Below are 57,671 nucleotides of genomic sequence, written 5' to 3' on the forward strand. Positions count from 1 at the left end.
TCGTGGAGATGAGCGGAAGCGCGAGCCGGTCGAGCCGGCGCAGCTGCTCCTCGCGCTCCTGCAGCGAGGCGACGGTCGCCGCCTCGTGGCCGGCCCGCGACATCCGCTCGGCGTTGACCGTGCGCAGCGTCGCGGTCGCGCGTTTGATCCAGATGGCGAAGAAGGTCCCGACGAGCAGGGTGCCCGCGTGCCGGATGACGAGGTCGAGGCCCACGAGACCGCCGAGCCCGACGGCGACCGCCCACACGATCGTCGTCGCGGCCATGATCGAGTAGCCGATCCAGGCCAGGCGGATCCGCCCGCGCAGCTCGAGGGTCAGCAGCAGGATGGTGTTCGCCCCGAGGTGCCAGGTCGCGTACTCGGGCCAGCCGCCCGGCTGCAGTTGCAGCGTCTGCAGCACGGTCGTGGCGAAGACGACGCCCACGATGGCCCATGACCACGACAGCGGGAGCGGATCGGGGCCGGGCCAGGTCGCCCACACTCCGGCCGCGGCGATAGCGAGGAACGAGAGCAGCACGGCCCACAAGCTCATACCCGCGGCGAGCGAGCCGAAGGCGAGCACGGCGTGCACGGCCACGAAGAGCGCCACCATGATCCGCGCGGGAACGCTCGAGAGCTGCAGCAGGTCGGCGTACGAGTCGGATGCCGCGGCGGCGCCGGCCCGCCGCTCCGCCGCTCCGCCTGCCGCCGTGCCGGGCCCGCCGCCCTCGCCCGGGTCGCCCTCGGCGCCCGGCCCGAGCCGCAGCGTCACGAGCGTTCCGTAACCGACCCGCGAGGTCACCGTCGCCTCGCCGTCGGGCACGGCCTCCATCCGCCCGAGGATGCTCCGGGCGATGCCCAGCCGGGCGGCCGGCACCGCCGGCGGGTCGAAGCCCGCGCCGTTGTCGCGCACGTCGACGAGCAGCCCGCGCTCCCCGTAGGCCACGGCGATGGAGCGCGAGACGGAGGCTCCGCGGGGCGAGGCGTGACGCAGCGAGTTGCGCACGGCCTCGGCCGCGGCATCCACGATCGCGGAGGCGCTCTCGCGGGGCACCGTCACCTCCTCGCGCAGCCGTCGGGCGACGCGCGCGCTGAACGCGATCGGAACCGTGCTCCCCCGCGCGAGCCGCGCCAAGCGGGTGACGAGCTCGTCGAGACGCACGGGAGCGCCCTCGTCGCGGGACGTGGCGCCGCGCAGGGTCTCGAGCTGCGCCGCGGTCTGGGCCGCCTGCGCGACGACGTCGGGATCGGGCCGCGCCCCGCCGCGGCCCGCCATGAGCAGGGTCGAGATGATGCCGTCGTGGATGAGCGCCTCGAACCGGCCCCGCTCCCGCTGCCGGGCGATGCGCGCTGCGGCCGTCGACGACTCCTCCCACGCGTTCTGCAGCTCGAGGTCGATCCGACGCGCGCCCAGCTGGGCCACGACGGTGAGCTCTCCGAAGAGCGTCGCGAAGAAGAGGATGTAGAGCGCCCCCTGCACCGACGGCAGGAGCGCGTTCGGCGTCGAGCCGAGCGCCTGGAAGCGCATCGTCACGGCGAAGAAGCTCACGACGATCGCATACGGCCAGATGAGCATGCCCGGGCGCGCGATCGCGAGACAGGCGACGGGGATCGCCGTGATGCTCAGCAGCCACGGGTTCGTCTCCGCGCCCGCGAGAGGCCCCGGCCGCACGATCTCCCACACGACGATCGCGAGCAGATAGCTGATGGACGCCGCGGCCGCGAGCCCGCGCAGCATGCCCATCGACGCCCAGCGGGCCGCGAGTCCCAGCGCGAGCGGCACCCCGACCACGACCGAGAACGTCACGACCGAGGTGAAGGGCGCGACCCTGTCGATCTGCGCGACGAAGGAGGGTAGCGCGAGCAGCCCGAAGATGACGCCGCCCACCCCCACCGAGGCAGCGAGCACCCGTACGACGCGGAACTCCGAGTCGCCTGCGACGGTGACCGCCGGGCGCGCGGGTTCCGTGAGCACCATCGGCGTCAGGGTCGGCCGGGGTAGGGCAGGATGCCGTCCTCGAGAGCGCGCTTGTAGAGGTCGACCTTGGTGTTGGCGGGGCGCCCCGCTCGCTCGTACTTGGCCCGCACCCTGCGGATGTAGTCGACGACGGTCGCCTCGGTCACTCCCGTGCGCTGGGCGACGAGCGGGGCCTTCGCCCCCGAGGCGTAGAGGGCGAGCACCTCGCGCTCGCGCGTGCTCAGCCGGGCGTCGGCGAGGTCGGGGTCGCCGTCGAGCGCGGCCGCCCACTCGGTGGAGGCGACGGGCACACCCGCCACGGCGGAGGCGACGGCCTCGAGCAGCACGCTCGTCGGCTCGGACTTGCGCACGACCCCCAGCACCCCGGCCTTCGCGGCCGAGCGCACGAGGTTCGCGTCGTCGCCGCCCGTGAAGGCGAGCACCTCGGCGCCGCGCTCGCGCACCCGCGCGACGTTGTCCTCCGGAGAGGAGCCGTCGGCGAGGCGCAGGTCGAGGATCACGAGGTCGATCTCGTGCTCGAGCGCGAGCACCTCGTCGACCGTCGCGACGCAGGCGACGACCTCCACCGACGGCAGATTGCCGAAGACTTCGGCGAAACCGCGCGCGACGATCTCATGATCGTCGACGAGAACGACACGAAAAGCCGCCATCGAGACCCCCTTACATCATTCAACAATGTATCGGTGCGCCGGGTGGGGCGCATCCCGCACGACGCACTCGGCGGCACGGGTCTCCGAGGGCGGACACGTCACATCCCATGTCACCCCCTTGTGTGCCCCCGAAAATGGCGGCTTTCGCTGCCCCGGCCGGCGCGCTAGCCTCAGAGCACGGGGAACAATTCATGGGGGAACTTCGCGGGATCGAAGCGACCCGAAGCAGACGTACCGTGAGGTCTGGCCACTCGGTGGGGGCCGATGTGGCCAGACGAACCCCCTTCCTCGGGGCCGTCGCAGCCGGCCGCGGCAGATCAGTCCAGGTAGCCGTCTTCCGCCGCTCGGCGGATCAGATCGGCGCGGCGACTGGAAGCCCGGCCGGCTCGGCCGTACTTCTCCCGGATGCGGCGCAGATAGGTCTTCGCGGTCTCGAACTTGACGTTCATCGTCTCGGCGATCTGCGCCGTGCTGAGTCCCCGGGAGTACAGGGTGAGCACCTCGGCCTCCGCCACGCTCAGGCGGGGCCGACGCTCCGGATCGATGGGGATCGCACGGGGGCGTTCCTCGAGGCTGGGAGCGGTCGCGGCATCCAGCCCCATGACCCGTCGAGCCGTGGCCATGACCTCGGTCATGGGCGCCGTCTTCACCAGATAGGCCGCAGCGCCCGCCTCGACGGCGCGGGCGCGAGGCTCGGCGAGGTCGAGTGCGCTCAGCACGACGACCGTCGACCCCGCTGCGCAGCAGGTGCGCACACGCGACTCGATCGAGATCGGCTCGGCCAGCTGCACATCCATGAGCACGAGATCGGTGGGGAACGCCGTGCTGCGGATGAGCTCCGACCAGCTCTTGGCGCTCACCACCAGATCGAACTCGACGGCGTTGCGCGAGATCCAGCTCGACATGCTGTCGAGGAGCAGCTCGTGGTCGTCGAGCAGGGCGTCGTGCACCTGGGCGGCCGCACGGATCTCGAGCTCGTGGCGCACCTCGTCGTCCTGCTCCTCGCGCATCGCGCGGTGCAGCGTCGGCTGCTCGATGCGCGCCGTGCGCCGGGTGAACGCCGAGAAGAGCAGCACGGCGACCACAAAGAGGTAGGCGCACAGCGAGATGACGTCGGGAACGTAGGCGACTCCCGCCACGAGGCCGGCCGAGAGCACGGCGAGCTCGCCGAGCAGGAAGCCGAGGGTGGTCCAGAGCACTCCGACGGCCGCGCCGACGCCGGCCCCGCCGACGAGCACCAGGGCGATCTTGGGCAGCGACACGACGAGCAGGTCGGTCGACGGGTGGGCGGGGCCGTGCAGCAGGTAGACCCAGGTGTAGACGAAGGTGCTCGTCGCTCCGACAGCGAGGTAGGCGATGCTCAGCGTCACCGTGCGCCGGTGGGCGAGCAGCACGAGCAGCACGCCCATCGGCACGAGCGCGACGAGCGCGGCGAGCGCGGCGAGCGCGGCGAGCGCGGCGAGCATGGACAGCGTGCCCGATGGCGAGGTGATGCCGTTCACGAGCGTGACGATCGCCCCCGCCGTGATGAGCACGAGGCCCATCCAGTGGGCGGCGTGGGCGATCGCCGAGCTCACGGCGACGGGGCCGATGTGACTGGGCAGCCCGAGGGACATCCCACCCCCCGTGGTCCTTCTGACGATGATCGCATACAGCGCGATATGTGTAGCAAGGATAGGGGTGGGAGGGCCGCGGAGCCGGGAGGCTGGGCCCCCACCTCGGAACGGGCCCGCGGACGGGGTCGCGCAGCCCAGGCCGAGGTCACGCGGCTCCGGCCGATGGCTCAGAACAGGGTCGGGCTCGACGGGTCGTCGAGCACGGGCACGGTGCGGGGCGGAAGCTCTTCGCGGATGAGGGAGGGCAGAGGAACCCTGTCGCCGTCGGGGCTGCGCATGAGGCCGATGCCCGTCGAACGCACATCGGTCGAGCGCACGCCGCCCGTCACGGGGTCTTCGATGCCGCGTTCCAGGCCGTGCGCCCTGATGAGCGGCTTGATGCGTGCCGCCAGCCACTTCCGGTAGTCCTTCGGTGCGTAGGAGTTCTTGCCGAAGTACATCGAGCGGTAGCTCTCCACGAGCTCCGGGTGCTCCTGCCCGAGCCACTGCATGAACCAGTCCTTCACGCCCGGGCGCAGGTGCAGCGCCGTGTAGAGCACGCTCGTCGCACCTGCCTCCTTCACCTGCCGCAGCGCCTCGTCGAGGTGCGCGCGGGTGTCGGTGAGGTGGGGCAGGATCGGCATGAGGAAGACCGAGCAGTCGAGACCCGCCTCGCGCACGGCTTTCACGGTCGCGAGTCGCGCCTTCGCCGTCGGCGTGCCCGGCTCGATCGACTGCTGCAGCTCGTCGTCGTAGACGGCGATCGACATCGCGAGGTCGACGGGCACCCGCCGCGACGCCTCGACGAGCAGCGGAAGGTCGCGGCGCAGGAGCGTGCCCTTGGTGAGGATGGAGAACGGCGTTCCCGACTCGGCGAGCGCCGCGATGATGCCGGGCATCAGCCGGTACCGGCCCTCGGAGCGCTGGTAGGGGTCGGTGTTGGTTCCGAGGGCGACGGGATGCCGCGCCCAGCTCGGCTTCGCGACCTCGCGGGCGAGCACCTCCCCCACGTTGACCTTCACGATGATCTGGCTGTCGAAGTCATGGCCCTCGTCGAGCTCGAGGTAGTTGTGCGTCGGCCGCGCGAAGCAGTAGACGCACGCATGGGAGCAGCCGCGGTAGGGGTTGATCGTCCAGCCGAAAGGCATCGCGCTCTGGCCGGGAACCCGGTTGAGGGCGGTCTTCGCGAGCACCTCGTGGAAGGTGATGCCGACGAACTCCGGAGTCTGCACACTGCGCACGAGATTGTTGAGCCGGGCGAGCCCGGGCAGCGCAGAAGGCTGCTCGACGTTGATCTCCTGCCCGCTCCACCTCATGCCCTCAGTCGAACATATATTCGAATGTCGGTCAAGCCCGGGTCGGAATGGGCACCAAGGTGTCGCAATCCCTTGACAGCCCCGCGACCCGCCTGAAAAGGTATACACGTGTACAAGTATGAACGTGTTCTCCCGCTGACACCCCTGACACCCCTGGCATCGCCGACACCGGCACGCGAGGTCCGTTCATGACGGCGAGCGCCGCGCTGCGCACGCGCATCGGCGACGACGGCATCCTCGTGCTGCCCGGGGCCGCCGACGCCCTCACGGCCCGTATCATCGAACAAGCCGGCTTCGACGCCGTCTACGCCACGGGCGCGGGCTTCTCCAATGCCGCCTTCGGGCTCGCGGACGTCGGGCTCACAACGCTCAGTGAAGTCACCGAGAACCTGCGCCGCATCGCCGATGCAGTGCAGATCCCCGTCGTCGTCGACGCCGACACCGGATACGGCGGAGTGCTGAACGTGCAGCGCACGGTGCGCGAGCTCGAGCGGGCCGGGGCATCCGCCATCCAGCTCGAAGACCAGCGAGACCCCAAACGCTGCGGACACTTCGAAGGCAACACCGTGCTGCCCGCCGTCGACATGGTGCGCAAGATCCACGCTGCCGTCGACGCCCGCGTCGACGACGACCTCGTGATCATCGCGCGCACCGACGCCTACCAGAGCCTCGGCCTCGACGAAGCCGCCGACCGCGCGAACGCCTACAGCCAGGCCGGCGCCGACGTCATCTTCGTGGAGGCGCCGACCCGGCTCGACGAACTGCGCCGCCTCCCGCAACTCATCGAGGCCCCCCTGCTGGCCAACGTCGTCGAAGGCGGCAAGACCCCGCAGTTGAGCGCTCAGGAGTTCGAGGAGCTCGGCTTCAGGATCGCGCTCTTCGCCAACACCGCCCTGCGCACCTCGATGCGCGCGGTGAGCACGGCGATGGCGCACCTGCGTCGGGAGGGCAGCACGAGCGCTCTCGCCGACAGCATGGCGACCTGGCAGGAGCGGCAGACGCTCGTGCGTCTCGCCGAGCTGCAGCAGCGGGAAGACCACTACCTCTCGGGCATCGCCGAGCGCTAGCCGCCCGAACCCGCACGGCTGCGGGACGATCGAACACAACGGATCAAGGAGGATCGACGTGACACCCACAACACGCGCTCTGCTCGAGAAGGTGACGGCCATCGCAGACGAGGCGGATGCCGCCGCGCTGCACACGACGAGAGGACTCGTGCTCGACGTGCTCGGCGTGGCCGTCGCGGGCGCGTCCACACGCGAGGGCACGACGATCCTCGCGACGATGGCCGCTCTCGGCCGTGCGGGCGACTGCGACGTCCCGGTGAGCGGGCGCCGGTTCGACGCGGCGACGGCGGGGCTCATCTCGGGCACGATGGCCTACAGCATCGGGCTCACCGACACCCACGGCGAATCGATCACCCATCCCGGGCCTTCGGTGGTCCCGGCAGCGCTGGCCGTCGGCCAGGCCGTCGGCGCCTCCGACGACGCGATCCTGCGAGCCATCATCGCGGGGGTCGAGACGATCGTGCGCATCGGCGCGGTCGTCAACCCCTCGCACCGCGCCCGCGGCTTCCACGCCACGGCGAGCTGCAATCCCTTCGGGGTCGCGGTCGCGGCATCCCGTCTGCTCGGGCTGCACACGGAGCGCACCCTGTGGGCCATGGGAATCGTCGGCAGCATGGCCGGCGGTCTCTACGAGTTCCGCAACGAGGGCGCCATGCTGATGGCCCTGCACGGCGGTTGGCCCGTGGAGAGCGGGATCACCGCGGCACTGCTCGCGCGGAGCTCCTTCACCGGTCCGACGACCGTGCTCGAGGGCCCGGAGGGCTTCTTCCGCGGTTTCGCCGACGAGATCCGGCCCTGGAAGCTCCTCGAAGACCCGGCATCGGGTCGCATCGGGGTCGAAGAGCTCTCGCTGAGGCCGTACAACGCCTGCCGATACGCCCACGCGGCGATCGACGCCCTCGAGCAGATCAACCGCGAACACGGCGGCCGACTCGATCCCGAGTCGGTCGAGGAGATGACCGTGTGGACGCATCTGACGGCCGTCGAGCAGGAGGCCGAACCGACGACCCTCGTCTCCGCGCGCCTGAGCACCTGCTTCAACGTGGCTCTCGCGGTCGTGCACGGCCCTCGCCTCGACGAGGTGACCGATGACGATCTGCACGATCCCCGCATCGTCGGTCTCCTGCCGCGCATCGTGGTGAGAGAGGATCCGGAGCTCACCGCCATCTTCCCGGCCAAGTGGGCGTGCCGTGTCGACGTGCTGCTGAGCTCCGGCGAGCGCTACGACGTGCGTGTCGACGTGCCCAAGGGCGACCCGGACAATCCGCTCACCCCGACCGAGCTCGACGACAAGTTCCGGCGTCTCGCGGCCGGAACCGTCGGGGAGCAGACGGCGCGCGACCTCGCCCGCACCGTGCTCGACCCCGCTTCAACCGATGCACTCGCGACGTTGCTGGCATCGACATCCACCTCGACAACACACAAGGAGTAAGAACGTGAACCTGTCCACACAAGAGGCGACTCTGTCCACGGAACTCGCAGGATACTTCGCGGGCTACGCGGATGCCGAGCTTCCGCAGCGACACCTGCACGAGATGAACCGGCTCCTCATCGACTACCTGGGTGTCGCCCTCGCGGGCAGCCGCACCGACTCGGGGCGCATCGCCGGAGCCTTCGCGATCGAGCAGGGCGGAACGCCTCAGGCCACGATCATCGGCCGTGGCGAGCGCACGACGGCCGCCAACGCCGCATTCGCCAACGCGATCGCCGAGCACAGCATCGAGCTCGACGATGTCGACGTCGAGGCCCTCTTCCACTACGGGCCGCCCATCATGTCGACGGCCCTCGCCGTCGGGCAGGCCGTCGGCGCATCCGGGCCCCGGACGCTCGCGGCCGCCCTCGCCGGCTGCGAGATGATGAACCGTCTCAGCCGCGCGGCGAACCCCTCGCTGCGCAACCGGGGGTTCCACACGACCCCGACGACCGGCGTCTTCGGCGCGACCGTGACGGCGGGAGTGCTGCTCAAGCTCGACGCCGCCCAGCTCGTGAACGCGCTCGGTCTCGCGGGCGCGCAGTCCTCGGGTCTGATGGAGATGTACGGCACCTCGATGCAGAAGCGCTTCAACCCGGGCCCCGCTGCGCGCAACGGGGTCACCGCCGCCTACCTGGCCGGTCTCGGCTTCACGGGCGCCGACACCATCTTCGACGGCGTCCGCGGTTTCGCGGCGGCGTTCACCGACGAGTTCGACGCCTCCAAGCTCACCGAAGGCCTGGGCTCCGACATCCCGGTGATCGTCGAGTACAAGCCCTACTCGGCGGCACGCCCGATCCACAACGCGGTCGACTGCGCGCTTCTCATCCGCAACGGCGACGGGGTCGCGATCAGCGACATCCAGGATGTCGTCGTCTACCGCCACCCCACATGGGCCGACTACCACGTCATCAACGAGCCCCGCACCTACCACGAGGCCCAGGTGAGCCTGCCGTACTCGGTCGCGGTCGCCTTCGCCGACGGCGCCGCCCTCTTCGACCAGTACTCGAACGACAGGATCCGCGACGACGCCGCCGTCATGGGCCTCTGCCGCCGTGTGCGGATCGAGCACGACCCCTCGCTCGCCCGCGGTGTCTCGTGCCACATGGTCGTCACGACCACCGACGGCGTGCGCCACGAGGCCACCGTCGACTACGCCAAGGGCTCGGCCGAGAACCCGCTGAGCGACGACGAGCTGCTCGGCAAGTTCCGGATGCTCGCCGCCACGGCGCTGCCCGGGGAGAAGATCGAGGCGCTCGCCGACCGCGCACGCGGGATAGTGGACGTCGAGGACATCAACAGCCTCCTCGAGCTCAGCTACTAGTCAGGGGAACCCTCCATGTTCGCGGAAGATCGTATTCTCGAAGGCGCACTGGATCTGCACGCCCACGGCTCGCCCGAGTACACGCTCGCTCGACGGCCACGCGTCGACAACGACGAGTGGGCTCGACTCGCGATCGCGGCGGGTATGCGCGGCTTCGTCGTGAAGTCGCATGTCTGGCCCACGACCGGCGTCGTCGAGATGCTCAAGGCGCGGCGTCCTCAGCTCGAGATCTTCAGCAGCATCACCCTCAACCCTCCCGTCGGCGGCTTCGATCCGGTGGCCGTCGAGATCGCGGCGCAGATGGGCGCACGGGTCGTGTGGATGCCGACCTGGTCGGCGAGACACGACCCCGTCACGCACAGCATCACCCTCGATCGGATGAAGGCCGTGATCTCGACGCTCGACGTCGAACGCGCGCTACACGAGGACTCGCTCACGATCCTCGACGAGGAGGGGCGGCTGCTGCCCTCGGTCGGACGGGTGCTCGAGGTGTGCGCACGCTACGGCATGACGGTCGCGAGCGGGCACCTACCCATCGCCTCGAGTCTTGTGCTCGCCCAGGCGTGCGCCGAGGCCGGTGTCCGTTTTGTGCTCACGCACGCCAACAGCGCCTCGGTCGGGGCGAGCTTCGACCAGCAGCGCGCGATCGCCCGGACCGGTGGTTTCATCGAGCACGTGATCGTGAGCTGCATGCCGATGCACGGGCGTGGCGACCCCCGCGCCATCGCCGATTCCATCCGCGAGGTCGGGGCCGAGCACTGTGTCATGGCGAGCGACGCGGGCGAGGCCTGGAATCCCCCCGCGCCCGAGCTGCTCCGCATGTTCATCGGGTCGATGCTCGCGCTCGGGATCCCCGACGACGCTGTGCACCTCATGACGCACGACAACCCGGCGCGAGCTCTGGGACTCACCACCGATTGGACCCGCTATGAGTAAGACGACTGCTTCGCCCGCGAACTCGACGGGGATCCTCGCCGAGTTCGCCTCGCAGCTGCGGTTCGCCGATCTGCCCCCCGAGGTCGTCGCGCACGCGAAACGCTGCATCGCCGACACCGTCGCCTGCGGGCTCTACGGCTCGACCCTGCCGTGGACGCGGATCCTCCACGAGTCGATCGCGAGCGTCGACGGAGAAGGCGGCTGCGTCGTATGGGGCACCCCGGGCGGGCTGAGCGCCCCGGATGCGGCGCTCGTCAACGGCGCCGCGGTGCACGGCTTCGAGCTCGACGACCTGCACCAGCAGTCGATCGTGCACCCCGGCTCGGTCGTGCTGCCCGCGGCGCTCGCTCTCGCCGAGCTCGACACGGCCGTGACCGGCGAGCAGCTCGTCACGGCCGTTGTGGTCGGCTACGAGGTCGCAGCACGGGTCGGGATGTCGGTGGGAGCGGCCCATCTGCTGCAGGGGTTCCATCCCACCGCGACGCACGGCACCCTCGGCGCCGCCGCGGCCGCGGGCTCGATCCTGGGCCTCGACGCCGACGCGATGCACAACGCACTCGGAATCGCGGGCACGCAGTCCTCGGGCCTCATGGCGGCGCAGTTCGAGTCGATGGTCAAGCGTTTCCACGCCGGCCGGGCCGCCCAGAGCGGCGTGTACTCCGCCGTCCTCGCGGCACACGGATACACGGGGATCGACGACCTCTTCGAGAGCGGGTACGGCGGATACCTCACGACCCTCTCGCCGCGCCACGACGCATCGCTGCTCACCGCCGGACTCGGCGAGGTGTGGGAGACGCTGCGCGTCGGCTTCAAGCCGTACTCGACGAACGGCAGCTGTCATCCGGCGATCGACGCGCTGCTGGAGCTACGCGAGACGGAAGGCCTGAGGCTCGAGGACGTCGACCGGGTCACTCTTCACGTCTCATCCGCCACGAAGGAGCACGTCGGCTGGCTGTACGAGCCCGACAGCGTCACCACGGCGCAGATGAACCTGCCGTACATCGTGGCCGTGGTGCTCGCCGACGGGGACGCCTTCGTGAACCAGTTCACACCCGAGCGCATCGCCGACCCGGGTCTCGTCGCGTTCTCCCGGCGTGTGCACGTCGAGGCGGATGCCGCGATCGACGCCCGCGGCGACACCGCCCGGCACACGACCCGCCTCGAGCTCAGATTGAAGGACGGCCGTGTGCTGCACGCCGCGCGCGAGTTCGCACGCGGCAGTGGGCGGCTCCCGCTCACGACGATCGAGAGCGCGCAGAAGTTCGACAAGCTCACCGAGGGGGTGGCGACCGCACGGCGACCGTGGGAGGTCTACGCCCTCGTCGAGAAACTCGACGGCGCGCAGAGCGCCTCCTCGCTCGCCGAGGCGCTGCGCTCGGAGACCCCTATGAATTGACTCAGCGTGCTCCCCTGGTTATGTTCTATTGCATACCTGTATGTGGTACGAAAGCGAGAAGGGCCATCATGGGAGATTTTTCGGCGAACTTCCAGCGCCAATCGATGGCCGACGGAGTGTTCTCCCTCCTTCGCGACCAGATCATCTCCGGGCAGATCCCTCCCGGTCAGAAGCTCACCGAGCTCGACCTGGTCAAGACCCTCGGCGTGAGCCGCACCCCCATCCGCGAGGCCCTGCGCCTGCTGCTCGGGGAGCAGCTCGTCGAGAAGCGCTCGAGCGGCGGCTTCAGCGTCACGGACGTGAGGATGGAGGACATCCGGGGGATCTACAACGTTCGAGCCCTCCTCGAGGGGCTCATGGCGCGTGAGGCGTCGGTGAAGCTCACGACCGACGACCTGGAGGTCTTGGGCGAGATCATCGACAGGATGCACAAGGTCCCGACCACCGACGAGCAGACGATCGTGCTGCTGGGGCGCGAGTTCCACGCGCACATCGAGCACGTGGCGGCCAATCGCTGGGCCAAAGAGGCCCTCCAGCAGATCCGCGGCCACATCGACCGATACCGGATGCTCGCCTCCCGCGGCAAAGGGCGCCCCGTCGAGGCCGTGCGCGAGCACCAGGCCATCTACTCCGCGCTCGTCGTCGGCGACGCGGAGCTCGCGGAGCATCTGATGCGCCAGCACGTCGAGAACAGCGCGGGGCCGGCCCTCCACGTCATCGAGGAATCCTTCGCAGCTCGGCGCTGATGCCCTCGTCCATCGCCTCGTCCCGTTCTCCGGCCGCTCCCCCGACCTCGCCGAAGCGGCGATCGGCGTCGCTGTCATTCTCGCGGGTTTGTTATCGGAAACCCCTTGACTCGCTTGTGGGTGGGTCCTAGTTTACTTGTATGCAAGTATCCCTAATCTCATAACGGAAGGCAGGCCAAGGATGTCCCGCAGCACACGGATAACACTTGTAACAAGCACAGCAGCAATCCTCCTCCTCCTGGCCGGATGCGCCCCCGTCACCACCGATGGCGGCAGCGGCTCAGGTTCCAGCGACTCCGGCTCCCCCATCAAGGTCGGCTACCTCGGCGCCCTCAGCGGCGGTTCCGCCGCCAACGGGCAATCGGACCTCAACGGCGTGCAGCTGGCCGTCGATCAGCTCAACGAAGCCGGCGGAATCGCCGGTCGGCAGCTCGAAGTGGTGACCGCCGACGACAAGTCCGACCCGGCCACCTCCGCCACCGCAGCGCAGAAGCTCGTGCAGCAGGACGGCGTCGTCGCGGTTCTCGGAGGCCCCAACTCGGGCACCGTCAAGGCCAACAGCGTGATCGTCACCGGCGCGAACGTGCCCCGCATCATCACGATCGCCCAGGAAGACACCCTGATCGACCCCGCCGCGGCCGGATTCCCGCTCACCTTCCGGGTCACCGAGAACAACACCTACGACGTCGACGCGATCGCATCTGTGTTCGAACAAAAGGGCTACCAGGCCATCTGTGTGCTGGCCGACACCACGGCCTACGGAGAGGGCGGGCTCACGACGATCAACACGGTCTTCGCGAAGCATGACCTGCCCATCCACGCCGTCGCCCGCCACGAGGTCAACGCGACCGACATGACGGCTCCCGCGCTCACCCTGCGCGATGCCGGCTGCGACTCGATCTACCTCTACAGCCTGGGCCCCGACGGTGCGCTCTTCCTCAAGACACTGCAGCAGATCGGCTGGGATGTGCCCGTCATCGGCGGTCGCGGTCTCGCGGCGAAGTCGTTCCTCTCGCTCGCCGGCGACGCGGCCAACGGCGTCATCATCCCCGCGGTCGTCGACCCGTCGAAAGCCGAGGGAGGGGCGTTCATCGACGCCTACGACGCAGCGTACGGCGCCGACGACGACCCCGCCCACGTCTACTCGGCCATGGGCTATGACTCCATGAACATGCTCGCCGCGGCGCTCGAGGAGACCGACGGCGAGGGCGGCGACGCGCTCGCGAAAGCGCTCGGCTCCGTGGAGCTCACCGACGCGGCATCCGGTCGCGAAGGATCGACTCTCTCGTTCAGCACGGACCGGCACGAGGCGCCGAGCAAGGACTTCCTCGTGCTGTACGAGATCAAGGACGGCGCGTTCTCGTTCCTCTCGAGCGACGTCGAGTCCGGTCAGTAACACCGGAGCGACGTTCGCAAGACCCACGTCAATGAAGACAACCCGAAAGAGGATCGTCACGTGAATACCGCGTTGCAACTCATCATCGCCGGGCTCGCGGTCGGCAGCATCTACGGCCTGATCGCGCTGGGCTTCCTTATCATCCATCACGCCACCGGCATCGTGAACTTCGCCCAGGGCAACATGCTGATGGTGGGAGCCGTGACGAGCTATCTCGTTGTGAGCCAGTTCGGTCTGAGCTATTTCGTGGCGATCCCGGTTGTCGTCGTCGTCGCTGTACTGGTCGCACTGGTCTTCGACCATGGATTGGTGCGACCACTGCAGCGACGGGGTGCTCCCGTGTACAGCATCGTCGTCGGCACCCTCGTCTTCGGCATCATCCTCGCCGAACTCGCGGCGCTCATCGCCGGCGATCAGCAACGCGGTGTGCCGCCGCTCGTGCCCAACGACCCGATCTCGCTCGCAGGCCTGTCGGTACGACCGCAGACGCTCCTGAGCGTGCTCGTCGCCTGGGCGATCGTCGTGGGCGTGTGGTTCTTCTTCAACCGCACTCTCAGCGGCCTGTCGCTCAAAGCCGTGGGCCTCAACCGCACAGGCGCGGAGGTCACCGGTATCCGTGTTCCGAGGATGCTGACCATCGCGTTCATCGTGAGCATCGTCATCACCTGCATCGGCGGCCTGCTCATCGCGCCCATCCTCGGCGCCGGGCCCCGGATGGGTCTCGAGCTCGGCGTCAAGGGATTCGCGGCGGCCGTGCTCGGCGGCTTCGACAGCGTCAACAAGGCGATGATCGCGGGCGTGGCGCTCGGCATCCTCGAGACGCTCACGGCCTACTACCTCTCGAGCGCATACGCTTCGGCGATCGCGTACGCCGTGCTGCTCGTCGCGCTCTGCATCCAACCGCTGCGTGTGCAGATCATGAGCAGGCGGACCGCATGACGATCAAATCGCCTCTCACCCGCGCCCGGGAGATCAACGGCGGCACGGCCTCGCTCTCCCTCGCACGCACCCGCGCCCAGTTCTGGGTCGAGGTCGCGCTCAGCGTCGTCATCGTCTCGCTGCCCGGTCTGCTGCAGAGCGCCTACTACATCAGGATCCTCGAGGACATTGCGGTCTTCGGACTCCTCGCGATGGGCCTCAACCTGGTCTTCGGGTACACGGGGCAGATCTCGCTCGGCCAAGCCGCCTTCTACGCGCTCGGCTCTTACGGCTCGGTCATCCTCGAGACCCAGCTGGGTGTTCCGGTCTACCTGGCCTGGCCCCTCGCCATCGCGTTCTGCATGGCGGTGGCCTGGATCATCAGCTTCCCCGTGCTCCGGCTCAAAGGCCACTACCTCGCCCTCGCCACGCTCGCCTTCGGCCTCATCGTCGAGACGCTCATCGGACAGGGTGGAACCCTGACAGGCGGCCACGACGGCCTCATCGTCCCCGTGCAATCGGTGCTCGGCGAGTTCCTCACGAGCCGGTTCCCCTACATCGTGGTCGGTGTCGCGGTGCTCGCCTATTGGCTGCTGCGCAACCTCACCAACTACTCCGTCGGGAGGGCGTTGCGGTCGCTTCGTGACGATCCGGATGCCGCTGCCGCCCTCGGCGTGCCGGTCTCGCGGTACCGCACCGCGAGTTTTGTGCTCGCCGCCGGGCTCTCCGCGATCGCAGGGATCTTCTACGCTCACGTCGCGCAGGTGGTGACACCAGAGGTGTTCAGCTTCGACACCTCCATCCAGATCCTCCTGATGGTCATCATCGGCGGTATGGGCCACCGCCTCGGCGGTGTCATCGGCGCGGTCGTCGTGCTGCTGCTGCCCGAGTTCCTGTACGGGCTGAACACGGCCAAGAGCCTGGTCTTCGCGATCATCGTGCTCATCGTGCTGCTGTTCATGCCCCAGGGCATCGCCGGACTGCCACGGCAGATCTCATCGTGGTGGCGACGAACGCGCCGCCCGGTCGCTAAGGAGCCGCAGGCATGAAACTCGAGATCTCAGGTCTGACGAAGAACTTCGGCGGTCTGCGCGCGCTGACCGATGTGAGCTTCACGGCGGAGGACGGCGAGCTCACGGCGGTCATAGGCCCGAACGGTGCGGGCAAGACCACGATGTTCAACTGCATCGCGGGCTTCCATCGCGTGAGCTCGGGAACCGTGACGCTCGGTGGCCGCGTCATCACCGGGCTCAAACCGGCGCAGGTGCTGGGCAGCGGGCTCGCCCGCACCTTCCAGCTCGTGCGCGCCTTCGAAGGCCTCACCGTGCTGGAGACCGTCATGACAGCCGGGCATGCGCGTTCCGGGCAGAGATTCGGCACAGCCATGCTCGGTCTCCCGTCGACACGCAGGAGCGAGAACGTGCTGCGCGACGAGGCCTACCAGACCCTCGCAGCCCTCGGCGTCGAGCATCTCGCCGACAGTCATCTGCAAGAGCTTCCCTACGGGCAGCAGCGCCTCGTCGAGATCGCCAAAGCGCTCGCGACCGGGGCGGACGTGCTGCTGCTCGACGAACCGGCCGCAGGTCTGCACTCGACCGAAGTGGGCTATCTCGCGAGTGTTCTCGCATCGATCAAAGAAACGGGGCGTACGGTGCTGATGATCGAGCACAACATGCCGTTCGTCATGGGACTCGCCGACAAGATCGTGGTCCTGGACTTCGGCAAGAAGCTGGCGGAAGGGGAACCGGAGTCGGTGCGCACCAACCAAGCGGTCATCGACGCCTACCTGGGACGGGCGGATCGCGATGCTTGAGGTCACCGATGTACGCTGCGGGTATCCCGGCGGCCCCGACGTTCTCGACGACATCTCGATCACCGTCGCAGCGGGTGAGATCGTGTCGCTCGTCGGCCTCAACGGTGCGGGCAAGTCGACGCTCGTCAAAGCGATCTCGGGCATGCTCCCCCTGCGCGGCGGCAGCGTCGTCTTCCGCGACGACGACGTCTCGCAGCTCTCCTGCGACGCCCGTGTGCGCCGGGGTCTTATGCTCGTGCCCGAAGGCCGCGAGCTCTTCCCGAGCATGTCGGTCGCCGAGACCCTGAGGCTCGGCACCTACCCCATCCCGCGCCCGAAACGCTCGGCCCTCGCCGGACCCGCGCTCGAGCGGGTCTTCGATCTCTTCCCCGTGCTCGCCGAGCGCCGCAAGCAGGCCGCCGGCACCCTGAGCGGCGGTGAGCAGCAGATGCTCGCGATCGCCCGCGCTCTGATGTCGTCGCCCGCGATGCTCGTGCTCGACGAACCCTCGCTCGGGCTCGCACCACGCCTGATCGAGACGATCTTCCTCGTGCTCCAGGAGCTCAATCGCGAAGGCCTGACGATCCTGCTCGTCGAGCAGAACGCCACCATCGCCCTCGATGTGAGCGACCGCGCGTACATGCTCGAACTGGGCCGGGTCATCCGGCACGGGCCGAGCGCCGAGCTGCGCGACACCGTGGATCTGATGGACCTGGTCGCCGGGACGACATCGGAGGAGGACTCCCCGGTCGCGGCATCCGGTCGAGAGATGGTCGAACTGCCGCATTACAGCCGGGCCGGCGGCTCGAACGAGAGCCGCAAGCAGCATGACAACGGAGGAGGACGGGCGTGAGCACCGACAACAACACTGCAGCACCGACGGGCACGATCATCGGAGTGTGCGGCCTCGGCAACATGGGCAGCGCCCTCGCCGACCGGCTGGCCGTCGTCGGACCGGTGGTCGGGTTCGATCTCAGTGAGGCGAGGCGACAGGAGCTCGCCGATCGGCCGAACATCACGACGGTCGCAACCGTGCCCGAGCTCGCCCCCGCCTCCGTCATCGTCTTCTCGCTTCCGACGCCCCAGATCTCGGCTGCCGTCGCCGAGCAGTTGCTGCCGTCGTTGAGCCGGGGCACGCTCATCATCGAGACGAGCACAGTGAACCCCTCCGACATGCAGAAGCTGCAAGAGAAGCTCGCACCCCGGGGCGTGCGCATCATCGACGCGGCTCTGCTCTCCGGTGTCGCCCAGATGATCGCCGGCGAAGCGGTTGTGCTCGCCGGCGGAGACGACGACGATCTCGACGACGCCGAGCCCTATCTCCGCGCGCTCGGCGAGGTCACGCGTATGGGCGGGATCGGCAGCGCCATGGCCGCGAAGGTGATCCACAACGCCGTCATCCACGCCGTGATGGTCGTGCTCGTCGAGGGCGCGGCCCTCGCCGCCAGCACGGGTGTCTCCGGCGCCGACCTCGTCCGCATCCTGCAGGACACCGAGCGAGGGCTCATGCGGCCGCTCAGCCACCGCTACGGCGAGCGCATCCTCGATGGGGACTACGAGGGCGGGATGCCGACGGAGGCCGCCCGCAAGGACTCGACGCTCGCCCTCGCGCTCGCACAGGAGGCGAAGGTGCCGCTCTTCGCGATCTCGGCCTCGCACACGGTCTACGAGATCGCGACCAACGAAGGCTACGGCCGGCTGGACTACGCGGCGATCGCGAAGCTCTGGGAGGGCTGGCTCGACCGCTCGCTCGCCTCCGAGGGCGAGACGCCGGACGGGGCCTGAGAAGCCGCAACAGCAAGAGTCCAAGGAGACGACAGTGACAGATTCCCCCGAATACCAGGTCTATGCGATCAGGTTCGCCCACCGCGACGCCTCATATCGTTGGGAGCACTTCTATCGCGGCGACCCGCATGGCGGCGCACCCATGCCGATCGACTACTTCGTGTGGGTGGCGACCTCCCCCGAGGCGACGGTGGTCTTCGACGCCGGCTACACGCCGGAGACCGCCGCGCGCAGGGGAAACCGCGACTACCTGCAGTCGCCCATGGAAACCCTCGGTGCGCTCGGCATCGATGCGAGCACCGTCGAACACCTCGCGATCAGCCATCTGCACTACGACCATGTCGGGCACATCAAGGACTTCCCTGCCGCCCGCGTGCTGATCCAGCAGAAGGAGTGGGATTTCTGGAACGCACCGAGCGGCTCCCGCGGCGACAATGTGCACCACTGGGAGCCCGGAGACATGGAGTACATCGCGAGCCAGATCGCGTCGGGGCGTGTCGAGCTCGTCGACGGCGAGGTCGAGGTCGTCCCCGGGATCACCCTGCATCGCACCGGCGGCCACACTGCCGGCTTGCAGATCTTCCGCATCCAGACCGCTGCAGGGCACGTTGTGCTCACCGCAGATGCCAGCCACTTCTACGAGAACATCGGCAGCGACCGGCCGTACGCACTCGTCGACCACCTGTACTCGATGCACCTCGCCTTCGACACGATCCGCGAGCTCGCGGACTCCGAGGAGCTCATCGTGCCCGGTCACGACCCGCTCGTCTTGGAGCGGTTCCCCGCCGTCGACGGGCTCGAAGGCCTGGCGGTGCGGATTGCCTGAGGCGACGGACGCAGGGGCCCTGACCGGGCTGCTCACCGGAAAGACCGTCTGGGTGACCGGCGCGGGGGGCACGATCGGCGCCGGCATCGTACGGGCGTGCGAGAACGCGGGCGCTCGAGTGATCGGCACCGGGCTCTCGCCGAACGACCCGTCGATCGAGGTCTGCGACGTGCGCGACTCCGCGAGCATCGACGGATTCGTCGACTCGGTCTGGGATCGCTACGGCAGCCTCGATGTGCTCGTCAACAATGCCGCCGTCACCGTGCGCAAAGACATCCTCGAGGTGACCGAGGCGGAGTGGGAGAACATCTTCGCCGTCAACGTCAAGGGCACGTTCCTGTGCAGCCAGGCCGTCGCGCGACGGCTTGTGGACGCCGGCAGGCCGGGATCGATCGTCAACATCTCGTCGATCAACGCATCGGTCGCGCACGCCGCCACGGTCGCCTACGCCGCCACAAAAGGCGCGATCCAGACGATGAGCTACGGTCTCGCGGTCGCGCTCGGGCCACACGGCATCCGTGTCAACGTCGTCGCCCCCGGTACCGTCGAGAGCAACCTCAACGCCGAACGCTGGACGGTTCCCGGCAACCGCGAGAAGGCGACGGAGCGCACTCCGCTCGGCCGGCTGGGCCTTGCTGAAGACATCGCCCCGACCGTGGTGTTCCTCGCGTCGGACATGTCCTCGTACACGACGGGCGCGGTCGTGCACGTCGACGGGGGCAAGCTGCGGCTCGCCTGAGCTTCGGCGAGAGCACCGACCACCGACTCCGGCATCCGTTCGCGGGCCCGACCCCTCGCCCTCCGAACGGGGTGAGATGCTCACGCGCCGCGAACGGATGCCGCGACGACGGGCGTACCGCAGAAACCGTCCTGTTCCGCCCGCACGCGCCCCGGCCGGCATCGCGCCGGCGCCTACGCCGTGAGCCCCAGAACCTCCGCCGTGGCGGCGAGCGACTCGGCCGCGCGCTCCGGGTCGTCTGAGAGCACCGTGCCGTAGCTCGGCACCATCTCGCGCAGCTTCGGCTCCCACTCCGCTATGTGGTCGGGGAAGCAGGTCGCGACGAGGTCGAACATGATGGGCGCCGCCGTCGAGGCGCCCGGAGACGCACCGAGCAGGCCGGAGATCGTGCCGTCGGCCGAGGTGATGACCTCGGTTCCGAACTGCAGCACGCCGCCCCTCTTCGGGTCTTTCTTCATGACCTGCACACGCTGCCCTGCGGTGATGAGCTCCCAGTCCTCGTCTTTCGCCGTCGGCATGAACTCGCGCAGAGCCGCGAGCTTCTTCGAGCGGGTGGCGAGCAGCTCGCCCACGAGGTACTTGATGAGGTCGACGTTGTCGCGCGCGACGGCCAGCATGGGCCCGAGGTTGTGGGCGCGGATCGAGAAGGGCAGATCGGTGATCGACCCCGACTTGAGGAACTTGGGGCTGAATCCCGCGTACGGCCCGAAGAGCAGGGTCGCCTGGCCGTCGACGATGCGTGTGTCGAGGTGCGGAACCGACATGGGCGGCGCGCCCTTGCCCGCCTTGCCGTAGACCTTCGCCTTGTGCTGCGCGACGATCTCCGGGTTGCTCGTGCGGAAGAACTGCCCGCTGATCGGGAAGCCTCCGAAGCCCTTGATCTCGGGGATGCCCGACTTCTGCAGCAGTTCGAGAGCACCGCCGCCCGCCCCCACGAACACGAAGCGAGCGGTCACCTCCTCGGTGGTGCGCCCCACCGTGTGCAGGAGCTTGAGCTTCCAGAGCCCGTCCTTCTGCTTGCGGATGCCGCGCACCTCGCGGTTGAGGGCGAGCTCGGCGCCGTTCGCCGTGAGGTAGTCCATGAGCTGCACGGTCAGAGCGCCGAAGTCGACGTCGGTGCCGTACTCCGAGCGCGTCGCCGCGATCTTCTCTCCGGCGGCGCGCTTCGCCGTGAGGAGGGGGGTCCACTCGCCGAGGGTCGCGGCATCCGTCGTGAACTCCATGTTGTTGAAGAGCGGCTGGTCGGTGAGCGCCTCGAACCGCTTGCGCAGGTACTCGACGTTGGCCTCGCCCTGCACGAAGGTCATGTGCGGCGTGGAGTTGATGAACCCGGTGTCGGAGAGGGCTCCGTCGCGCACGAGGTACGACCAGAACTGGCGGCTGATCTGGAACTGCTCGTTGATGCTCACAGCCTTGGCGGGGTCGACGCTGCCGTCGGGCGCCTCGGGCATGTAGTTGAGCTCGCAGAGGGCCGCGTGGCCGGTGCCCGCGTTGTTCCAGGGGTTCGAGCTCTCCTGGGCGAGTGCGCCCAGCCGCTCGTAGACGCGGATGCTCCAGTCGGGCTGCAACTGCTTGATGAGCGTTCCGAGGGTGGCACTCATGATGCCACCACCGATGAGCACAACGTCGATGGGTTCAGAAGAGGGCACGGATGAACCTTCTGCCTTTCCGTGAAATGCAGCGCATGGCCGCGTGCGGCCCGTCGGCGCGCACCCTACGAGTTTAGGCGTTCTTGCGACGCTCATCGCCGGCGACGCCCGTGCCGCTCGGGTCGGCGCCCGTGCCGACCCGTCGCGGAGCTCAGCCCCGAGCCCGCTCGTACACCTCGAGGAAGCGCGGCACGGGCATCGACGCGACGGTGCGCGCGATGAGCGGCAGATCGACGTCGCCGAGAGCCCGGAACCGCAGGCAGCTCTTGCCCATGTCGAGCGCGAGCCCCGTCGCCTCCCACGCCTCGCGGAACGCGCGATCCTCGGGCCCGTCACTGTACAGGCCCATCAGATACAGCGAGTTGTAGTTCTTCTGGTCCGCGAGCGAGACGTAGGCGAGCGGCTGCCCGTTGTAGGTGCGGGGAAAGGTCGTGAGCGGCACGACCCAGCCGGGCATGCCCCACGCGAGCACGAGCTCGTAGCCCTCGGGCATCGCCTCGCGCACCGTCTCGAAGACGGGGCGGATGACGCTCCGCCTCCCCTCCGGCAGACCGTCGAGGTATGCGGCCACCTCCGCCGGCACTCCCGTCTCCGCTCGCCCCTCCGCCCCCTCGTCCACATCGTCCGCCGCGTCCATACGACCACGGTACCGAGCCGCCGGCCCGTGGTCGAGGATCATCCTCCGTACCCCCAGTAGTGGGCTGACCGGCAATGTTCTGGAGGATCCCCCTGTTGTCCCCCAAAGTGCCGACTACGCTGAGGACCGAAGCCGGCCCGCGCACAGAACTCGCCGGGCATCCCTGCGGCAGAGTCGCCATACTCCGACACCGAAGGAATGATGTGACCCTCCCGCCCGCCCAGCGGATTCCCCTGCCGGCATCCCGAGTCCAGCTCGCCGCCGACGGCGGTGCCGAGGATCCCGCCCGCGGCCTCCTGCCGTATTCCACGACAGCCCTCGGCTCGCACGCCCTCGCGCCGCTGGCCGTGAGCCCCGGAGTCACGATCACGACACTCGTGCACACCAAGGACTGCGACCGCGACTGGCTCGTCACGGTCGGCTTCACCGCCGACGACACGGTCTTCGAGCTCGTCTTCGACCGCGGCGCCCCGCCGATCGCGGGGCGCACCTGGCGCCAGTTCGCCACGGCCATGATGGTCAACACGAATCGGCGCACCGAGTTCCGCGAGAACGGCACCGAGCTCATCGTCAGCGGGGACACGCCCCGCCCGTGGTCAGGCCCGTACACGCTCACCATCGAGTACAGCGCATCCTGACCCGGCTGACGCCCCGCGGCGTACCGCCCGGTCGGTGAAGCCGATCGCAGAAACCCGCACTCATCAGCCCGTGCTGTGCGCATCCGGGCAGATGCCATTGGTACCGTAGTCACCATGGACACCACCCCGACCCCGCGTATGGCCGTCGTCATCGAAGACGACATCGACATCCGCCACCTGCTCGAGACGGTGCTGAGCCAGGCGGGCTTCCAGACCGTCGCCACCGGTAACGGCGTCGACGGCGTCCAGGCGGTCACGAGCTACAACCCGCTCGTCACGACCCTCGATGTGAGCATGCCCGGCATCGACGGCTATGAGACGGCCCGCCGCATCCGCTCGTTCAGCAGCACCTACATCGTGATGATCTCCGCGCGCGGCGAGGAGATCGACATCCTGCAGGGCCTCGAGGCCGGAGCCGACGACTACATCATCAAGCCGTTCCGCCCCCGCGAGCTGCGGGCACGCATCGAGGCGATGCTCAGACGGCCCCGGATGCCGCTGGCCGACGAGCCCGCGAACGACGCCGCCGCGCCCGCCGGGGTCGCTGCGGCCACCGCGCCCGCGATCGCGGCGGCACCGGCATCCGACCCGGACACGGCCACGACCCGCACACTGCCCGACGACTTCGAGCACGAGGACGAATGGCTCGTGCACAACGGCCTGCGTGCGAACGCCGCGACCCGCCTCGCCGCGGTCGACACGACCGAGATCGAGCTCACGCGCAGCGAGTTCGATCTGCTGGTGGCGCTGCTCGAATCCCGGCGAAGGGTGCGCAGCAAGGCCGATCTGGCGCTGCTGCTGCGAGGCGAGAGCTACATCACCAACCACTACATCAGCGAATCCGACAAACGCGCCGTCGAGGTGCACATGGGAAACCTGCGCAGGAAGCTCGGTGAGAGCTCGACCAACCCGCGCTGGATCGAGACGGTGCGCGGCATCGGCTATCGGCTGACGGCGCCCGAAGACCACTAGAGCCGCGGGACGCGCAGACCGGCAGGCCTGGAGCGCCGAGCCGGCTCAGTCGGCGAGAGCCCGTGGGCCCCAACTCGCGAGCATCGCCGAGAGCTCGTCGAGAGTGCGCGTCGCGACGTCCTCGAGCCGCACGAGGTGCCGACGGGCCTCGGCGAAGTCGCCGAAGACAACCGCGGCGTCGATGACGCCGGCGATCGCGCACACGGCGATCGCGCCCACCATCGCACAGCTGCTCGCGATGCTCAGCAGCACGATGTGGGCCTCATCGGGGTCGCTCTCGTCGAGGGCGCACGTGAGCCTCCGGGATCGTGTGTCCCAGAGGCCGACGAAGTTCTCCACGAAGACACGGCTGCCGCCGAGATCCCCCGACAGTTGGTCCAGGAGGTCCCTCAGCACGGCCTTGTCGATGAGATCAGACAGGGTCACACCCGGTATCCACGGTGGCGGCGGAGGAACTTGCCGAGCATTCCGATGGTCTGAAGCACGGTGATCGTGCCGAGCACGGGCCAGCCGATCCAGAGGATCGTCGACTGCGCGATGACGGGGAGCTGGAACCAGCCGAAGACGAGCAGACCGATCGCGACGAGGGCGACGAGCAGCGGTCCGAGGTATGCGTTTCCCGAGCCGCGCTCGGCCTTGGCCTGCTCCGCCCAGTTGTCGGTCTGCTGGCGGCTCGCGAACTTGCCCCATGCGCGCACGAAGTGCCCGATCCGGATCCACATGTAGAGCTCAGCGGGCACAAACAGAAGCGCGAAGAGGATGTCTCGCCAGTTGTGGTTCTTCATCGACAGGGCCGTGCGCAGGTTGAGGAGGGTCGCGACGCCGACCGGAATGAGCCAGACGGGCGAGAAGACGAAAGCGTGGATCGAGAGCGAGGCGATGAGCAGCACGACGAAGAGCAGCCGGGTGACGATGTTGACAGCCATCGAGAAGTTCTCGAGCCAGCGCAGACGCAGGTTCGGGTGCAGCGGCTGGCCCTTGGTATCACCACGCTGGCCGGGCCACATCAGGTCGATGGCGCCATAGTTCCACTTCACCTGCTGCCCGTCGAGGGAGCGGAGATTGTTCATCCCGCCGACGTCGGCGCGGGCACGGGCGCTGATCTTGGTGAGATAGCCGGCGCTCTTGATCTGCAAGGAGAGAAGCGAATCCTCCACCTCGCTGTCCTTGACCCACGGCGTCGTCTGGTGGCTCTCCTCCATCACCTGGCTCAGGGCGCGCACCGAGAAGATCGAGAACTGGCCGCCGAGCACGGCCATGTTGCGGCCGCGCAGCATGTTCTGCATGTTGAAGGCAGCGAACTGCGCACGCTGGCCGGCCGTCAGAAACGCCGCCATGACGCCCTTCGCCGAGTGGTCGTCGATGCTGTAGATGGCCGAGATCCCACCGATTCGGGTATCGGATGAGATCTCGGCCTCAAGCGCCTCGACGGCGTCGGGTCGCGCCGTCGTGTCGCCGTCCACACCAAGCAGGTAGTCGCAGCCGCGTACGAGCTCGAAGCCGTAGTTGAGCGCGCCCACCTTCTTGTCGGGGTTCTCCCCGATATCGTGCACGAAGATCTCGGTCGCCTGAAGCCCGCCATCATGGGAACTGCGATGGCGTCCGGCGTAGTTGCTCGCGATGGCGACGGTCCGGTCGGTCGTGTTGTTCACGACCACATGGATGACGTCGGGCAAGCGAGTCTGCGCCAGAAGCGATTCGAGTACTCCGGCGATCGACTCCTCCTCGTTGTACGCGGGCACGATACATCCGATCGTGGGCCGGTAGACGGGAAGCGCGTCGACGCTGGCGATGAACTCGTTCGCGTGAGCTTCGAGGTCGCTCAGAGGAGACGCTGCGAATCCCCGGGGGGCGATGATATTCGGGGTGAAGGGATTCACTGGTGTGCTAGGGCTTACCGTCACGGCTGTCTCCTTTCTGTGCTGGCCTCTTCGTGCCGCATCGTGTTGACGAATACGAGTGTGCAGGGTGCCCCTCAAGGTCCCGGACGGTTTACGCTAGGGTCGGCACAAGAAAGTCTCAAGATTTCCGCACCGTACCCGCTGTGCCGAGCTGAACGGCAGCCGTCGGCCAGAAGACCGTCAGAGACCAAGGACAACTCTCCCGATGACGACCTCCCGCAGCACACGCCTGATGGCCGCCGTCGCGGGGGCCGGCCTCATCGCCCTCGCCCTGAGCGGCTGCGGCACTCCGCCGTGGGAGCAAGCCCAGCTGCAGTCGTCCGCATCGTCGACCCCCACATCGACCCCGACGATCGAGCCGCTCGTCAACGAGCTCGCGACCGGCTCGACGGAGCGCAAGCTGGTCGCGGGCGATGCGGCGCTGACAGTCAGGTACTGGTCGAGCTTGAGTATGGACCAGTGGACCGTGAACGCCAACAAGCCGATCAGCTTCGGCCTGAGCGCCACACTCGGCACGGATGCCGGGCAGGGCGTGTACCTCTCGAAAGTGACACTCGTTCCGGCCGTCGCCGGCGAATCGGGCGCCCTCGCCGCCCCGGGCGCCGTGAGCGACCAGGCCAACGTCTCTCCGGGGTACAGCATCAAAGATCCGTACAGCTACAGCCAGACGTTCATTCTGCCCGCCGTCGATCCGGCGGCGACATCCATGACCCTCTCGTTCACCTACGAGCTTCTGATTCAGACAACGCCGACCTCGACCGAGTACTCCAAACAGACGGCGAGCGACACCCTCACTATTGCAATAGCCCCGTAGGGCTCAGCGCACGGCCGTCGCCCGCCCCTCCGCCCAGTCGCTCGATCGCGGCGGAGGAGAGCGCCGACAGACTGAACCCGGTCTGATCGGTCGTGGCCCAGCCGAAGCGCGCCGTCGGCCGCAAGCCGCTGCCGACTCCGACGGCCGCATCGACGAGCGCGCTCTCGATGTCTCCGACGAGCCGCTCCCCCATGGTTTCGGTGAACGCCGAGCCGAGCACCACGAACCTGTTCGCCGTGAGCCTTCCGATGAGGGCCGTCTCGGGAGCGGTCGTGCGGAAGATCTCGGCGAAGATCCGGATCTCCTCGTCGCCGGCGGCTCGGCCGAAAGCCGTGTTGATCTCACCGAGGTTGTTGAGCTCGCCGATGACGAGGAACAGACGCCGGCCGCGCCGGGCGGCCCGCTCGACCACGTCGCCGCCCTGGCGGTAGAAGGAGCTGGCGACGAGGGCTCCGGCCGAGTAGCTCGTGTCGTCGGTCCGACGGGCCGAGCCCGAGACCTGACCCGCCCGCAGGAAGGCGAGCGAGAAGGATGCCCCGACCACGAGCATGATGCTCACGAAGGTCGCCGACTCGGTGCCGAGATAGATCCGGAAGACGGGGTCGAAGGGGCCTATCGTGATGAAGAAGCAGAACCGCACGAGGTAGTAGGCCGCCCCGATGAAGAGGACCGCTGAGAGCAGGGTCGCGTTGATGGAGCGTCGCATGCGACCCCGCAGGGACTCGACTCCCGCGAGGCCCGCGAACAGGGCGACGCCGATGATCATGTAGCCCCCACCCGCCCAGCCCCCCGGGACGTCTCCGCTCAACGGAACGCTCACCGCGACCACGAGGGTGACGAGGCCGCCCACCCAGAACATCGACGAGCGCCCGTTGTACAGACGCGCGCCCGTCCACATGCACACCTGCGAGAAGACGACGGCCGCGTTGCCCACCGCGACCGCCCACCAGGCGCCCGGCTCGAAGTCCCAGACGATGTACGAGAGCGTCGTGAGCATGCCGGCCAGGAAGGCGAGGCTCCAGGCCCGGCCCACCGCGTCGTTGCGACGCAGAGCGGTGTCGAAGACGAAGATCACGCCGCACAGCGAGACGATGAGCGTGCTCGCCGTCAGAAGAGTGAGCAAATCGAACGTCATGCATCCCCCGCCCCCGCGTGCACGCCCTGGCTGGACGTTTCTCCGCGGAGTCCCCGTATGCAGTTTACGGGGTGGTCATGTGGACACCGTGCACCGCGTTCGCCCCGTGCATTGCGAGCACCCTTGCGAGCACTCTGTGCACTGCGAGTGTGCACCGCGTTCGCCCTGTGCATTCCGTCGAGATCGCGAGCCGAATCCCTCAGGGCGCCCGCGGAATCGTGACGATCGCCGTCGTCCCCTCGTCGACCTCGCTGTAGATGCGGATGTCGCCGCCGTGCTTGAGCACGATCTCGCGCGAGATGCTGAGCCCGAGACCCGTTCCGTCGATCGGGCTGTCACGAACGGATGCCGCGCGGTAGAAGCGCTCGAACAGCCGGGACTGCTCGTCGGCGGTCATGCCGCGGCCGGTGTCGACGACGATGAGCTCGGCCTCCGCGGCATCCGCCTCGATCGCGATCTGCACGAGACCGCCGTCGACGTTGTACTTCACGGCGTTCGAGACGAGGTTGTCGATCACCTGGCGCAGGCGGAAGCCGTCGGCGATGAGCGGCACCGCGCCCCGGTCGTCGAAGGCGAGGCGGATGCCGCGACGCTCCGCCGCGGGCCGCTGCGCCTCGATCGACCGGCGCACGAGCTCGCTCAGATCGCAGTCCGCGAAGGTCAGGGTCATGGCCGGGTCGGCGCCGCTCGCCGCGCCCAGCAGGTCGGCGATGATCGCGAGCACCCTGTCGCTGTTCGCGAGGGCGACCTCGAGCATCTTGCGGGTCCCGTCGCCCACCGCGTCGTCTTCGAGAGCGAGGTCGATGTATCCCTGGATCGAGGTGAGCGGCGTGCGGAGCTCGTGCGAGACCGCCGCGACGACCACGTCGCGTTCTTTGAGCGCGTTGATCTCGGCGGTGATGTCGCTCTCGACGATGACCCCGCCCACCCAGTTGCCGTGGCCGTCGTCGATCTGCCGGGCCGACACCGCGAGCGCGGTCTGCTCGGTTCCGGGCTCGCCGAGCCAGACGATGATGCCGTCGAACGACTCGCCGCCCAGCGCCCGGAAGTAGGGCCGCTCCGAGTCGACGTACGGGGTCTCCCGATCGGCTTGGTAGACGACATCCCGCACGGCCTTCTCGATGCCGCTCGGCCCGGCGCCGTTCGGGTCGACGAGGCGGCGGTGAAAGCTGTTGCTCGTGGTCGTGTTGCCGTTCGCGTCGAAGGCGAGGATGCCGAAGTTCACCGTGTTGAAGATGCTGTCGAGCAGCCGCTGCTGCAGACGGGAGCGCTCGAGCACGGTCTCGAGCTGGAGCGTCTGCTGCCGCAGCAGCACCCGGTGGGCGGCGACGCGCTTGCGGGTCTGATACGTCATCGTCGCCACAAAGGCCAGGATGAGCGGGATGGTCACGAGCTGCGGGGTGCTCGAGAGGCTGACTCCCCCGTCGTCGGCGAGGGCGCCGGCCACGAGGAGCGCCGTGGGGATGGTCGTGCTGAGCACGGCGCCCCAGACGCCGTAGTGCGTCGACATCCAGATCACCGGGAACACGAAGAGCACACCCGCGCCGAGCGAGGGCTCGCCGTGCCGGATGAAGGCGATGCCGGCGATGTCGAGCAGGGGCAGGGCGATCGCCGCGTTCTTGCCGATCACGTGCCACGGCAGGATGACCGCGAACCCCGTGACGACGAAGATCACGGCGACGCCGATGAAGAAGCTCGGCGACGACACGCTCTGGGCGTCGAAGATCTGCACGCAGAGCACGAGGATCAGCACGACCGCGCCGAGCGTGATCTGGGAGAGGAAGACGGAACGCCCGAGAGCGCTCGTCACCGCGTTGCGGCTCGGTGGCTCGACGACGGACTCGTCGGCGATCGCGCGCGAACGCGGGCGATCCGTCTGTCGCCGCTTTACCCCCATGGAATGAAGAGTACCAAGGGGCCTACAGCTGAGCCGCGACGAGCTCCGCGATCTGCACGGCGTTGAGCGCGGCGCCCTTGCGCAGGTTGTCGTTGCTGATGAAGAGCGCGAGCCCGCGGCCCTCGGGCGCTCCCTCGTCGGCACGGATGCGCCCCACGAAGCTCGGGTCGGCGCCCGCGGCGACGAGCGGCGTCGGCACCTCGCGCAGGACCACCCCGGGGGCGTCGGCGAGCAGCTCCCGCGCGCGCTCCGGGCTGAGCGGGCGCTCGAACTCGGCGTTGACAGAGAGCGAGTGACCCGTGAAGACCGGCACGCGCACGCACGTGCCGCTCACCAGGAGGCCCGGCAGCTCGAGGATCTTGCGGCTCTCGTTGCGGAGCTTCTTCTCCTCGTCGGTCTCGTTGAGCCCGTCGTCGACGAGGTTGCCGGCGAAGGGGATGACGTTGAAGGCGATCGGGGCGACGTACGTGGCCGGTTCGGGGAACTCGACGGCGGCGCCGTCGTGCACGAGGCCGAGCAGGCCCTCCTGGGCGACGGCGGCACGAGCCTGGCCCGCGAGCTCCTCGGCGCCGGCGAGCCCGGAGCCGGAGACCGCCTGGTAGGTGCTCACGATCAGGCGGCTGAGGCCGGCCTCCTCGTGCAGCACCTTGAGCACGGGCATCGCCGCCATGGTCGTGCAGTTCGGGTTCGCGATGATCCCCTTGCGGGCCTCCGAGAGCGCGTGCGGGTTGACCTCGCTGACGATGAGCGGAACGTCGGGATCCATCCGCCACGCGCTCGAGTTGTCGATGACCATCACGCCGGCGTCGGCGAAACGCGGCGCCTGCGCCTTCGAGGTGGTCGCGCCCGCCGAGAAGATCGCTACGTCGAGACCGCTCGGGTCTGCCGTCGCGGCATCCTCGACGACGATCTCCTCGCCGCGGAACGGGAGGGTCGTGCCGGCCGACCGCGACGACGCGAAGAAGCGGATGCTCGCGATCGGGAACTCCCGGTCTTCGAGCAGCCTGCGCACGACCGCGCCGACCTGGCCGGTGGCGCCGACGACGCCGAGGTTCACTCCACTGTTGCTCACTGCGGTTCCTTCGCTCGATGCGCCGAGACGGCGCGGATGCATCTGTCCAAGAGTACGTTCCCGTCGGCAGGGTTCGCCGGCGGGCTGCCCGGTCTGGCGGTTCTTGCCGCCGGGCTGTCAGGATGTCGCTGCTGACCGGGTGGCGGTCGGCCGGCTCAGCGGCCCGTGCCTCCGTGGACCTTCGCGACCTCGTCGGCGTCGAGGCCGAACGCCGTGTGCACGACGCGCACGGCGTCGTTGATCGTGTCGGCGCGCGTCACGACGGAGATGCGGATCTCGCTCGTCGAGATCATCTCGATGTTGATGCCCGCCTCGTAGAGCGCCTCGAAGAGCTTCGCCGAGACACCCGTGTTGGTGCGCATGCCGGCGCCGACGAGCGCGAGCTTGCCGATCTGGTCGTCGTACTGCAGCGACTGGAAGCCCACGGCATCCTGCTCGGCGGTGAGCGCCGTCAAGACGATCTGGCCCTCGGACTTCGGCAGCGTGAACGAGATGTCGGTGAGACCGGAGACCGCCGCCGAGACGTTCTGCACGATCATGTCGACGTTCGAGTTGGTCTTCGCGACGATCTTGAAGATCTGCGCGGCCTTGCCCGGGATGTCGGGCACTCCCACGACGGTGATCTTCGCCTCGCTCAGATCGGCCGCGATTCCGGCGATGATCGGCTCTTCCACTTCGACTCCGTTCCGCCCCAGCTCGGCAGGGATGCCGGCCTCGGGGTTGTAGACGATCGTTCCTTCGTTGTTGTTGAATGACGAGCGCACGTGCAGCGTCACGCCGTGACGACGCGCATATTCCACGGCGCGAATATAGAGGACCTTGGCGCCCGCCGCCGCGAGCTCGAGCATCTCCTCGCTCGTGATGCGGTCGATCTTGCGGGCGAGAGGCACGACCCGGGGATCCGAGGTGAAGACCCCGTCGACATCCGTGTAGATCTCGCAGACGTCGGCGTCGAGCGCCGCCGCGAGGGCGACCGCCGTCGTGTCGGAGCCGCCGCGGCCGAGGGTGGTGATGTCTTTGGTGTCGCGGTTGAAGCCCTGGAAGCCGGCGACGATCACGATCGCGCCCTGGCTCAGGGCCTCGCTCAGCCGCCCGGGGGTCACATCGACGATGCGGGCCGCCCCGTGCTGCGCGTCGGTGATCATTCCGGCCTGGCTGCCGGTGAAGGAGCGCGCGTCGTACCCCATGCTCTTGATCGCCATGGCGAGGAGCGCCATCGAGATGCGCTCGCCCGCGGTGAGCAGCATGTCGAGCTCGCGGGGTGCGGGAATGGGGGTCACCTCGTGCGCGAGGTCGAGCAGTTCGTCGGTCGTGTCGCCCATCGCGGAGACCGCGACGACCACGTCGTTGCCCGCCTTCCGCGTCTCGACGATGCGCTTCGCGACGCGCTTGATGCTCTCCGCATCGCTCACGGACGATCCGCCGTATTTCTGCACGATCAAGCTCACGTAGGTTCTCCTGGGGTGTACGGGACGACCGAAAGACCATTCTAGGGTGCCGACATATACCGTTTCGGCATATGCCACCCTCCCCGCTCTCCCTACTCTCCCCCTACTCAAAACGACGGAGATTCCGCCCGAATCGGTCGTTTTGGCGCTCAAAGTTGCAGATTAGGGCGGAATCTCCGTCGTTTTGAGTAGCGAGAGAGGGTGAACGGGGCGCGGGGCGCCTCAGGCGGGGCGGCGGCCTTCGAAGGCGCGGCCGAGAGTGACCTCGTCGGCGTACTCGAGGTCGCCGCCGACGGGAAGGCCGGAGGCGAGCCGCGTGACCCTCAGCTCGAGGGTCGTGAGCAGACGCGACAGGTACGTCGCGGTCGCCTCGCCCTCGAGGTTGGGGTCGGTCGCGATGATGACCTCGGTGACGGTGCCGTCGGCGAGCCGCTGGAGCAGCTGGCGGATGCGGAGGTCGTCTGGCCCGATGCCGTCGATGGGGCTGATCGCGCCGCCCAGCACGTGGTAGAGGCCGCGGAACTCGCGGGTGCGCTCGATCGCGACGACGTCTTTCGCCTCCTCGACGACGCAGATGGACTCCTGGCTGCGCCGGGGGTCGCGGCAGATCGAGCAGGTCTCCTGCTCGGTGATGTTGCCGCAGATGCTGCAGAAGCGCACCTTGTCGCGCACCTCCATGAGCACCTCGGCGAGCCGCGTGACGTCGAACTGCTCCGACTGCACGATGTGGAACGCGATGCGCTGGGCCGATTTCGGCCCGATCCCGGGCAGGCGGCCGAGCTCGTCGATGAGGTCTTGGACGATTCCTTCGTACATGGGCTACTCGAATCGCGATGCTGGTCGGTGAGGCTGCTCCTCGAGGAAGGTCGCCCCGAGGATCTCGCGCACGACGGACTCGCCGTACCGCTGGCGGCCGTCGGGCAGAGCAGCGGATGCCGCGACCGGCGTGCGCGCGGGCGGCTGGGGTGCGCGGGCCGGGGCCGCCGGCGCGGAGGGTGCTGCGGATGCCGCGGCGCTCGTGGGCGCCGCGGGCGCGGCGCTCGGCGCGACCGCGTGCAGCTCGGAGGGGGCTGGGTCGAGCGACGCGGAGTCGTCCACGTACCATCCGGTGGGCAGGCCGGGGTCGAAGGGAGGCTCGGTCTCGGGCGGAGCCTCGTCGTCCGAGGGGATCCCACCGAAGTCATCGTCGGAGGGAGAGCTCGGGGAGCCTGCGGGCGCGGATCCGGTGGGCGCAGAAGCTGCCCATGCGGAGCCGGCGGGCCCCGAGCCCACGGGCGCGGGGCCGTCGCTCGGCGTGGGAACCGCGGTGACGGCGTCGCCCGCGGCCGGGGCGGGCCGGGCGGCGGTTGTCACTGCCGCGGGCCCGCTGCCGGCCGGCGCAGTATCGTTGCTGCTCGACGCGGATCCGGAACCGGGGATCGCGACGGTCGCCCAGGTCACGGCACCGGGTGCGGCCGCAGGAGCGGCAGGCACGACGGTCGCCGCTGGTGCGGGCACCGGGTGTTCCGCGATAACCGTGGCCGCCGGGGTCGACACGGCAGGCGCCGTGTCGTTCGGGGCGTCAGGTGCGTCAGGTGCGCTTTCGCCCGCTGGCGCAGGCTCCTCGGGGGCGGGCCCGGCGGCTGGAGCAGCCGGATCGCCGGACCCCGACGAGGAGCGGCCGCTCGCGACATCCACTCGCGCGATGAACTTCACGCGGATGCCGAGCACGTCGAGGATCGCCTGTCGCAGGTACTCGCTCACGCCCTGACCGCTCGGCTGGCGCTGCTTGAAGCTCGCGGCGTCGTTCTCGCTCGGGAACGACAGGGTGAGCACGTCGTCGTTGAGGGAGATGACCTGCGCGGTGAAGACGACCATCCAGGCGCTGCGCTTGGCCTTCTCGACGGCGTCGAGGATCTGCGGCCAGGAGTCCTTGACCTGGTGCACGGTCACGGGGCCGACGGGTGCCGGCGGCGCGGCCTCGGCAGCCGGCGGGGCGGTGACGGGTGCCCGGTCGGCGGTGCCCGGCGCGGCGGCGGGAGCCGGAGCGACGGGTGACGAGGCGGGGGCGGGATCGGCTGCGCGAACGGGTGCGGCATCCCGGGCGGCGGGCGCGGCATCCGTGCGATGTTCGCCCCGCGGGGCTCCGTCGCCGACGCCGATGCGGCGTTCGAGACGCTCGACGCGGGCCAGGGCGCCGCGCTCGGTGTCGTCGCTCGAGGGCACGAGCGTGCGTGCGATCATGAGCTCGAGGTGCAGCCGGGGCGAGGTCGCACCCGTCATCTCGGTGAGTGCGGCGTTCACGATGTCGGCGCAGCGGGAGAGCTCGGCAGTGCCGAACTTGGCGGCCTGCACACCCATGCGGTCGAGCTCGTCTTGCGGCACCCCGCGCAGCACGGCGGCCGCGGCGTCCGCCGAGGTGGCGGCCACGATGATGAGGTCGCGGAGGCGCTCGAGCAGGTCTTCGACGAAACGGCGCGGATCCTGCCCGGTCTGGATGACGCGGTCGACGGCCTCGAACGCGGATGCCGCCTCGTTCGACGCGATCGCGTCGATGACCTCGTCGAGCAGCGCCGAGTGGGTGTACCCGAGCAGCGCGACGGCCCGTTCGTAGCCGACCGAGTTGTCTTCTGAGCCGGCCATGAGCTGATCGAGAAGCGAGAGGGTGTCGCGGGGCGATCCGCCGCCGGCGCGCACCACGAGCGACAGCACGCCGGGCGCGACCTGCACGCCCTCGGCCTCGCAGAGGGACTGCACGTAGTCGAGCATCTGCGCCGGCGGGATGAGCCGGAAGGGGTAGTGGTGCGTGCGCGAGCGGATCGTGCCGATGACCTTCTCGGGCTCGGTCGTCGCGAAGATGAACTTGACGTGCTCCGGCGGCTCTTCGACGATCTTGAGCAGAGCGTTGAAGCCCTGCGGCGTGACCATGTGCGCCTCGTCGAGGATGAAGATCTTGTAGCGGTCGCGGGCCGGGGCGAAGACCGCGCGCTCACGGATGTCGCGGGCGTCGTCGACGCCGTTGTGGCTCGCGGCGTCGATCTCGACCACGTCGAGGGAGCCCCCGCCGTCGCGGCTCAGCTCCACGCAGCTCGCGCAGACGCCGCATGGCGTGTCGGTCGGGCCCTCCGCGCAGTTGAGGCACCGCGCGAGGATGCGAGCCGACGTCGTCTTGCCGCACCCCCGGGGCCCGCTGAACAGGTAGGCGTGATTGACGCGGTTGGTGCGCAACGCCGTCATGAGGGGGTCGGTCACCTGCGTCTGGCCGATCATCTCGGCGAACGTCTCGGGCCGATAACGGCGATACAGGGCGGTGACCACCCCCCAATCGTACTTCGCTCCCCCGACACCCGGCCCCGGCATCCGCTCGCCTGTGTGTCTGCCTTCGGCGAAACAGGATCAACTCGCCGCGCGCCGCGCACAATCGTCACCGTGCAGGCATGTCGCCGACTCGGTCCTGCCTCCCCAGCCCAGTGACGACCGGACTTCTCCACAATCGGCGGATGCCGACGTCACCGGAGCCGGGACAGTCACGACCATGTCCATATGAATCCGCTCCCCGACCTCGTCGCCTCCCTCGGCCATGTCGTGCGATCACGCACTCTGCGCCGCCTCGACCTCGATCCGGGGCAGCTGACAGCCGCGCTACGAGCCGGTTCTCTCAGGAGGATCCGGCCGGGATGGTTCGCGACACCGGACGCCGACTCCGACCAGCTTCGAGCAGCGGCACTCGGTGGGCGCCTCGGCTGCGCGAGCGCGCTGAGACGATGGGGTGCTTGGGGCGGACGAGGCGCGGAGCTGCATGTCCACGTGCCACCGACCGCCTCCCGCCTGTCACTCGAAGCGGCGGTGAGCGCTCGGGTCGCGGGGATCGCGGTTCGCCACCCCGAGGCCGTGCCTCGTGAAGATCGGCGCGACACCGTGCTGCTGGCCCCTCCCGGCCCGCCACGGGTGCATTGGCGGGTCCTGGGTTTCCCACAGGATGCGCTGGACTGGATCGTGTCGCCCCGAGACGCCCTGCTGCAGGCACTGACGTGCCTCGACGAGGAGGATGCCCTGGCCTGCCTCGACTCGGCCGTACACGAGGGCGCCGTCTCACCGGCCGAGATCGCCGGTGTGCTCGCTCGCGCGCCCGAACGGCTGCGTCCCCTCCAGCGCGAGATGGATCCGCTCGCCGATTCGGGGCTCGAGACCATCGTGCGCAGGAGACTCCGTCGGGCAGGGTTCTCGGTGCGCCCACAGGTACACCTGCCGGGGATCGGCTGGATCGACCTGCTCGTCGAGGAGATCCTGGCGATCGAGATCGACGGCTACGAGTGGCATTCCTCGCGCGAGCGCTTTCACGCGGACGTGGATCGGGCCGTCCGCGAGCAGGCCTTCGGTCTGCGCACCCTCCGTTTCGGGCAACGGCACGTCTTCGAGGAGTGGCCGCTCACGCTCTCGGCGATCGAGCGGCAGGTGAGGGAAAGATGAATCTGCTGAACCTGCAACGAAACAGGGTGGAATCGGCGACACCCTGTGGCCACGCTCTCTTGCCTCGGGTGTCGCCGCATCCCTCCTGTTCTACGAGCCGGCGGACCGTCAGGGGGCACCACCTGCTAGGGGGCGAGGAGGTTCGGGCCGACCGAGGAGCGCGCGAGGTCGAGATTGAGGTTGGTGGAGGCGCCGAGGGCGTCCAGCACGCCGATCCGGATGGCGGCGACGTCGTATTGGCCCGGCGGGATGGCGTCGGGGCCGGTCGTCCAGTCGACGGGTGCGGGGTAGGCGGGCGCAGAGGGCGCGTTCTGGATGTTGACCCCGATCGAGAAGAGCCCGCCCGTTCCGTCCTCCCAGCTGCCGAAGAGCAGGCCGTAGAGCTGGCTGACGGCGGTGACGAGCGGCGCGGTGACGGTGGCGAGCGTCGAGCCGAGCGTGGCCGCGATCGGCGCGAGGATGTCGTCGACAGCGCCCCCGACGATGCCGCCCAGCCCGCTGACCGTGTTGACCGTGCCCACGAGCAACTCGGCGACCGTGTTCGCGATGGTCGTGATGAGGCCGGTCGTGAGGCCGCAGATGGGCAGGACGGGCAGCGCGCAGAGCGCGCCGAGCAGGCCGCCCAGCACTCCGCCCGAGATCACGTCGGTCACCTCCGCCGTCGCGTGGGTCGTCCCGTCGAGCAGGCCCGCGAGCGACACGTCGTCGAGCGTCGCCGTGATCGTCGCCACGTTGGTGCCCAGGGCCGTCAGGTTGACGACCGCGGATGCATCGATCCGCACGGCCGCGACGGCGAGGTCCACGGCGTCGAGCACCCGCTGCACCCAGGAGTCGAGCACGTCGCCGAGCGTCTCGGTGAGCTGGTTGATCACCTCGTCGTTGATGAGGAGCTCGGTGTTGGGGTCGAGGCCGTTGAGGCCGTCGGGCCCGCCGACGAGGGCGGCCAGGTCGATCAGGACCGTTCCGTCGGTGAGCGAGACCGTCACCACGCCGGCGGTGTCGGAGAGGGTCTCGGTGAGCAGCGACTCGACCGCCGAGAGGTCGATGGTCGCCGACACCTCCGCAGACACGGAGCCCAGCCCGAGCAGGCCGAGCACGCCGTCGACGAGACCGCCGACGCCGTCTTCGATGAGCGCCTGCAGAGCGCTGTCGTTCACGAGGCCGTTGACGGCGGTCTCGAGGTCTCCCACGACGCCGTCGACCGTCGTGGTCAGATCGCCGACGAGGGGCGAGGTCGCGGTCGTCGACAGCCCCGCGACCAGGTACTCGCGCTCGAGGTTCGCCTCCAGGTCATCGGCGAACTCGGCGTTGCACGCGTCGTACTGCGCGCTCGATCCGATGGCCCCGAGCGACATCCCGACATCGGCGATGCCTCCGACGAGGTCGGAGATGCTGTCGCCCGTCACCTCGCTCACGAGGGTGCTGAGCTTGAGCGTCGCCCAGTCCGGGATCGTCGCCGGGACCTCGTCGACGGCGATTCCCCCCGAGTCGTTGATGAGGCCCGTGGCCCCGGCCGAGCGTCCGGTCGACTGCGCCTGACCGTACTCGTTGATCGCCCCGGAGTCGGTTTGCAACGGCAGCACGAGCAGGTTGGTGAGGTCGAGCGACACGAGGCCGTTGAGCGCATCGACCTGCAGAGGGTTGATGTAGGCGTCGGAACCGAGCGGGTTCGCCGAGGCCGGCTCGACCGTGGAGGCCGAGCCGTCGTTCGTGACCGTCACGGCGTTCAGGTCGGCGATGTCCTGAGTGGGGATGGGCAGGATGCCGCCACCGAGGAACGCGCCGGAACCACGCGAGGTGAAGGTGCCGGGCGCCTCGCAGTCGAGTGTGCCGGCGATGCCGTGGGACCACTCGGCGTCGCTCCAGGACGCGACGCTCGCGGCGACGTTCGGGGAGAGAGCGGCCGCGCCGAGCAGCGCGACCATCGCGGCACCAGCGCCCAGCCCGATCCCGGCGCTCGTGACCCGTCGGCGAGCGCGGTGCGCAGTGCTGTGAGCAGCACGACGTGCAGTGCTGTGGGCGTCGCCGTGCAGGCCGGCGCCGTGCACCTCAGCGCGGCGCACGCCGTGACGCGAACGACGGAAGCGCGTCATGGTCGGCGCTCCTCAGCCGGTGCCGCCTGCGGGCTCCGCGGCCTGCGGGCGCCCCCGACCGTGAGGGCGAGGCCGCCGAACCCGAGTGCCAGGAGGGCGAGGGCCGCGGCATCCACACCCATCGATGGAAGCCGGTCGGGAGCGACGGGTGCTCCCTGCGGCGGAGCCGGGGTTCCGGAAGGGGTGGGCGGCCCGGGTGGGGAGTCAGCCGCCGCGGTCAGCCCGAAGCCGAGGTCGCCGGTGAGGCCCATGAGGCTCTCGTCGGCGCGGGCGGCCGCGCTGTCTTCGACGGCGAGCTCGACGAGCAGGTATCTGCCGCTCTGGGCATCGAGCCCGTCGAGGTCGACGATCGGCGAGCTGCTCGCGTAGTCGTCGGACGGGGTCGCGGTGAGCACCTCGGCCGCGCCGCTCGCGCACTCCGCTCCCACCCAGGGCTCATCGCAGCGCTGGACCGTCACGACGAGACCGCGCGGGTGCTCGACGACGGCCCCGTCTTTGCGGATCTCGAGGCTCAGACTCGAGCGCTCGGCGTCGCTCAGCTGGGCGCCGATCTGCCAGAAGGCCGGCTCCCCGGGGCTCAAAGCCAGGAACTGTGCGGGGAGAGGATCGGATTGGAGGGCCAGGTGACCCGGGACGCCGGTCTCCGGAACGTCGACGAGGATCGCGTATGCGCGGGCGGAGAACAGGCTCAGACCCGCGCCCAGAACAACGACGCAGAGCAGGGCGAGCGCCGCCCGGCCCGTCGTCCAGCCTCGCCGTTCTCCTCGCCGCTCTTCTCGTCGTTCCTCTCGCCACACAGACGACGCTGTCTCAGACATAGGTGCCGTCCCGCTCGCGTCGGTGTCGAGGCACGCGGCTCCGACCGTCCTGCCGGCGGCGGGAACCGAGGGCGGCGCGCGGTACGGACTCCGCACGCCGCCCGGCCCCGGCGGACGCGACGCCCCCCGACGATCGCGTCGCCGCGGTCACTGCGGCGGAGGCCGCCGCAGACGCCTCCGCGGGTCCGGCAGCCGGCGTCGTGGACGCAGCAGCCGGTGTCGCGCGGGATACGGCAACAGGCACAAGGGATGCGGCAGCCGACGCCGGATCGGGCACACCCTCGGTCACACTCTTGGGCGCCGGATCGGGCACACCCTCGGTCACACTCTTGGGCGCCGGATCGAGCATGCCCGCAGAGGACGCGGACGCTGCCGCTGCCGCTGCCGCTGCCGCTGCCGCTGCGGCATCCGATCGCCGGCCCGACCGCGACGGCCAGAGCGCCCAGCCGACGAAGACGGCGATGGCGAGCGTCGCAGCCCCCATAAAAAGCGGCTGTCTCAGAGTCGCGAGTACGGTGCCGAAGTACGGCACGCCCACGATGACACGACGCGCCTCCGAAACGAGATAGGGGTCTCGATCGTCGGTCGCGTTCGCGTCACCGCGGAGCACGAGAGAACGCGCCTCGGGGTCGCCGGCGACCTCGTCGATCGAGACGATGCGGTGTGTGACCGGCAACGCCGAGCCGGCCCGGGGCACGGTCACGACATCGCCGACCTCGAGATCCGACGCGGCCACCGGCCCGACGACCGCCGCGCTGCCTGTCGGCAGAGTCGGGGTCATCGAGCCGGTGGTGACGACCACGATGGAGAGCTGGAAGAGGAGCGAGAGCGCGAACCACACGATGCACAACGCACCCGCTGCGCCCACGATCGTGATCAGAGTGCCCCTGATCACCGATCCCCGCGTCTGCCCGGCCATGTCCCCGTCCCGCCCGTCGTCGTCCGGTGCCGCACGCGTTCGGTGCCGCACCCCTTCGCTCACGCTCGTCGAACTACGGGATGAGCACCGTCGAGTCGGCCGCGAACTCCCACGCCGGCGCGATCGAGAGACCCTGCAGGTCGTCGAGGTCGAAGCCCACGGGCAGCGTCGGCGCCTCGGGCAGCGTCAGCTCGAAGCAGTAATGCTGCACGTTGCCCGACTCCGCGTCGAGCTCCTGCGCGATGGACCCGTCCGCCGTCGCCAGCGGGCCGTCGGCGATGATCGTCGCCCCCGGAGCGAAGGCGTCGGCGGTGCACGGGAGCACAGCGTCCTCCGCGACCGAGACACGCAAGTCGAGCGCGCCCCACAGCAGGCCGTCCGGATCGACCGACGGCGTCGTGAAGTCGCTCTCATCGGCTTCGACGGCCGCCTGAAGCTCCACCGAACCGCCGAGCGAGTCGGCGATCGTGCGCAGGGCGACCGGCGCGTACACCGCGTCGCCGGGCGAGAGCGCGAGCGCATCGACACCGAAGATCATCGTGTCTCCCGGGTTCGCCTCGAACTGGTCGAACGCGGTCGCGACGTACGGGGAGCTGGTGTTCTGCTCGACCTCGAACGTCGAGGTGCCCACCCCCGGCCCGTCGCCCGCCGCATTGCCGCCGAAGATCCACTCGGTGTCCGTCCATGCGGCGAGTGTCGCCGTGACGCCCAGCCCCAGCACGAGCCCTCCGGCCATGATCGCGAAAGCCTTCTTGCGCCCGGCCTTCTCTCCACCACGAATGTGTGCAGACATGGTTTTCCTCCAATTCCCCTGTTCATTCCACGGATGTGGCCGTGCGATAGTCCGCAGAGGCCCGTACTCGGACGGTATGCCGAGCGCGCACGGCGGTGCGAGAGCTCGTGGACGAATACAGTGCGGGACCAGCACCGGTGGCGGCGACAGCGAGCGCACCGAGGCGGCGCAGCGGAAAATCCCAGTGAGCATCTCGGTATTCGCGCCCCTGTTCTCACCGCGTATCCGTGCTAGACCCCCAGTACGGGGTGCCGATCGGACCACAAATCCACCCGGACGGGGGCCACCACGGTGCGGGAACCCGCCACATACTGAAGAAGGGGATAACTACATACGCACACACGCACGACTCCGAGGTATCGATCCCGGAGCCCAACTGCACCCCCGCGCGCAGAAAGGCTCAAGTGCATGTCGATGGATGACACAGCCACACGGTGGCAAAATAAGGGCAGCCCGCTTCTGAACACTCCAGGGCGGGATGCCGGCGGCCTCGCCGCGCTCCTGCTCGAGGGAACGAGCGTGATGCTCTGCGGCCGCCCGGGCATGGGCAAGACCTTCGTCGCGGAGGCGATCTGCCACCAGCTCGAGGCCCAGGGCCTGCACCCGCTGCGCCTGCGCGCGACGGCTCTCCTGAGCGCCGAGCCGTTCGGCACGCTCGCGGCGTGCCTCGATCCGCGGGTGAGCGGGCTGGCCGGCGACGGCCGCTTCGAGGCCCGTGAGTTCCTCGACCGGTGTGCCCGGCATCCGGGCAACGGCCCTCTTGTGCTCTTCATCGACGAGGCGCATCACCTCGACCCGCAGTCGGCCGACCTTCTGGCGCGGCTGTGCTGGGACGGCCGCGCGAGGCTCCTGATGACCTGCGAACGCCCTCTCGAGCGCACGCCCCATCTCGACCGGGCGACGATGTCGACCCTCGACGGCCTCTGGCTGGAGGGCATCGCCCGCCGGGTCGACTTCGAGCCGCTCGACCTCGCGGCGTCGATCGAGTTCATCGACGTGATCGCCGCGGGGCGCCCCCTCGACGCGGTGACCCGTCAGACGATCGGGCTCTACGGGCGCGGCCTCCCCCTCCTCCTGCGCGAGCTCACACTCGACGCCCTGAACCTCGGCGACGACACCCGGCCGAGCACCGCTCCGCATTCCGCCCGCGCCCTCGAGCTCGCCCGCTACAGTCTCGACGGACTGCCGGCCGACGCCCTCGCCGGGCTGGCCCTGCTCGGACGCGCCGACGGCATACGGTTCGCCCGCGCGTCGAACGTCGTGGGCGCCCACTGCCTCGACATCCTCATCGGAATGCGGCTCGCGACCGTCAGCTCGCCCGCCCGCGAGGTCGTGCACGTCGACTCGCTGCTCGCCGACGCGGCCGTCCAGCTCACCCCGCACGAGCTGCTCGAGGCCCTCGAGGACGGGCTCGTGAACGCTCTCGTGACCGACGACCCCGAGCTCCGCGACATCCATCCGGGTGAGGCGTCGATCATCGCGAACGCCTGCCTCGACCCCGCGCGGCGGAGCGCGCTCACCGGCATCACGCCGACCACGCTCGCCCGGGTTCTGCTCATGGCCGCCCATCGCGCCAACAATCGCGGGCTGCCCGATCTCGCCCTGCGCTACTCCGAGGCCGCCGCCGCCCTCGAGCCCAGCGTGTACGCCGCCGTCGAGACCTCCCGGGCGCACCTCTCCGTCGGCCGGCCGAACGCCGCCCTGAGCGCGCTCACCGCGGCGACCGCGCGGTTCCGCTCGCCCGGCAACACCGTCGCCCTGCTGCGCTGGGCCGCGAGCCTCAAACCGCGGTTGGGTCACACCGCGGATGCCCCAGCCGCCGAGCCCGCCGCGGTCGCCGCCCGCGCACCCGTCGACCGCGCGACCGTCGACGAGCTCGCCTACCAGCGGCTGAGCGACGCGACCGAGCAGATGGAGTGGCCGCGCGCGATCGGCGCGGGCACCGCCCAGCTGCGCGACCCGTCGCTCACCCTCGGCCAGCGGATGCGGGGTGCCTCCCTCGCCGCGTTCAGCCTGACGGTCACCGGCTCGGCGTCACGGGCGGTCGAGCTCGTCGACGAGGCCTGGGCCCTGTTCCTCGACGGCAGCAGCGACATCTCCACCCGCAGCCCCAAAGACGAGGCGGTGGCGCAGCTGGTCGCAACCGCGCTGCAGATCGAGTTCCTGAGCGGCGCGCGCGCCGAGGCGCTCTACCGGGCGCCGGGCGTGCTCGCGCTGTCGGTCGACGCGACACGCGACACGGGCGCGCTCGCCAACCTCAATTACATCTGCGGGCTGCAGGCGCTCATCCGCGGCGAGATCCCCGCTGCGGCGCGCGAGTTCCGCGCGGCCGACCTGCGTATGCGGCGTATGGGCCTCGTGTCGTGGCGGCCCCTCGTGATCGCCGCCCACGCGATGTGCCTCGCTCTGCTGGGCGAGACGGATGCCGCCACCGCCCGCATCGCGGAGGCACGCGCGGTCGCCCCTTCCCCCGCCGCCTGGAACTCCGTCGTCATCGACCTCGCCGAGATCCACGTGACCGGAGCCCGGTTCGGCCCGACGGCGGCGAGCGAGCAGGCCTGGCAGATCGCCGAGGCGGCCCGCCCGCAGGCCATGCTGCTGGGGGCGCACGCCGTGATGGCCGGCTACGCCTATTCAGACGCCCACTCGCGCCACGGCGTGACCCTGCGCGACGCCGCCGACGGGGTCGACGTGCCCCTGCTCGCCGCGTTCGCCCGGATCGCCGACGCTGAGGCTCAGGGCGACGGCGCGGCGCTCGACGACTGCGTCGACGACTTCGAGCGCTCGGGGCGGCTGCGGGAGGCGCACTTCGCCGCCGGCAAGGCCGAGCTCGTGCACCGCCGCAACGCCGACTCGGTGCTCTCCCGGCTGAGCGCCAAACGGGCCAGGGGCTTCGCGGAGGCCTGCGGCCTCCCGGTCGATGCGACGGGGCCGGTCACACCGGCCGGGCATCTCAGGCTCACGGGCCGGGAGCGGGAGATCGCGATCCTGGCCGCGCAGGGCAAGAGCAACGGCGACATCGCCCGCGAGCTCTTCCTCTCGGTCAGGACGGTGGAGTCGCACCTCTACCAGGCGCGCACGAAGCTGGGTCGCGCCCCGCGCGAGTCGCTCGGCCGGATCCTCGAGGTGGAGTCGTTCGCCTGACCAACCGGGCCCGCCCGAGCCCCCGACCGGATCCGCCTAGCCCCCGACGACCGCGAGCGCCTGCCGCGCGATCTCGAGCTCCTCGTTCGTCGGCACGACGAGCACCGTGACGCGCGAGGCATCCGTCGAGATCACGCGCGCCTCGTGCGACGACGCCTCGTTGCGCGCGGGGTCGATCTCGATGCCGAGCGCCTCGAGCCCGGCCAGGGCACCGGCGCGCACGACGGCGCTGTTCTCCCCGACCCCCGCCGTGAAGACGATCACGTCGGCGCCCCCGAGCTGCGCGTGATACGAGCCGACGTAGTCTTTGATGCGGTGCAGGTAGACGTCGAGGGCGAGCTGCGCCGCCTCGTCGCCGGATGCCGCGGCCTCCACGACATCGCGCATGTCGCCGCGCCCCGACAGCCCGAGCAGCCCGCTGCCCCGGTTGAGCAGGGTGTCGAGCTGCTCGAAGCCGAGCCCGGCCTTGCGATGCAGGTGGAAGAGCACGGCGGGGTCGACGTCGCCCGAGCGGGTTCCCATCACGAGACCCTGCAGCGGCGTCATCCCCATCGAGGTCTCGACCGAGGCGCCGCCGTCGACCGCGCACGCCGACGCGCCGTTGCCGAGGTGCAGCACGATCTGCCGCAGCTCGCCGAGCGGGCGGCCGAGGAACGCGGCCGCGGCCTCGGACACGAATTTGTGCGAGGTGCCGTGGAAGCCGTAGCGGCGCACCCGGTACTGCTCGGCGAGAGCGGCGTCGATCGCGTAGCTGTAGGCCGCGGGCGGCAGGGTGCGGTGGAAGGCCGTGTCGAAGACGGCCACGTGCGGAACCTCGGGGAAGGCCTTCTCGGCCGCGACGATGCCCTGCAGGTTCGCCGGGTTGTGCAGGGGGGCGAGCTCGGCGAGATCCTGGATGTTGATCTTCACGAGCTCGGTGACGACGGTGGGCTCGAAGAAGCGCTTGCCGCCGTGCACGACGCGGTGGCCCACAGCGACGAGCCCGGCATCCTGCAATGACGGCCCGTGCTCGGCGAAGGCCTCGAGCATAACGTCGAAGCCCGCCGTGTGGTCGGGGATGGGCAGGTCGCGCGCCGACTCGCCCGTGCCGGCGGTGTGCCGCGCGTGACCGGATGCCTCGCCGATGCGCTCGACGAGACCGCTCGCGAGCACGCCCTCCGTCTCCATGTCGATGAGCTGGTACTTGAACGACGACGAGCCGCTGTTGACGACGAGGATGGCGGTCATGCGCCGGCCCCCGCCCCGGTCTCGGCGAAGTCGGCGGTCGCGGCCTGGATGGCGGTGATCGCGACGGTGTTGACGATGTCTTGCACGAGGGCTCCCCGGGAGAGGTCGTTGATGGGTTTGCGCAGGCCCTGCAGCACGGGTCCGATGGCGACCGCCCCGGCGCTGCGCTGAACGGCCTTGTAGGTGTTGTTGCCCGTGTTGAGGTCGGGGAAGATGAACACCGTCGCGCGGCCGGCCACCTGGGAGCCGGGCATCTTGGCCGCGGCGACCGCGACGTCGGCGGCCGCGTCGTACTGGATGGGGCCTTCGACGAGCAGCTCGGGGCGGCGTTCCCGCACGAGCGCCGTCGCCTCGCGCACCTTCTCGACGTCGGCCCCCGCCCCCGACTCGCCCGTCGAGTACGAGAGCATCGCGATGCGGTTCTGGATGCCGAACTGCACCGCCGTCTCGGCCGACGAGATCGCGATGTCGGCGAGCTGGGTGGCGGTCGGGTCGGGGTTGACCGCGCAGTCGCCGTAGACGAGCACCCGGTCGGCGAGCGCCATGAGGAAGACGCTCGAGACCACCGACACCCCCGGCCGGGTCTTGATGATCTCGAACGACGGGCGGATGGTGTGCGCCGTCGTGTGCGCGGCGCCCGAGACCATGCCGTCGGCGAGCCCCATGTGCACCATCATCGTGCCGAAGTAGGAGACGTCGGTCACGGTGTCGCGCGCGTTCTCGTAGGTCATGCCCTTGTGGGCGCGCAGCCGGGCGTACTCCTCGGCGAACTTGTAGCGCAGCACGTCGTCGTAGGGGCTCACGATGCTCGCCCGCGAGATGTCGATGCCCAGCCCGATGGCCCGCGAGCGCACCTCGATCTCCTCGCCGAGGATCGTGAGGTCGGCGACCTCGCGGGAGAGCAGGGTTCCGGCGGCGCGCAGGATGCGGTCGTCGTCGCCCTCGGGCAGCACGATGTGCTTGCGGTTGGCCCGCGCCCGCTCGAGAAGCCCGTATTCGAACATGAGCGGCGTGACGACATCCGACCGGCTCACGTCGAGCCGGGACATGAGATCGGCGGAGTCGACGTTCTGCTCGAAGAGCGCGAGGGCCGTGTCGTATTTGCGCTGCGAATCGGCGGCGAGCCGGCCGCGCGCGCCCATGACCCGCAGGGCCGTGTCGTAGGTGCCGTGCTCGGTCGTGATGATGGGCAGCGTGGGCCGAAGGCCGACGATGAGCCGGTCGATCGCCTCCGGGAGCTCGAAGCCGCCGTTGAGGATGATGCCCGCGAGCGAGGGGAAGGTTCCCGAGTCGTTCGCCATGAGCAGGGCCAGCAGAACCTCGGTGCGGTCGCTCGGCAGCACGACGACGGCCGCCTCGGTGAGCCGCGGCAGCACGTTGACGAGCGACATCGCCGCCACGACCACGCCGAGCGCCTCGCGGTTGAGCAGCTCGGGGTCGCCTTTGAGCAGGGTGCCGTCGACGGCCTCGAGCAGGGTGCCGATCGTCGGCGCCACGAGGAACGGGTCTTCGGGTATGGCCCAGACGGCCACGGATGCCGCGGGCAGCTCCCTGCGCGTGACCTCCGCGATCGCCGCCACGATCTCGTCTTTGCGCTCCGGGTCGGAGCGGTTCGCGACCACGCCGAGGAGCGTCGCGTGCGCGTTCTTCAGCTCGGTGAGCGCGAGCTCGGTGATCTGCGCCATGTCGTAGGGGCTGCGGGGCTCGGAGTGGCCGAGGCGCTCGCTCATGCCCTGGCCGGCGCGCCCGCCCAGCACGAGCAGGGTCGGCGCGCCGAGGTTGGTGGCGATGCGCGCGTTGTAGCCGAGCTCGCTCGGGCTGCCGACATCCGTGTAGTCGCTGCCGATGATGACGACGGCGTCGCATTTCGCCTCGACCGCCTTGTAGCGCTGCACGATGAGCGAGAGGGCCGCGTCGGGGTCGGCGTGCACCTCGTCGTAGGTGACGCCGACGCACTCGTCGTAGTCGAGATCGACGCCGTCATGCTGCAGCAGCAGCTCGAGCACGTAGTCGCGCTCCTCCGTCGAACGGGCGATGGGGCGGAACACCCCCACCGAGCTCAGCTGGTGGCTCAGGGTGTCGAGCACCCCGAGCGCGATCGTCGACTTGCCCGAGTGTCCCTCGGCGGAGCTGATGTAGATGCTGCGTGACATGGATCCCTTGTCGTCGTTATTCGTCGGCACGCTCGATGGCGGGCACGGTGTAGCGGCCATCGAGGATGTCGGACCCCGGGCCATACAGACGCAGGATGGGCCGGAACAGACCGTCGGGCGCGGGGAGCCAGTTGGCGGGTGCCGCGGGATCCGTCGGCCGCACGTGGCTCATCGTGATCGTTATGGCACCGTCGTCATCTTCGACGATACCCGTCGTGCGATCCCCGAGCGAGTACCGCTCGATCTCGTTGGAGACGAGGAAGAAATCCGGCAGGTCGTACATCGTGAGCGACCAGAACGCCGAGACAGGAGGCGTCGGGGCGAGCCTGAGCCTGTAGCTGTGGCTGCCGTGCAGCGGTTCGCCATCGCTGTCGACATAGGTCATCGGATAGGAGGCCTCATAGCCGTGGTTGCCCCACAGACCGGCGAGGGCAGCGGCGGCGCGTTGACCGATGCGCGTGCGGAGATCGGAGATCCGCCATTCCGGGGAGTCGATCGTGCCGATGCCGAAGTAGTCGTCGTTGTAGTCGAAGATGTGAGTCGTGACCTTCCAGCCATCGACTTCGGGGGTCCCCGCCCCGGAATGCAATGCGTCGACGAGTCCCTGTCTGGCGGTCGCCATCCCGGCGCGGAGGGCCTCCGCGAGCTCGGCGGCCGGATCGATATAGGGCGACCGCGATTCGAGGAGGCCGAGCGGGGCGAAGCTCTCCAGGAGCTGTGAGTACTGCGGGGCCGCTGGGAAGGCCGCGAGCCACACCCGGAACTTCTCCCAGAAGTCGAGGCCTTCGGCGACCCCGGATTCCGGAGTGGGGATGCCCTCGGGATCAGCGGGCGCCGGGGTCAGCGGGGTGAGGGTGAACTGCTCCTGCAGGTCCCGCACAGCGAGCAGGTCGCTCTCGCCGTCGCATGCGATCCGGCCGACGATGTTCCCGACACGGGTCGGGAACTCGACGACGGTGCGCCCGCCCGCGTCGCCGTGCCATCCCGCCGGTACGAGCAAGAACTCGGCCTCCGCTGTGCCGGTTGCCCGCAAGCCGATGTAGGCGAAGTTGTCGGTCCACGCCGAGACGAACTGCAGCACGTAGTACCGGCCCTGCGTGTCGGGCACGTGCAGAACGAGCGGCCCGACGCTGAGATCGACGGTCGACATCAGATAGACCGTGTCGTTGTTGATCGATACGAAGGTGTCCTGCGGGCCGGCGAGACTCGTCGCTCGGCTGAAGGTGTTGTAGGGCGCCGCCGGAGCAGCGCCGATGCCCGTCTCCACGTTGCGCAGGGCCTGCTCGAGATCGAACACGAGCGGGAACCCCACGAGATAGGCTTCCGCGGCGAGTTCCGCGAGGCTTCGGTCGTCGTCGACTGTCTGCATGGTGCCTCTTCCTTCTCGTGATCGATGGGCGCCTGATTCTCGGTGTCTCCCGGGGATCCCGGATGCCGCGGCGGCAGGCCTCGCCGGGCTCAGACGTTGTCGCTGCCGGTGTCGTCGGTGCGCTCGGTCGCCGACTCCTGGCTGTGCCCCTGCGAGCCGGCCCACGACCAGTCGGTGACCTCGGGGAGGTCCTCGCCGTGCTCGCGGGTGTACTGGCGCGCGTGCAGTCGCGCGTCCTGCATCCTCTGCCGCAGGCCGGCCTGACTGCTCGCGAGGCCCGGCACCCGGTCGATGACGTCGATCACCAGGTGGTAGCGGTCGAGGTCGTTGAGCATGACCATGTCGAACGGCGTCGTCGTCGTGCCCTCCTCTTTGTAGCCGCGCACGTGCAGATTGGCGTGGGCGGCCCGCCGGTAGGTGAGCCGGTGGATGAGCCAGGGGTAGCCGTGGTACGCGAAGACGATCGGGCGGTCGCTCGTGAAGATCGTGTCGAACTCCCGGTCGCTCAGCCCGTGCGGGTGCTCGCGCACGTCTTGCAGCCGCATGAGGTCGACGACGTTGACGACGCGCACCTTCAGCCCGGGAAGCTCCCGGCGGAGAATGGATGCCGCGGCGAGCACCTCGAGCGTCGGCACGTCGCCCGCGCAGCCGAGCACGACGTCGGGCTGCTCGCCCGCTACCTCGGTGCCGGCCCACTCCCATATGCCGAGGCCGCGCGTGCAGTGGGCGATCGCGGCATCCATGTCGAGCCATTGCGGCGACGGCTGCTTGCCGGCCACGACGACGTTCACGTAGTCGACGGACCGCAGGCAGTGGTCGTAGGTCGAGAGCAGCGTGTTGGCGTCCGGCGGCAGGTAGACCCGCACGACGTCGGCCTTCTTGTTGACGACGTGGTCGATGAAGCCCGGGTCCTGGTGGCTGAAGCCGTTGTGGTCCTGCCGCCAGACGTGGCTCGAGAGCAGGTAGTTGAGGCTCGATACCGGCCGGCGCCACGGGATGTCGCGGCTCACCTTGAGCCATTTGGCGTGCTGGTTGAACATCGAGTCGACGATGTGGATGAACGCCTCGTAGGAGTTCATGAGCCCGTGCCGACCGGTCAGCAGGTAGCCTTCGAGCCAGCCCTGGCACTGGTGCTCGCTCAGCACCTCCATGATGCGGCCGGCGCGGGCGAGGTGCTCGTCGACGGGGAGCACCTCGGCGTTCCACTGCTTGTCGCTGTACTCGTAGACCGCGGGGGCGAGGCGGTTGGAGGCCGTCTCGTCGGGGCCGAAGATCCGGAAGTTGTCGGGGTTGTCGCGGATGACGTCGGCGAGCCATCCGCCGAGCGTCCTCGTCGCCTCGCCGCTGACCGCGCCCGGCTCCTCGACGGCGACGGCGTAGTCGCGGAAGTCGGGCAGTGCGAGCTCGCGGCGCAGGAGGCCGCCGTTGGCGTGCGGGGTCGCACTCATCCGCAGCTCGCCGTCGGGGGCCAGCCGGGTGACGAGCTCGACCGGGGCGCCCGTCTCGTCGAAGAGCTCCTCGGGGCGGTACTTCCGCATCCAGTCCTCGAGGATGCGCGTGTGCGCCTCCGTGTCGCGCGCGTTCGCGAGCGGCACCTGGTGGGCGCGCCAGGTGTTCTCGACCGGCAGCCCGTCGATCTCGGCGGGGCAGGTCCAGCCTTTCGGCGTGCGGAGGATGATCATCGGCCAGGCCGGGCGCGTCGTGTCGCCCTCTGCGGCCTTCCGCTTGATCTCGGCGATCTCGTTGAGCACCATGTCGAGGGTCTGGGCCATCCGCTCGTGCACGAGCGCCGGATCCTCGCCGTCGAAGCCCCCGCTCACGACGTGCGGGGTGTGACCGTAGCCCCGCATGAGCTCGAGCAGCTCGTCCTCGGGGATGCGCGCGAGCACCGTCGGGTTGGCGATCTTGTAGCCGTTGAGGTGCAGGATCGGCAGCACCACGCCGTCGTGCAGCGGGTCGAGGAACTTGTTGGAGTGCCACGCGGTCGCGAGCGGGCCGGTCTCGGCCTCCCCGTCTCCGATGACCGTCGCCACGAGCAGCTCGGGGTTGTCGAAGGCGGCCCCGTAGGCGTGGCTGAGCGAGTAGCCCAGCTCGCCGCCCTCGTTGATGGAGCCCGGCGTCTCGGGGGCGGCGTGGCTCGGGATGCCGCCCGGGAACGAGAACTGCCGGAAGAGCTTGCGCACGCCGTCGGTGCTCTGGTCGATGCCGGAGTAGATCTCGGAGTAGGTGCCGTCGAGGTAGGCGTTGGCGACCATGCCGGGCCCGCCGTGACCGGGGCCCGCGATGTAGATCGTGCTCTGCTCGCGCTCGCGGATGACGCGGTTGAGGTGCGCGTAGATGAAGTTGAGGCCCGGTGTCGTGCCCCAGTGGCCGAGCAGCCGGGGCTTGATGTCGTCGCGCTCGAGCGGGCGCTCGAGCAGCGGGTTGTCGAGCAGGTAGATCTGGCCGATGCTCAGGTAGTTCGCGGCACGCCACCAGGCGTCGACGCTCGCGAGGGTGTCGGCGCCGAGCGGTCGCACCTGGCGCCGGGGCCAGGCCTGCTGCACGGGGTCGGCCACCGCCTCACCGCGCGCGCCCGCCCTGCCGCGAGAAGCAGAGGATGTGGTCGATCGGGTGGATGTGCGGATTGCCATCGAGACCTCCGTGAGAGTGGCATCCCACTGAGATGGGACACGTCTCAATCCTAGGGAGGCGGCTCTCCCGGGCCTAGGGACTTTATGCCCCGTCTGCGCCCGCTCGTGCCCCGTCATGAAACGCCCGAGCGCGGGTTTGTTGCCGACCGCTGCCCTTCGACGCTCGTCGCTCGCGAACAAACCCGCGCTCGACGCCGGAGCACACGGCGGCACAAAAAAAGGACCCCCCGCGCACCCGCCAGAGCCCGGTTACCCTTGCTACGTTTCCGTCCTGGGGGAGTTGGCCTGGATGGCGCCACGCGGGGAGCCGTCGTCCAGTTTACTCGACGCGCCGATTGTTCCGGTACGACTTGAAACGCGGGGGCGAGCGGCGTTGACTGGAGGCGACGAGAGAAGGGTCACCCATGAGAGTCGCCATCGCCGGAGGGCACGGCAAGATCGCCCTCATCCTCGAGAAACTGCTCGCCGACGCCGGCCACGAGGCCATCGCGATCGTGCGCAACCCGGAGCACGGCTCCGATGTGCTCGTGGCGGGCGGAATCCCCATCGTCGTCGACCTCGAGGCGACGGATGCCGCGACCCTCGCCGCGGATCTCGCCGGTGTCGACGCGGTCGTCTTCGCCGCGGGTGCGGGCGCCGGCAGCACCGCCGAGCGCAAGGACACCGTCGACCGCGACGGCGCGATACTGCTCGCCGACGCGGCGGAGAGCGCCGGCATCCGCCGTTACGTGCTCGTCTCGGCGATGGGCGCCGACGGCTTCGACCCCGACTCCGACGACATCTTCCAGATCTACCTGCGCGCGAAGAGCGAGGCCGACGCGAACCTGCGCGCCCGCGACCTCGACTGGACGATCGTGCGCCCCGGCGGCCTCCTCGACGAGCCCGCCACCGGGCGTGTGAGCCTCGGCGAGAGCACCGGGCGGGGAACGATCCCCCGGGCGGACGTCGCGGCGCTCGTCTTCGCGGCCCTCACCGACGGCTACGGCGTGCGCACCCAGTTCGAGGCGATCAGCGGCGACGTTCCGCTCGTCGAGGCCCTCGCCGCCGTCAAGTACTGAGCCGATCACGTGCTGAGCCGATTCGACGGCTCGCGGCCGGCTTCGACCGGCTCGCGGCCGGTTTCCTGCGGCTCACGGCTCCTGCCCCGGATGCCGCGGCAACGGCGACCCGAACGACCAGGTAAGATCGTCTCTGGCCATTCACGCTCCGGCGCGGGTGGTTGCCAGGAGAATTCGCCTAGTGGCCTATGGCGCACGCTTGGAAAGCGTGTTGGGTGCAAGCCCTCGGGGGTTCGAATCCCCCATTCTCCGCAGATTTCCGAGCCGCTCGACGACGTCCAGATCCGCGTAATGACGCCGAGGTCGGCTAGTAGCGGCAGCGCGCCTGCAGGATGACCACGTACACATCGTCCACCGATGCGACGCCACCACGCGCCCCCGAGCTCATGCTGGAGCGGCTCCGGCTCGCCGGCTCCGTCGAACGGATCGCCACGCAGCACCCCCACACCGGGTGTCCCCCTAAATGCCGCTATCCGGGGGTGCCCCGTTGTTGTCACAATCGAGGTCGGGCAAAAGGCTGTACAAGGGGTTCGATGACGCAGATACCGGTGAACGGCACCTCTGCGCGCGTCCTCCGCCCCCTCGGCCATCTGTTTCGCCAGGGGGTCATCGCGGCGCTGGCCCTCCTCGTGCCGCTGTTCGCGGTGCTGTTCTGGCTCACGATCCCCTCCGGCCGCTGGGTTCCCGTGCTCGTGGTGCTCGTCGTCGTCATCATCGTCGGCCTGTTCGCGGCCATCTCGTACTTCACCTCGACCTTCTCGATCGACGAGAACGGCGTGACCGAGCGGGGGTTCTTCGGGCGCAAGGTCCACGTGAGCAAGAGCGAGGTCGCGAGCATCGTCGAAGCGGACGTCTACCACGGCAACACCCTCGACACCCTGCCGCACCTCTTCATCTGCGACGACGAGGGGCGGGCCCTGCTCAGGATGCGGGGGCAGTTCTGGTCGCGCGAGAACATGGACACCCTGCGCGAGGAGTTCGACGTGCCCGTGCACTTCATCGGGGAGCCGCTCACGGTCGGAGAGCTCTCCCGCACGCACCCGAACCTCGTGTACTGGTTCGAGCGCCGGCCGGTCTTCCGCTACCAGCCGTAGTCGATCGTCTTCCCCGTCTCGGCGAAGGTCTTGAGCGCCGAGAGCACCCGCGGCCAGTTCTCGACGGTTCCGTCGTGGTTCGGGTGGCCGTCGCTCCACTCGTCGTTCACGAAGGTGAGCGCCGTGACGCCAGGGGTCACGGGCTCGAGGGTCCAGGTCATCCTGCTGGAGAGCTCCGCATGGTTGTCGCCGTAGCTCGGGCCGGGGTGCTCGCTCAGGCTCAGCAGCCGCCCCGGCTCCACGGCGAGCACCTCGCCGTAGACGTGCACGGTCTCCTCGCCCTCGTTGCCCGGCCCGACGTACTCGTAGCCGGCCCCCACCGTGAGCTCGGAGCGCAGGACCGAGCCGAACATCACCGCTCGGTTGCCCTCGTCGCCGACCACGGCATCCCACACCTGCTCGGCGGGCGCGTTCACGTACAGGGTCATCGCAAATGGTTCCATGGTGCTCTCCTCGGCCGAATCCGTTCGATGCCACAACGCTACGGATGCCGCGACCGCACGTCGTGAAAAAACGCGACGCCCGGCGCCCCGCCCCGTTTCCCGGCGCCCTCGTGACCACGCGCCCCCGCGCCCACGCACGACGGCCGGGCGGTCAGGCCTCTGACAGGCCCGGCCACCCGGCCGTCGCCGTATGCCGCGGAGGCTACCTCTTCAGGCCATCCGCCCGCGTGCGGTGCCGGCGCACCCCGAGCAGCGCCCCACCGCCGCCGAGGAGCAGGAGCACGAGCAGCGGGGTCAGCCCGAGGTCGTACCCGGTGGACGGCAGGCTTCCCGGCTCGTCGCCCGCGGTGCCGCCGGGCTCGGTGACCTCGCCGGCCGAGTCGATGCCTGGATCCGTACCCGGGTCGCTACCCGGATCCGTACCGGGATCAGTACCAGGATCAGTCCCGGGATCGGTGCCCGGGTCAGTCCCGGGATCGGTCCCCGGGTCAGTCCCCGGATCAGTCCCCGGGTCGGTCCCGGGATCCGCGTCGATCGTCACGGCGACCCAGCCGATCAGATCGCCGAAGGAGTCCTGCACGCTCAGCCGGTAGCTTCCGGGCTCGAGGTCGTCGATGCCGAGCTCGATCCGCCCCTCCGCATCTGCGAGGACGACGCCGCGCGGCTCTGCCCCCGGGTAGAGGTGCACCACGAACTCGTCCGCCTGCTCAGCGCCGGGGATCGGGATGGTGACGACGCCGCCCTCCCGGGTCGCGACGAGTCCGCCCTGGTCGGCGTCGTTCAGCTCCTCCGGGGCGGTGACCACGGGCGCTTCGGCGAGGGTCGTCTCGAGCTCGGCGCAGTCGCCGGCCTTCGATCCCGCCAGGGCGTTCAGCGCGCCGAAATCGCTCACGGCCGCGCTGTTGTCGGCGCAGTCGAGCGACCCGAAGATCGTGTTGCCGCTGAGGATCGGGCCGTACTCGCCCGCGAGCCTGCTGAAGCGCTCGTTCGCCGTGACCTGCGTGTTGCCGGTCAGCTCCAGGCCCCGGCGGAAGGTGTTGCCCGCCGCCGTGACGTCGCTCGCCACGTCGGAGATGCTCGTGGCGCCCTTCACGGTCGTTCCGAAGATCTGGAACGCCGCGGCGTCCGAGACGTCCAGGGCGCCGTCGATCACGCTGTCGCGCACGACGACGGAAGCGCCCTCAGCAACGGTCAGACCGCCCGCGATGTGCGCATCCGTGATGCAGATCACGCCGTCGGCCACCGTCAGCGCGGCGAGATCGCCCGTGCGCGTCGTCGTGCACTCCAGGAGCTCGCCCGGCAGCACCGTCGCCTTGTAGGCCTCGGCGTCGCCGATGTTGCCGACCGGGTCGATCGCCCGGTGCTCCACGCGGTGCGTGCCGAATCCGGGCACGAAACCGCCGAGCGGATGATCGTCGGGCAGTGTCTGCTCGAAGGCCGCCTTGCTCAGGCCGCCGGAGCCGAGGTTGCCGTAGGTGAGCGCCTTCAGGTCCGTTCCGGAGTGGCGGAACTCGAACGGCGAGTCGGGCATCGGCTGCTCGGGGAAGCCCGAGTAGTTGTACCAGCCGTCGCCGTCGAGACGCAGCTGCCCCACGACGTAGCGCTTGCCGTCGTAGCCGTCAGTGCTGTCGACGGGGTCGAGCTTCATGTCCCAGCCGTTGAAGTAGACGCCGTGCTCCTCGTCGTCGTTCAGGTCGACGAGCGACTCGGAGAGCGTGCGCGGCGCCGTGGGCAGAACCGCGTCGACCTTCCACGACATCGTCGAGCGGGGGGCGTTGGGGTTCGCCGGATCGGAGACGGTCGCGGTCAGGTCGTAGGTGCCGCTCGCGAGGTCCCGGGCCTTCAGATCGAGAACCGTGCGCGGCCCGGTCTGGACCTCTTTCCCGTCGAGCGTCCAGGTCACGACGGGAACGCGGTCGCTGGGGTGGGTCGTGCGCACGAACACCATCTCGTCTTTCGCGAGGGGCTGGGTGGTCGAGCTGCCGGAGGTGATCTGCGCACCGGGTGCCGACGGCACGACGTCCTCCGCGCCGATCGTCCACGTGCGTCTCTGCACGAATCGCGGCCCCTCGAAGCCGGAGTCGGTGGCGGCGTTGTTCGTCGAGGGGTTGCGCACCCAGTCGATGCCGTCGGGCCCGACCGGGTCGCGCACCTCGGCGACGACCGTCGTGCCCTCGGGCAGGGCGAAGTCGCCGAGGTCGATGCTGCGCTCGCTGCCGGAGGCGATCACCGGGCCCGTGGGGCCGCCGGTGCGCCAGGTGACCGTGAGGTCGTGGAAGCGGGGCTGCCCGGCCTCCGTCCACAGGGCGCTGCCCGCGGGGACCGTGCCCTCGGGCGTCGACGTGACGACCATCGCGCCCGAGTCGCGCATGCCGGTGATCCTGGCGACCATGTGCTCACGGCCGACCTGGTCGAACTCGAAGCCCACCCAGCGCATCATGGAGTGCTCGCTCGGCCGCCGCTGACCGCAGGGGTACGTTCCGCCGCTCTCGTAGAGCCCGATCTTCCCGCCCGAGATGCTCTCCTCGCCGAGCCAGCGGAACCACTTGTGCTGGTCGGCGATCATCTGCTCTTCGGAGGTGTAGGTCGTGTGGTGGAAGCTCGTGCGTGCCTCGGTGCCCGTGTAGCAGTCCCGCACGACGTCGCGCGAGCTGTAGGGGTACTCGTCCGTGGTGTTGCCGAGGGAGTGGCCCAGCTCGTGCAGCGAGATCACGGGGCCCTGCGGCGAACCACCCGAGGTCGTGGCATCCCGGCCGCCGATGCCGCCGTAGGTGAAGGTGTTCGAGATGGCGAGGGTCTGCAGGTTCTGCGCCGTCCTCGGGATGCCCAGGAGGGGGGCGATGTAGGTGTCGAGGATCCGTCGCTGCGCCTGGATGCCGGTCTCGCAGGGATCGACGCCCTCGGGGTACTTGTCGGCCTGCGACTCGCAGTCCGCGGGGGCTGCGCCGTAGGTGATCCCGCGGGCGAGCGGGTTGTTGCAGCCGCCGAGCGTGAGCCTCAGCGCGGTGTTCTTGGTGGCGATCGGGCCCTCGCGCTCACCGGTGTCGCGGATCGTGCCGTCGGGATGGCGCTTGCGGCCGTCGGGGTCGCACTGGATCCCGTAGTCGATCGACGCGAGCTGCACGGCGTAGACGTTGATGTAGTTCTGATAGCTGTGGAAGGGCTCGGATGCCCACATCACGGCGAGGTTGCGGTCGAGGTCTCCCATAAAGAGGGACTGCTGATCGGCCTGGTAGCCGTCGCCGAACACGATCAGGTTGAGTCGCTCGGTCGCGGGGCCCGTGACCTGGATCGGCACGACGGTGGGCTCGGGGAGCAGCCCCGGCGCGGCCTCCGCCGCGAGCCCCGCCAGCGGTTGCTGCGCGGGCGGCGCGGCCGACGCGGCGAGCGCCGATCCTCCC

The 57,671-nt window shown here is 69.5% G+C and carries 45 protein-coding genes, 1 tRNA gene and 1 other RNA gene (2 of these 47 cut by a window edge); 22 read left to right on the top strand and 25 right to left on the bottom strand.

Translation table 11 applies throughout. The annotated features are described in order from the left end of the window. From CLV54_RS14530 to CLV54_RS14545, 4 genes are all read right to left on the bottom strand, one after another. Positions 1-1,957: the 5' portion of an ATP-binding protein gene (locus CLV54_RS14530; RefSeq protein ID WP_100345708.1), read on the bottom strand. 377 nt of this gene lie to the left of the window's left edge; only the first 1,957 of its 2,334 coding nucleotides appear in the window; the start codon lies at positions 1,955-1,957; its stop codon lies off the left edge, out of view. 5 nt (positions 1,958-1,962) lie between these two features. Then, a complete protein-coding gene (locus tag CLV54_RS14535) occupies positions 1,963-2,607 on the bottom strand; it encodes a response regulator (RefSeq protein WP_100345709.1) in 645 nt (214 codons plus the stop codon). Between the two features lie 317 nt (positions 2,608-2,924). Further along, positions 2,925-4,223, bottom strand: a complete 1,299-nt coding sequence (locus CLV54_RS17995) for a response regulator transcription factor (RefSeq protein ID WP_245861750.1) — start codon at positions 4,221-4,223, stop codon at positions 2,925-2,927. Between the two features lie 167 nt (positions 4,224-4,390). Next, a complete protein-coding gene (locus CLV54_RS14545; RefSeq protein ID WP_100345710.1) occupies positions 4,391-5,518 on the bottom strand; it encodes an Rv2578c family radical SAM protein in 1,128 nt (375 codons plus the stop codon). A gap of 188 nt (positions 5,519-5,706) precedes the next feature. On the opposite strand from CLV54_RS14545, the gene CLV54_RS14550 reads away from it, so the two are divergent. The 14 genes from CLV54_RS14550 (at position 5,707) to CLV54_RS14615 (ending at position 19,914) form a co-directional block, all read left to right on the top strand. Further along, positions 5,707-6,585 carry an isocitrate lyase/PEP mutase family protein gene (locus CLV54_RS14550; RefSeq protein ID WP_100345711.1) on the top strand — a complete coding sequence of 293 codons (879 nt, stop codon included), beginning with the start codon at positions 5,707-5,709 and terminating at the stop codon, positions 6,583-6,585. Between the two features lie 58 nt (positions 6,586-6,643). Next, positions 6,644-8,017 (top strand): MmgE/PrpD family protein, encoded by a 1,374-nt coding sequence (locus CLV54_RS14555; RefSeq protein ID WP_157803000.1) that lies wholly within the window; start codon positions 6,644-6,646, stop codon positions 8,015-8,017. A 4-nt stretch (positions 8,018-8,021) separates the two neighbouring features. Next, positions 8,022-9,380, top strand: a complete 1,359-nt coding sequence (locus CLV54_RS14560; protein ID WP_157803001.1) for an MmgE/PrpD family protein — start codon at positions 8,022-8,024, stop codon at positions 9,378-9,380. A gap of 15 nt (positions 9,381-9,395) precedes the next feature. Beyond that, positions 9,396-10,316: a DUF6282 family protein gene (locus tag CLV54_RS14565; protein ID WP_100345714.1), complete on the top strand. Its 921-nt coding sequence runs from the start codon at positions 9,396-9,398 to the stop codon at positions 10,314-10,316. Continuing rightward, on the top strand, positions 10,309-11,712 hold the full coding sequence (locus CLV54_RS14570) for an MmgE/PrpD family protein (protein WP_100345715.1): 1,404 nt from the start codon (positions 10,309-10,311) through the stop codon (positions 11,710-11,712). The genes CLV54_RS14565 and CLV54_RS14570 overlap by 8 nt, the downstream gene beginning before the upstream one ends. Positions 11,713-11,780: 68 nt before the next feature. After that, entirely contained in the window at positions 11,781-12,458 is a 678-nt protein-coding gene (locus CLV54_RS14575) for a GntR family transcriptional regulator (protein WP_170062009.1), read from the top strand. Positions 12,459-12,639: 181 nt separating this feature from the next. Beyond that, entirely contained in the window at positions 12,640-13,854 is a 1,215-nt protein-coding gene (locus CLV54_RS14580; protein WP_100345717.1) for an ABC transporter substrate-binding protein, read from the top strand. Between the two features lie 60 nt (positions 13,855-13,914). Further along, positions 13,915-14,793, top strand: a complete 879-nt coding sequence (locus CLV54_RS14585; RefSeq protein WP_100345718.1) for a branched-chain amino acid ABC transporter permease — start codon at positions 13,915-13,917, stop codon at positions 14,791-14,793. After that, positions 14,790-15,821, top strand: coding sequence for a branched-chain amino acid ABC transporter permease (locus CLV54_RS14590; RefSeq protein WP_100345719.1), 1,032 nt, complete (start codon positions 14,790-14,792; stop codon positions 15,819-15,821). Before CLV54_RS14585 ends, CLV54_RS14590 begins: the two co-directional genes overlap by 4 nt. Next, on the top strand, positions 15,818-16,585 hold the full coding sequence (locus tag CLV54_RS14595; protein WP_100345720.1) for an ABC transporter ATP-binding protein: 768 nt from the start codon (positions 15,818-15,820) through the stop codon (positions 16,583-16,585). The genes CLV54_RS14590 and CLV54_RS14595 overlap by 4 nt, the downstream gene beginning before the upstream one ends. Next, entirely contained in the window at positions 16,578-17,417 is an 840-nt protein-coding gene (locus CLV54_RS14600; protein ID WP_100345721.1) for an ABC transporter ATP-binding protein, read from the top strand. The genes CLV54_RS14595 and CLV54_RS14600 overlap by 8 nt, the downstream gene beginning before the upstream one ends. After that, entirely contained in the window at positions 17,414-18,349 is a 936-nt protein-coding gene (locus tag CLV54_RS14605; protein ID WP_211294566.1) for an NAD(P)-dependent oxidoreductase, read from the top strand. Before CLV54_RS14600 ends, CLV54_RS14605 begins: the two co-directional genes overlap by 4 nt. Before the next feature lie 34 nt (positions 18,350-18,383). Next, entirely contained in the window at positions 18,384-19,175 is a 792-nt protein-coding gene (locus tag CLV54_RS14610; protein ID WP_100345722.1) for an N-acyl homoserine lactonase family protein, read from the top strand. Continuing rightward, positions 19,168-19,914, top strand: a complete 747-nt coding sequence (locus CLV54_RS14615) for an SDR family NAD(P)-dependent oxidoreductase (protein ID WP_100345723.1) — start codon at positions 19,168-19,170, stop codon at positions 19,912-19,914. Before CLV54_RS14610 ends, CLV54_RS14615 begins: the two co-directional genes overlap by 8 nt. A 173-nt stretch (positions 19,915-20,087) precedes the next feature. Here CLV54_RS14615 and CLV54_RS14620 read toward each other — a convergent pair whose 3' ends face one another. Both CLV54_RS14620 and CLV54_RS14625 read right to left on the bottom strand, forming a co-directional pair. After that, positions 20,088-21,563 (bottom strand): malate:quinone oxidoreductase, encoded by a 1,476-nt coding sequence (locus CLV54_RS14620; RefSeq protein ID WP_281258188.1) that lies wholly within the window; start codon positions 21,561-21,563, stop codon positions 20,088-20,090. Between the two features lie 151 nt (positions 21,564-21,714). Then, the gene (locus CLV54_RS14625; protein ID WP_100345725.1) at positions 21,715-22,200 is read right to left on the bottom strand and encodes a DUF1801 domain-containing protein; all 486 of its coding nucleotides are present in this window, start codon (positions 22,198-22,200) and stop codon (positions 21,715-21,717) included. A gap of 203 nt (positions 22,201-22,403) precedes the next feature. Here CLV54_RS14625 and CLV54_RS14630 point away from each other — a divergent pair, with 203 nt between their 5' ends. Both CLV54_RS14630 and CLV54_RS14635 read left to right on the top strand, forming a co-directional pair. Beyond that, positions 22,404-22,838 (top strand): hypothetical protein, encoded by a 435-nt coding sequence (locus CLV54_RS14630; RefSeq protein WP_100345726.1) that lies wholly within the window; start codon positions 22,404-22,406, stop codon positions 22,836-22,838. Between the two features lie 114 nt (positions 22,839-22,952). Further along, a complete protein-coding gene (locus tag CLV54_RS14635) occupies positions 22,953-23,810 on the top strand; it encodes a response regulator transcription factor (protein ID WP_100345727.1) in 858 nt (285 codons plus the stop codon). A 45-nt stretch (positions 23,811-23,855) separates the two neighbouring features. On the opposite strand, the gene CLV54_RS14640 is transcribed toward CLV54_RS14635, so the two are convergent. Together CLV54_RS14640 and CLV54_RS14645 are read right to left on the bottom strand one after the other, a co-directional pair. Next, positions 23,856-24,236 carry a hypothetical protein gene (locus CLV54_RS14640; RefSeq protein ID WP_100345728.1) on the bottom strand — a complete coding sequence of 127 codons (381 nt, stop codon included), beginning with the start codon at positions 24,234-24,236 and terminating at the stop codon, positions 23,856-23,858. Continuing rightward, positions 24,233-25,714: a glycosyltransferase family 2 protein gene (locus CLV54_RS14645; RefSeq protein WP_245861751.1), complete on the bottom strand. Its 1,482-nt coding sequence runs from the start codon at positions 25,712-25,714 to the stop codon at positions 24,233-24,235. Before CLV54_RS14645 ends, CLV54_RS14640 begins: the two co-directional genes overlap by 4 nt. Before the next feature lie 202 nt (positions 25,715-25,916). Between CLV54_RS14645 and CLV54_RS14650 the strand changes: the two genes are divergently transcribed. Further along, complete coding sequence (locus tag CLV54_RS14650; RefSeq protein ID WP_245861752.1) at positions 25,917-26,525, top strand: hypothetical protein; 609 nt, start codon at positions 25,917-25,919, stop codon at positions 26,523-26,525. On the opposite strand, the gene CLV54_RS14655 is transcribed toward CLV54_RS14650, so the two are convergent. The 6 genes from CLV54_RS14655 to CLV54_RS14680 form a co-directional block, all read right to left on the bottom strand. Next, positions 26,506-27,660, bottom strand: a complete 1,155-nt coding sequence (locus CLV54_RS14655; RefSeq protein ID WP_100345729.1) for a diguanylate cyclase domain-containing protein — start codon at positions 27,658-27,660, stop codon at positions 26,506-26,508. The two genes, CLV54_RS14650 and CLV54_RS14655, sit on opposite strands and share 20 nt — an antisense overlap. Positions 27,661-27,859: 199 nt before the next feature. Then, a complete protein-coding gene (locus tag CLV54_RS14660; protein WP_100345730.1) occupies positions 27,860-29,557 on the bottom strand; it encodes an ATP-binding protein in 1,698 nt (565 codons plus the stop codon). Between the two features lie 22 nt (positions 29,558-29,579). Beyond that, positions 29,580-30,671 (bottom strand): aspartate-semialdehyde dehydrogenase, encoded by a 1,092-nt coding sequence (locus CLV54_RS14665; RefSeq protein ID WP_100345731.1) that lies wholly within the window; start codon positions 30,669-30,671, stop codon positions 29,580-29,582. A gap of 113 nt (positions 30,672-30,784) precedes the next feature. Further along, positions 30,785-32,077: an aspartate kinase gene (locus CLV54_RS14670; RefSeq protein WP_100345732.1), complete on the bottom strand. Its 1,293-nt coding sequence runs from the start codon at positions 32,075-32,077 to the stop codon at positions 30,785-30,787. 222 nt (positions 32,078-32,299) lie between these two features. Continuing rightward, positions 32,300-32,893, bottom strand: coding sequence for a recombination mediator RecR (gene recR, locus CLV54_RS14675; RefSeq protein WP_100345733.1), 594 nt, complete (start codon positions 32,891-32,893; stop codon positions 32,300-32,302). A 3-nt stretch (positions 32,894-32,896) separates the two neighbouring features. Continuing rightward, a complete protein-coding gene (locus tag CLV54_RS14680) occupies positions 32,897-35,374 on the bottom strand; it encodes a DNA polymerase III subunit gamma and tau (protein WP_100345734.1) in 2,478 nt (825 codons plus the stop codon). A gap of 489 nt (positions 35,375-35,863) precedes the next feature. Between CLV54_RS14680 and CLV54_RS14685 the strand changes: the two genes are divergently transcribed. Further along, a complete protein-coding gene (locus CLV54_RS14685) occupies positions 35,864-36,526 on the top strand; it encodes an endonuclease domain-containing protein (RefSeq protein ID WP_157803002.1) in 663 nt (220 codons plus the stop codon). Between the two features lie 125 nt (positions 36,527-36,651). Here CLV54_RS14685 and CLV54_RS14690 read toward each other — a convergent pair whose 3' ends face one another. The 4 genes from CLV54_RS14690 to CLV54_RS14705 all read right to left on the bottom strand — a co-directional run bounded on the left by CLV54_RS14690 (position 36,652) and on the right by CLV54_RS14705 (position 41,149). Then, positions 36,652-38,619: a choice-of-anchor G family protein gene (locus tag CLV54_RS14690; RefSeq protein ID WP_157803003.1), complete on the bottom strand. Its 1,968-nt coding sequence runs from the start codon at positions 38,617-38,619 to the stop codon at positions 36,652-36,654. Beyond that, a complete protein-coding gene (locus CLV54_RS14695) occupies positions 38,616-39,437 on the bottom strand; it encodes a hypothetical protein (RefSeq protein WP_157803004.1) in 822 nt (273 codons plus the stop codon). Before CLV54_RS14695 ends, CLV54_RS14690 begins: the two co-directional genes overlap by 4 nt. Beyond that, positions 39,430-40,356, bottom strand: coding sequence for a signal peptidase I (locus CLV54_RS14700; protein ID WP_100345738.1), 927 nt, complete (start codon positions 40,354-40,356; stop codon positions 39,430-39,432). Before CLV54_RS14700 ends, CLV54_RS14695 begins: the two co-directional genes overlap by 8 nt. 73 nt (positions 40,357-40,429) lie before the next feature. Then, the gene (locus CLV54_RS14705) at positions 40,430-41,149 is read right to left on the bottom strand and encodes a SipW-dependent-type signal peptide-containing protein (RefSeq protein ID WP_100345739.1); all 720 of its coding nucleotides are present in this window, start codon (positions 41,147-41,149) and stop codon (positions 40,430-40,432) included. Positions 41,150-41,563: 414 nt separating this feature from the next. Between CLV54_RS14705 and CLV54_RS14710 the strand changes: the two genes are divergently transcribed. After that, on the top strand, positions 41,564-44,293 hold the full coding sequence (locus tag CLV54_RS14710) for a LuxR C-terminal-related transcriptional regulator (RefSeq protein ID WP_170062010.1): 2,730 nt from the start codon (positions 41,564-41,566) through the stop codon (positions 44,291-44,293). A 36-nt stretch (positions 44,294-44,329) separates the two neighbouring features. Here the strand turns inward: CLV54_RS14710 and CLV54_RS14715 are convergent, their stop codons facing one another. The 5 genes from CLV54_RS14715 to ffs all read right to left on the bottom strand — a co-directional run bounded on the left by CLV54_RS14715 (position 44,330) and on the right by ffs (position 51,987). Further along, a complete protein-coding gene (locus CLV54_RS14715) occupies positions 44,330-45,520 on the bottom strand; it encodes an acetate/propionate family kinase (protein ID WP_100345741.1) in 1,191 nt (396 codons plus the stop codon). Continuing rightward, complete coding sequence (gene pta, locus CLV54_RS14720; RefSeq protein ID WP_100345742.1) at positions 45,517-47,673, bottom strand: phosphate acetyltransferase; 2,157 nt, start codon at positions 47,671-47,673, stop codon at positions 45,517-45,519. The genes CLV54_RS14715 and pta overlap by 4 nt, the downstream gene beginning before the upstream one ends. A 16-nt stretch (positions 47,674-47,689) precedes the next feature. Next, on the bottom strand, positions 47,690-49,042 hold the full coding sequence (locus CLV54_RS14725; RefSeq protein ID WP_100345743.1) for a DUF1254 domain-containing protein: 1,353 nt from the start codon (positions 49,040-49,042) through the stop codon (positions 47,690-47,692). 89 nt (positions 49,043-49,131) lie between these two features. Next, positions 49,132-51,675, bottom strand: coding sequence for a phosphoketolase family protein (locus CLV54_RS14730; protein ID WP_100345744.1), 2,544 nt, complete (start codon positions 51,673-51,675; stop codon positions 49,132-49,134). A gap of 215 nt (positions 51,676-51,890) precedes the next feature. Next, an RNA gene (gene ffs, locus CLV54_RS14735) (signal recognition particle sRNA small type) lies at positions 51,891-51,987 on the bottom strand. 92 nt (positions 51,988-52,079) lie between these two features. On the opposite strand from ffs, the gene CLV54_RS14740 reads away from it, so the two are divergent. From CLV54_RS14740 to CLV54_RS14750, 3 genes are all read left to right on the top strand, one after another. Next, positions 52,080-52,733 carry an SDR family oxidoreductase gene (locus CLV54_RS14740; RefSeq protein ID WP_100345745.1) on the top strand — a complete coding sequence of 218 codons (654 nt, stop codon included), beginning with the start codon at positions 52,080-52,082 and terminating at the stop codon, positions 52,731-52,733. A 167-nt stretch (positions 52,734-52,900) separates the two neighbouring features. Continuing rightward, positions 52,901-52,985 (top strand) — tRNA-Ser (locus CLV54_RS14745). A 281-nt stretch (positions 52,986-53,266) separates the two neighbouring features. Beyond that, a complete protein-coding gene (locus CLV54_RS14750; protein ID WP_100345746.1) occupies positions 53,267-53,827 on the top strand; it encodes a hypothetical protein in 561 nt (186 codons plus the stop codon). Here the strand turns inward: CLV54_RS14750 and CLV54_RS14755 are convergent. Beyond that, on the bottom strand, positions 53,815-54,270 hold the full coding sequence (locus CLV54_RS14755) for an SRPBCC domain-containing protein (protein ID WP_100345747.1): 456 nt from the start codon (positions 54,268-54,270) through the stop codon (positions 53,815-53,817). The two genes, CLV54_RS14750 and CLV54_RS14755, sit on opposite strands and share 13 nt — an antisense overlap. A gap of 202 nt (positions 54,271-54,472) precedes the next feature. Then, positions 54,473-57,671, bottom strand: the 3' portion of a protein-coding gene (locus tag CLV54_RS14760; RefSeq protein WP_170062011.1) for a M64 family metallopeptidase. It continues 47 nt past the right edge of the window; the window shows 3,199 of its 3,246 coding nt (coding positions 48-3,246); the start codon falls outside the window, past its right edge; its stop codon occupies positions 54,473-54,475.

Source organism: Compostimonas suwonensis, from assembly GCF_002797855.1.
Taxonomy (GTDB): Bacteria; Actinomycetota; Actinomycetes; order Actinomycetales; family Microbacteriaceae; genus Compostimonas; species Compostimonas suwonensis.

Excerpts from the sequence above, each read along its gene's own strand:
- CLV54_RS14635 (WP_100345727.1), top strand. The coding sequence starts at position 22,953 with ATGGACACCACCCCGACCCCGCGTATGGCCGTCGTCATCGAAGACGAC.
- CLV54_RS14655 (WP_100345729.1), bottom strand. The coding sequence starts at position 27,660 with ATGACGTTCGATTTGCTCACTCTTCTGACGGCGAGCACGCTCATCGTC.
- CLV54_RS14740 (WP_100345745.1), top strand. The coding sequence starts at position 52,080 with ATGAGAGTCGCCATCGCCGGAGGGCACGGCAAGATCGCCCTCATCCTC.
- CLV54_RS14650 (WP_245861752.1), top strand. The coding sequence starts at position 25,917 with ATGACGACCTCCCGCAGCACACGCCTGATGGCCGCCGTCGCGGGGGCC.
- CLV54_RS14700 (WP_100345738.1), bottom strand. The coding sequence starts at position 40,356 with ATGGCCGGGCAGACGCGGGGATCGGTGATCAGGGGCACTCTGATCACG.
- CLV54_RS14695 (WP_157803004.1), bottom strand. The coding sequence starts at position 39,437 with ATGTCTGAGACAGCGTCGTCTGTGTGGCGAGAGGAACGACGAGAAGAG.
- CLV54_RS14730 (WP_100345744.1), bottom strand. The coding sequence starts at position 51,675 with ATGGCAATCCGCACATCCACCCGATCGACCACATCCTCTGCTTCTCGC.
- CLV54_RS14595 (WP_100345720.1), top strand. The coding sequence starts at position 15,818 with ATGAAACTCGAGATCTCAGGTCTGACGAAGAACTTCGGCGGTCTGCGC.
- CLV54_RS14590 (WP_100345719.1), top strand. The coding sequence starts at position 14,790 with ATGACGATCAAATCGCCTCTCACCCGCGCCCGGGAGATCAACGGCGGC.
- CLV54_RS14725 (WP_100345743.1), bottom strand. The coding sequence starts at position 49,042 with ATGCAGACAGTCGACGACGACCGAAGCCTCGCGGAACTCGCCGCGGAA.
- CLV54_RS14575 (WP_170062009.1), top strand. The coding sequence starts at position 11,781 with ATGGGAGATTTTTCGGCGAACTTCCAGCGCCAATCGATGGCCGACGGA.
- CLV54_RS14550 (WP_100345711.1), top strand. The coding sequence starts at position 5,707 with ATGACGGCGAGCGCCGCGCTGCGCACGCGCATCGGCGACGACGGCATC.
- pta (WP_100345742.1), bottom strand. The coding sequence starts at position 47,673 with ATGTCACGCAGCATCTACATCAGCTCCGCCGAGGGACACTCGGGCAAG.
- recR (WP_100345733.1), bottom strand. The coding sequence starts at position 32,893 with ATGTACGAAGGAATCGTCCAAGACCTCATCGACGAGCTCGGCCGCCTG.
- CLV54_RS14710 (WP_170062010.1), top strand. The coding sequence starts at position 41,564 with ATGGATGACACAGCCACACGGTGGCAAAATAAGGGCAGCCCGCTTCTG.
- CLV54_RS14570 (WP_100345715.1), top strand. The coding sequence starts at position 10,309 with ATGAGTAAGACGACTGCTTCGCCCGCGAACTCGACGGGGATCCTCGCC.
- CLV54_RS14715 (WP_100345741.1), bottom strand. The coding sequence starts at position 45,520 with ATGACCGCCATCCTCGTCGTCAACAGCGGCTCGTCGTCGTTCAAGTAC.
- CLV54_RS14580 (WP_100345717.1), top strand. The coding sequence starts at position 12,640 with ATGTCCCGCAGCACACGGATAACACTTGTAACAAGCACAGCAGCAATC.
- CLV54_RS14690 (WP_157803003.1), bottom strand. The coding sequence starts at position 38,619 with ATGACGCGCTTCCGTCGTTCGCGTCACGGCGTGCGCCGCGCTGAGGTG.
- CLV54_RS14535 (WP_100345709.1), bottom strand. The coding sequence starts at position 2,607 with ATGGCGGCTTTTCGTGTCGTTCTCGTCGACGATCATGAGATCGTCGCG.
- CLV54_RS17995 (WP_245861750.1), bottom strand. The coding sequence starts at position 4,223 with ATGTCCCTCGGGCTGCCCAGTCACATCGGCCCCGTCGCCGTGAGCTCG.
- CLV54_RS14665 (WP_100345731.1), bottom strand. The coding sequence starts at position 30,671 with ATGCATCCGCGCCGTCTCGGCGCATCGAGCGAAGGAACCGCAGTGAGC.
- CLV54_RS14755 (WP_100345747.1), bottom strand. The coding sequence starts at position 54,270 with ATGGAACCATTTGCGATGACCCTGTACGTGAACGCGCCCGCCGAGCAG.
- CLV54_RS14565 (WP_100345714.1), top strand. The coding sequence starts at position 9,396 with ATGTTCGCGGAAGATCGTATTCTCGAAGGCGCACTGGATCTGCACGCC.
- CLV54_RS14545 (WP_100345710.1), bottom strand. The coding sequence starts at position 5,518 with ATGAGGTGGAGCGGGCAGGAGATCAACGTCGAGCAGCCTTCTGCGCTG.
- CLV54_RS14625 (WP_100345725.1), bottom strand. The coding sequence starts at position 22,200 with ATGGACGCGGCGGACGATGTGGACGAGGGGGCGGAGGGGCGAGCGGAG.
- CLV54_RS14660 (WP_100345730.1), bottom strand. The coding sequence starts at position 29,557 with ATGGGGGTAAAGCGGCGACAGACGGATCGCCCGCGTTCGCGCGCGATC.
- CLV54_RS14750 (WP_100345746.1), top strand. The coding sequence starts at position 53,267 with ATGACGCAGATACCGGTGAACGGCACCTCTGCGCGCGTCCTCCGCCCC.
- CLV54_RS14600 (WP_100345721.1), top strand. The coding sequence starts at position 16,578 with ATGCTTGAGGTCACCGATGTACGCTGCGGGTATCCCGGCGGCCCCGAC.
- CLV54_RS14705 (WP_100345739.1), bottom strand. The coding sequence starts at position 41,149 with ATGTCTGCACACATTCGTGGTGGAGAGAAGGCCGGGCGCAAGAAGGCT.